Source organism: Psychroflexus sediminis (assembly GCF_900099815.1).
Taxonomy (GTDB): Bacteria; Bacteroidota; Bacteroidia; order Flavobacteriales; family Flavobacteriaceae; genus Psychroflexus; species Psychroflexus sediminis.
In genome coordinates this window covers 1-57671 of the sequence record NZ_FNCW01000004.1, presented here as the reverse complement: position 1 = coordinate 57671, position 57671 = coordinate 1, and the positions used below count along the sequence as shown (strand labels likewise).

Here is a 57671-nt window from a genome sequence, read left to right as displayed (position 1 = left end):
ATAAAAAAGTAAGAGTGAACACCATTTCACAATCGCCAACACCAACTTCTGCAGGACAGGGTGTAAAAGGATTTACGGGCTTCATGAACTACGCCGAAAAGATGTCACCGCTTGGTAATGCTACAGCACTGGAATGTGCTGATTATACTTTGACGCTTTTTTCAGACCTAACTAAAAAGGTGACTTTGCAAAATTTATTTCATGATGGAGGATTCTCCAATATGGGAGTAAGTCAGGAAATTATGGAGTCTATGGAAGAATAGTAAAAAAAATATTAGCCTTCCAGGCTAAACATAAATATAAAATCCAGCAATGTACATTGCTGGATTTTATTATTAACAGGTTCTTCCTTGGAGGTATAAATAACACAATTGAAATAGGGAATCTGTCATTATTTATTAATAATTATATAAAAAATTGTACTTAATTTTAAGAATAAGGTATTTTTTTGTTAAATTGATAACGAATTTAAAACCATATCTTATGAAAAAATTTTTACTTTTTACGTTAATGCTCTTAGCTTTCAACTTTGTTGGAGCGCAAACGATTGGAATTGTTGGTCCGGCAGCGAATGGTTGGCCAGATAACAGCAATCCAGAACCCGATATCATGCTTACCGATAATGGTGATGGAACACACTCTATAGAGGGGTTAACTCTAACAACTGGCTCTGCTAAATTTAGAACTGATAAGGATTGGAATAATCCAAACTACGGTGGTGATACTTTTCCTACAGGGACAATCACTTCCAGTAACATTCCAGTTTAAGCCGGAGTTTATGACATTGTCCTGGATTTGAATGCTAATACCTATGCTTTTACAGATGTAGGTACGTTCACAGAAATCGAATTAGCCGGTACTGCAGTGTTAGGTTCGAATCCTGAATTATCTACAATTGATGGTGTAAACTATGAATTAACGGTTACAGAATTTTTAGATGGTAATTTAGTATTTCAGGAAGTCGGAACGAAAACACCTTGGGTGCAGCTTCGTTTCCTTCAGGAACAGCTACTTTGGGTGGACCCGATATTCCAACTACTGCAGGTTTTTATCAAGTGACATTCAATTTGGATACCGGAGATTATAGTTTTGATATTCCCGCTGTAGGTTTAGTAGGTCCTGCAATTTCCCAGTGGCCAGGTGGCAGTAATCAGACACCTGATGTTATGATGAACAGTACTGATGGAAATATCTACACCTTGGACTTCCAAATCTTACAGGACGGCGAATTGAAATTTAGACAAAACCAAAACTGGAATGTCAACTGGGGTAGTCCAGATTTTCCTTCCGGAACTTTAGTTCAGGGTAGCAGTGATAATATTCCCGCCATAGGTGGTATTTATGACATTACTTTTGACAGAAAGTCATCAACATTCGATTTTCAGCCAAGTGCAGCAGCTCGTGTTCAGGTTATTCACAACTCAGCCGATCCTGCTGCACAATTTGTAGATGTGTATTTAGAAGGTAATCTTCTTATTGATGATTTTGAATTTAGAACCAGTACAGCATTTGTAGATGTTCCAGCGGGTACGCCTTTAGAAATAGACATTGCTCCCGGATCAAGTTCTGATGTGAGTGAAAGTCTCTATAACTTAACGACTACTTTAACTTCTGGTGAAACCTATATTTTAGTTGCAGATGGCGTTTTAGATACTTCACAATTTGACAGTTCTGTAAATACAATTGATTTTAATTTAGAAGTTTATCCTGGTGCACGGGAAACCTCTTTAAATTCCGGGCAGACAAGTATTCTTGTCCATCACGGATCAACTGACGCACCAACTGTTGATGCGAGAGAAACAAGTGTTCCTCTTGGAATTATTGTTAATGATATTTCTTACAGTGATTTTGGTGGTTATTTAGATACAGCAACAGAAGATTATATAATTGATGTAGAACTTGCGGACAATTCTGGAGTTGTAGAATCTTATAGAGCTCCACTTCAAACTTTTGGATTGGGAGATCTTGCAATCACAGTTGTAGCAAGTGGATTCTTAGATCCTTCTGCTAATCAAAATGGAGCGGAATTTGGTTTATGGGTGGCTTTACCTTCCGGAGGAAATCTAGTTGAATTACCACTTAATCGTACCGCCAGTTTACAGGTTATTCATAACTCTGCAGATCCTGCAGCAGAATTTGTAGATGTGTATTTAGATGGTGACCTCATTCTTGATGATTTTGAATTCAGAACAGCTACCGCATTTTTGGAGGTGCCAGCTGAATTACCAATAGATATTGATGTTGCACCGGCTAGTAGCACAGATGTGAGTGAAAGTATTTTTAATTTGAATACCACACTAGCTGAAGATGAAACCTATATAGCTGTAGCTGATGGCGTGTTAGATCCATCACAATTCGATAGTTCTGTCAATGCGATTGATTTTAACCTCGAAGTATACGCTGGAGCACAACTTGCTTCAACCAATGTCGGAGAAACCAGTATTTTGGTACATCATGGGTCAACTGACGCACCAATGGTAGACGTGAGGGAGACAGGTGTTCCTGCCGGAATTATTGTCGATGACATTGCTTATACCGATTTTCGTGGTTATCTAAACTTGGCAACACAGGATTACATCCTTGACGTGGAACTGGCGGACAACTCTGCCGTCGTAGAATCCTATCAGGCTCCACTTCAAACCTTAGGGCTAGGCGATCTGGCAATTACGGTTTTAGCCAGTGGATTTTTAGATCCTTCAGCCAATCAAAATGGAGCTGCCTTTGGTTTATGGGTTGCACTTCCTTCAGGTGGTGCATTAGTTGAATTGCCATTACAAACCTTGAGTTCAGAAAATTTTGAGGCAAGCAGTTTTACATATTATCCCAATCCAGTTAAGAATATGCTTTCTATTTCTACAACTTCCACTGTTGAGAATATAAAAGTTCATAATTTACTTGGTCAATTGGTTAAGGAGACTGCTCCAAAATCTTCGAATCCAAAAGTGAATTTAAGTGAATTCGATTCCGGGGTTTATTTAGTTTCTTTAGAGGTTGATGGAAGTATACGAACCTTCAAAATTATAAGGCAGTAAAATTTAATTGCTCTTTATTTATAATCCATCCCGGAGCTTGGCTTCGGGATTTTTTATTTGTAATATCTTTACGCTATGGTAGAGCTTTACTTTTCCTTTGTAATCCCCGTTTATAATCGTCCTCAGGAAATCATGGAACTTTTAGAAAGTCTTAGCCAGGTGTCGGAATCTTTTGAAGTCGTGATTGTGGAAGATGGATCGCAGGATACCTGTAAGAAAGCAGTGGAAGGCTCTAAGGAAAAATTGGATATTTCCTATTATTTCAAATCAAATACAGGCCCTGGAGATTCCAGGAACTATGGGATGAAAAGAGCAAAAGGAAATTACTTTATCATTTTAGACAGCGATGTCATCGTTCCTGCAAATTACTTGGAGGTTGTAAGAAAAGCCTTAACAGAAAGCTATATGGATTGCTATGGAGGAGGAGATACGGCCTTAGATTCATTTACTCCTGTTCAGAAATCTATAGATTATGCTATGACTTCACTGCTTACCACTGGTGGGATAAGAGGGAGCGCTCAGTCTAAGAGCTCCAATTCTTATGAACCAAGAAGTTTCAATATGGGTATTTCCAGGGCAGCATTCCTGGAGTCCAAAGGCTTTAGTAGTATTCATCCTGGTGAAGATCCGGATTTATCGATTCGGCTTAAAAAACTTGGATTTAAAGTAGGTTATATCGATAAAGCACAGGTCTATCACAAGCGAAGAACGGATTTTAAAAAATTTGCTCAGCAAGTTTTTAAGTTTGGCCTGGTGAGACCGATTTTACTGGTTCGCTATCCTGAAACTTCAAAAATAACCTATTGGTTCCCGTTTTTTTATACCTTGATGCTTTTGCTCGGTTTGATTTTGCTTCTTTTTAAACTTCATTTTCTTCTTTATTTCTATGCGTTATATAATTTTCTGATGTTTATAGATGCCTTGTTTAGTCATAAACATTTTAAAATTGCTATATTAAGCGTGTTGGCTGCAAATATTCAATTTGTAAGCTATGGCGTAGGATTTGTTTGGAGTTATTTCAAAATTCATATCTTGAGACAAATTCCTGAAAATGCATTTCCAAAATTATTTTTTAGTCAATGAATAAATACAAACAGATTGAAAAAATAAAAACCGGTCTTCAAAAAAGAAACTACAAGGCTTTTTTCTTTTTTCTAGGTTTCACCCTTCTTATCTGGATTTTTGTACAGATGTCAAAAACTTATGAACATGATGTACAGCTTACCTTTAAGCTCGAGGGGATTCCTCAGCATATAGTTTTTGAAAATAAGTCTAAAAATATAAGCGCTCAAGTAAAGCACACTGGATTTAAAATTTTATCTATTACTCTCTTTAACTCAAGCATAGATTTGAATTTTAATCAACTCGATTCACTAGGCAATTATTATTCTTATAGCCTTCAAAACAACAAAACTCAAATAGCTAAGTCTTTAAATCTGTCTAAAGAGGTCCTGGAAATAGCAAAGGAAAAGCTTCAATTTAGCCATTATAAATTATCAACTAAGAAATTAAAAATTAAGCCAAACATTCAGGTTAATTTTAATAAGGGTTATGATTCCGTTTCAGATTTCAGGTTTGAACCTGCTTTTATAGAAGTTTCCGGAAATGATTCCATTTTAAATACACTGGAATTTATCAGTACTAAAAAAAAGGTTTTGAAAGGAGTTTCAGATACACTTCACGGGCAGATTGAAATTCAGAAGATAGATAGCGTTTCAATCAAGTATCTAGAAGAGACAGTGGATTATACCTTACCCGTTGTAAAATTTACAGAAGGTACTTTTGAGATTCCAATACATTTTGAAAATCCGAGTCTGGAAAATGAACTTGTCATTTTTCCCAAAACAGTGAAAGTAAATTTCACTACCAGTCTTTCGAACTATGAACGAATAGATGAGTCTGGTTTTAAGGTGATTGCTAAATACGAACCTAACGAAGACTTTATGTTTTTAGAGCTAGTCAAACAGCCAAAACTCGTGAAACATGTTTCTCTGGAAAATTATAAAGTAGATTATTTAATTAAAAAATGATAAAGATTGGTCTTACCGGGGGAATAGGAAGCGGCAAAACTACAGTCGCTCAAATGTTTCAAGATCTACAAATACCCGTATTTATCGCAGATATCGAAGCCAAAAAAATACTGGATGATTTTAAAGTGGCTTCTAAAGTCGCAGAAACTTTCGGCTTAAATTTAACGGCGGAAGGTTTAATTCATAAGCCGGATCTAGCTGCCATTGTTTTTAAAGACGATCATGCTCTTCAAAATCTGAATTCTATAATACACCCCAGGGTACACGAGCGCTTTAAAAAATGGTTTAATGAACAAGACGCTCCTTATATTATTTACGAAGCAGCAATTATATTTGAAAAAGACAGGGCTTCGGATTTTTATTATACCATCCTGGTAACTGCTCCGGAAAAGGTTCGGATAGACCGCGTTATGCTAAGAGATCATGTGAGTTATGAAGATGTAAAATCCAGAATGAAGGCTCAATGGTCCGAATCCAAAAAGAAAAAGTTAGCTGATTTTATTATTGAAAATATTAATTTAAAACAAACTCAGCAACAGGTTAAGGAACTTCATGAGAAATTTTTAAATATTTCATATAAATAGCGGCATTGTCTTGTTAACTTTCGGTTAAACACCGACAAAGCATTTTGTTAAAACTGTAATTTTGGCAAAATGAATAAACGCATATTTACATTCATAATTATATTGATGAGTGTTTCCTTAATCGGAATCATTTTCGTTCAAGGCTATTGGATAAAAAATACTGTAGAAAGCAACGAAGAACAGTTTTCCATGGGAGCCAAGCAAATCCTTATCAATGTAGTTCAACAACTGGAAAAAGAAGAAATTGACAAATATTACTTCAAATTTGCTTCTATAGCAGATTCTGAAACCCCTATTAGCATTCAGCTCAGTGAAATATTTCAGTTGCCTGATGAAGGAATCTCTACTGAATATTTTATGTATTCCAACTCCTTGTTTCAGGAGGATTACAAAGTAGCCTCACCATTTTTGGCCGAAAATCAAGACTCTATTGAATTCAAGAAATTAATCAACCGTAAGGTGACGGCCGTGATGCGAAGAGATGGATTCGACGGGAGCAATCTAAATGCTATGGAGCGCTTTGAAAGAATTAGCAATTTGGAAGATGAGCAAAAGTACCTCTGGCTAGATGCAATCAAAGAAATGGCTTCTAAAATTCCTATTCATACACGAGTGGATACCTTAGAAATAAAAAAGTTGATTGATGAACAAATGCAGAAACGCAATTTGACATCCGATTATGATTTTGGAATTTATAGCAATGCTTTATCTACCAAAGTAAGAACAGCCAGCTTTGAATTGAATTCTCCATCCACTTATGGTATACCAGTTTATAGTTATAATGATGAGTATTCAGATTATCAATTGTTTATCAATTTCAAAGATAAAAACAAGCAGATTTTATCTTCTATAGCTTTAATGGGAGGTCTGTCAGTTATGTTTACCTTAGTCATTGTACTTGCATTTTCCTCAGCAATTGGTCAATTGATAAGACAAAGACAAATATCCCAGATCAAAACGGATTTCATCAACAATATGACCCATGAGTTTAAAACTCCTATAGCTACTATCAACCTGGCATTAGATTCTGTGAAAAACCCGATGATTTCCAAAAATCCTGAAGCTGTAGATCGATATATGAACATGATTCGCGAAGAGAATAAAAGAATGCATGCCCAGGTAGAAAATGTGCTGAGGATTTCAAAGCTTGAAAAAAATGAGCTTGATATAGAAAAGGAAAAATTAAATCTTCATGAGATTATCGAAGATGCAATAAGTCATATCAGTCTTATTGTAGAAGACAGAAGTGGAAAAATTGAAACCGATTTTAAAGCTAAACACGATACTATTTTGGCCAACGATTCACATTTTTCTAATGTGATTGTTAATATTCTGGATAACTCGGTAAAATATTCTGCAGAGGCTCCCGAAATAAAAGTGACTACTGAAAATGTAAATAATTATGTGGTTTTGATTATCACCGATCAAGGAAGTGGAATGTCAAAACAGGTACAGAAAAAAATATTCGATAAATTTTACAGAGAGCATACTGGAGATGTGCATAACGTAAAAGGGCACGGTCTTGGTTTAGCTTATGTAAAACGAATCGTAGATGATCACCACGGAGAAATTTCCGTTAAAAGTGAAAAAGGAAAAGGAAGTTCATTTATAATTAAATTACCATTAATATCATAAATATATGGAAACTGAAAACAAGAAAATTTTATTAGTAGAAGACGATCCGAATTTCGGAATTGTATTAAAGGACTATTTGTCCATGAATGATTATGATGTCACCCATGCCAAAAACGGAATGGAAGGCTTCGAGAAATTTAAAAAGGGAAATTACGATCTCTGTATTTTAGACGTGATGATGCCGTATAAAGATGGCTTTACCTTAGCCAAGGAAATTAGAGCCAAGAACGAAGATGTTCCCATTATATTTCTTACCGCCAAAGCGATGAAGGATGATGTGTTGAAAGGATACAAAGTTGGAGCAGATGATTATTTGAATAAGCCATTTGACAGTGAAGTGCTTTTGATGAAAATTAAAGCCATCATGCAGCGCAAGAATTCAGATACACTTGCAGACAGCAAGCAGTTTGAATTTGAAGTCGGTAATTTCCACCTCAATTCCAAATTGAGATTCTTAACTTACAAGGATGAGGAGCCTATAAAACTTTCTCCGAAAGAGAACGAATTACTGCGTTTACTTGCTTTGTATGAAAACGATTTGATGCCAAGAGAGCTTGCATTAACCAAGATCTGGAGAGATGACAACTACTTTACCTCAAGAAGTATGGATGTATACATCGCCAAATTGAGAAAATATCTGAAAAAAGATGATACAGTGGAAATTTTGAATATCCACGGTGAAGGTTTCCGTCTAGTCGTTAAAGGCTCTGACGGTAAAGGTGCTTAATAAGCCACTTTTTTCAGTTCCTAAATAACCAAAAAGACTAATCGTCTAGTACGATTAGTCTTTTTGTGTTTTAATATAAGCTAAAATCTCCTGCAATGGCGTCTGGTAATGAAACCAGTGAATCTCAGGATCTTTTTTGAACCAGGTGAGCTGCCGTTTTGCAAATCTTCGTGTATTTTTCTTTATTTCTGAAATGGCTTCATATAGACTCAGCTCGCCTTCAAAATGAGCAAATAATTCCTTATACCCGACGGTTTGCAGAGCGTTGTTCTTTCTATACGGATAAAGCCTTTTGGCTTCTTCCACTAAGCCTTGATTGATCATGAGGTCCACACGCTGTTCTATTCTGCTATAAATCACTTCCCGCGGAGCATCAAGACCGATTTTTATGACCTCAAATTTCCGTTCTTTTTTCTTTTGATTTTGAAAGGATAAAAAAGACTGTCCAGAAGTTTCAATGACTTCCAAAGCTCTGCTAAGTCGTCTCGGATTTGAGACTTCGATCGTCTTAAACGTTTGAGGGTCTTTTTCCTTAAGTAAGGTCTGCAATGTCTCTATGCCCTCGGTGTTAAGGATATCATTATATTTTTCTCTTATTTCTGAAGGTATTTCAGGAAAGGAATCCAGGCCTTCTGTTACAGCTTTCTGGTAAAGCCCGCTTCCACCAACCAAAAGGGCTATGGAATTGGATTTAAAGATGCGTTGTAAAACCTCAAGGGCCTCGTCTTCAAATCTGCCAACATTATAGATCTCTCTTATCGAGATGTGCTGTATAAAATGATGTTTTGCCTTTGAGAGTTCATCCGCCGTGGGAACTGCGGTTCCAATCTGCATCTCCTGAAAGAATTGTCTGGAGTCTGCAGAAATAATTTCAGTAGAAAAATGAGAGGCCAGCTGTATGCTTAGGGCGGTTTTGCCAATAGCTGTGGGGCCGACAATGCAAATCAAGACTGGAGAATCAGTTTTCATGTTCTTCTATATCTTCTTTGCTTTTATTGAGCGGATAACCACATTTGTGGCAAAATTCAGCATTATCTTTATGTTGGCTCTCACCACAGTTGTAGCACACCTGAGTGTTTCTGGAAAAATTTTCTTTGGTCATCTCTGCAGTGACAATTCCAGTAGGAACTGCTATAATGCCATAACCTAGTAGCATAATAAGAGTTGCAATGAATTGACCTAAAGGCGTTACAGGGTGAATGTCTCCAAATCCAACAGTAGTAAGAGTAACGATTGTCCAGTAAATCCCAATAGGAATTGAAGTATAGCCGTTTTCTGGACCTTCTACAAGGTACATAATGGTCCCCGATACAAAAGCTACTATGATGATACTGTAGAGAAATATTAATATTTTGGGCATACTTCTTTTTAAGGCGACTGAAACTACAGAACCTGCTCCTGTATATCGCGCCAATTTAAATACACGAAAAACGCGAAGTAATCTAAGTGCTCTTAAAGATAGAAGGGCTCCAGAGCCTGCGAAGATTAAAGAAATGTATAAAGGTATTGTAGAGAGAAAATCAACAATACCATAAAAACTAAAAATATAATTCTTAGGTTGTTTGATACTTATGATTCTCAAGAGGTATTCAATCGTAAAAAAAATGGTGACTATCCACTCTAGAGTTACAAATAGGTTGTGGTATTTTAGACTAATGGATTCTACCGAATCGAGAACAACTAAAGTTAAACTTGCAAGAATCACCACAATTAAAACAACATCAAAGGCTTTGCCTGCAGTTGTATCAGCTTCATAAATGACTTCATGAACTTTTTCTTTCCAAGTCATAGGTGCGATTTAAACGGGTTGAGTGTATTTAAAACTATTTAGTCTAGTCGTCCTGATTTTTTTCTGATGATTTTTCACCAATAAAAGAGTCTAAGTCAGAGTTTTTTCCAAAGATGACTAAAATGTCTTTTTCTTTCAATTCCACATTTGGATCTGCGATTCCTTCAATTTTATCGACTTTCTCTTTTTCTCCAATCTGCGTAGTTTTTTCTTCTCTTTGAATAATCGTTAGGATAAGGAGATCATGTTCTTCTCTGATCTTTAACTCCTTAATTGTTTTTCCCACATATTTTTCGGGAACCTGTGTTTCAATAATGCTAAAGTCTTCATTGAGTTCAAAGGAATCGATTACATTTTTCAAATGAAGTTTGTTCGACCAGCGCTCTGCGGTTTCTGATTCCGGATGTACGATTTCATCAACCCCAATAGCTTCAAGAACTTTTTTATGTAACGGGTTTATAGCTCTGCTTATCAATCTTTTGGCGCCTAAATTTTTAAAAAGAGCAGTTGCCATAAGATTTGAACCTTGATCTTCGCCGATAGCGATTAAAACAATATCAGTTTCTTCAAAAGGTAAATCAGAAACAGCAAGTTCATCGGTAGCATCCATGCGGATGGTGTGGGTTACTTTTTCTTTAAAATGGTCTACCTTCTCCATGCTATCATCAATGGCAATGACTTCGTTACCAAGAGCTGTTAATTTCTGAGCGATGGAAGATCCAAAATTTCCCAAGCCTACTATGATATATTTCATGTTTAGTTGATTGTTATTTCTTCAGTAGGATAATCATAATTCTTCTGTTTTATTTTCTTAAAAATAGCGATTACAACCGTAAGCATACTCACTCTTCCTACAAACATAGTAAAAATGATTACGGCTTTCCCTAAATCGCTCAGCTGTCCGGTGATTCCCAGGCTCAATCCCACTGTAGAATACGCCGAAATGGTTTCAAAAACCAAATCGAAAAGACTTAAGTTTTTATCGCTGATACTTAAAATTAAGATAGAAAAACCTATCACTATCAAAGATAAGGCAATAATGGCGTACGATCTTCTAACCGATATACTGGATATTTCTCTTTTAAATACTTCAATTCTGGATTTACCTTTAGCTAAGCTCAATATATTTAAAACAGAAATGGCGAGGGTACTGGTTTTGATACCGCCACCAGTTGATGCCGGTGAAGCCCCGATCCACATCAGCAATAAAATTAATAACAAGGTCGGCATGCTTAATAAAGCCGTGTCTACCGTATTAAATCCTGCTGTTCGGGGAGTGGCTGCTGTAAATAAGGCAGTCACTATTTTTCCAAAACCAGTGTGTTCAGCAAGGGTGTTTTCGTATTCTAAAACATAGACGGCAACCAATGCAATTGCCGTTACTGTAAAGGTGGTAATTAGGGTAATCCTGCTGTTGATATTCAACACCCAGGGTTTAAAATTTCTTCCCCCGCCAATCAATCTTTTAACGCTGTACTTGATATATTTATCGATATTTTCAACAATTGGAAATCCAAGCCCGCCTACTATAAAAGATATAATGATGATAAGTTGCAACCCATAATTAAAACGAAAGCCTTCCTCATAAAAACTACTGGATAAGGTTGAAAACCCTGCATTGCAAAAAGCTGATATCGCATGAAAAACCGAGAAAAAAGCCTGGTCTATAAAACCGTTAAAGTCGGTACTATCCAATGAGGTGTAAATAAGGATCGCTGACACCAGTTCAATTCCAAAAGTGATCACAATAATATACTTTAAAGTTTTAAACACAGTGTTTAAAGATTTGGAACTGGTAATGCTGTTTAAAGTCAGTTGATTTTCATAGGTTGAACCGCCTTTGAAAAAATAACTAAAAAAACTGGTAAAGGTTAGAATGCCAAGCCCGCCAATCTGTATCAAACAAAGAATGATGGTTTGACCTAAGCCCGTAAAATAGCTCCCGGTATCCACTACGATAAGTCCTGTGACACAAACAGCGCTGGTGGAGGTAAATAAGGCATCTATAAAACTAATTCCGGAATGGGTGGCATTGGGTAGCAGGAGAAGCAAGCTGCCCAGAAAAATAATAGTCAGAAAACTCAGTATAAAAAGTTGAGCCGGATTGAGTATGGTACGGTCTACGGAAATTTTAATGTCAGACGATTCTCGAATGAACGTAAAAATAATAGCAAACTTTAACCAGTAGTCGTCAATGGAAAAACTTTCTAGAAACGAAACTTCCAGGAGCATAAAATGCCTAACGAGTACAAAAACTGAAAATAAAATCGATAACACATCAAAAATGACAACTTCCTTATTCGGCAGGCTTTCGTTTTGATAATACCTGATTGAGGTAGAGGTGACTCCAAGAACTAAAACAACTGCATAAAAAATAGTATAGGTAGTGGTCAAATTTTCAGGATGATCGAATCCTAAATCAAAAATCAGTATGACTAGACCTAAAAGACTCAGCAAAAATGAAATGCTATGAACAAGGGTATTTTTATTCATTTTAGAACTTAAGGATCTTTAAGTGGTGATTGCTTTTTCTTAAATAACTCTGTATGATATGTTGAGAATCTCTGTCGTTTTGCATTGGGTTAATAATATTTTTGAGGATAGACATATTTTCGATTTGAAAATTTAATTCGGTATATCCTGCGCCTGCAAGTTCTCCGTTTTCGATCAAAACTACACTTTTCTCACCGGCATGTCTTCCTCTGTCCTGTATAATCATGTTTTTATTTTGGTAATCATAAAAGTCAATAAGCTGTCTGACTCTCTCATTGTAGCTTTCTGATGATTCCTCATGGACACATGCCCCCTGACATTGTTTGATGGTATAATTAAAACAGGCGCCTTCGGTTTTATGAAGTCCCGTCAGCTTTTGGCAAAGCTCATAGGTTTCTAAAGCCCGTTCCATAAAAGCTTTACCCTGCTGGTAATTGGTGAAACTCGTGATGTAGTTTTCTTTTGATTTTAGTTTTGACACCGAAAGATTGATAAAGCCCTTTTCATCTTCAAATGCATACAGACCATGAGTGAACAGGCTTTTTTTAAGTGCCGAATTAAATTTAGGCTTTAATTTTTTGATGGACTGATTTTCCTTGAGTAAAGCCAAAAGTTCATTGCCTGTTCTTTCAAAATCTATGGAAGTCACATGCTCCTGTATTTCTCTGGATTTGGGTGCATCACTCGTGAAATGCTGGTTAGCCCGCTTTTTGATATCCTTGCTTTTCCCAACATAGATAATGTCACCATCGCTATCCGAAAAATAATAGACTCCGACCGCATTAGGCAATTCGTCTACCAGCCGTATCAGCTTCTGGTCGACGCTGCTTATGGCATTTAGCTTCAGGTTGGAACTTATAATTTCCTTATCCACATCCTTTTCCAGCAATAGCTTAAACAGTTTTACGGTGGCCAGAGCATCGCCGCTAGCCCGATGTCTGTCCGTTATGGGGATTCCCAGTCTTTTGACGAGTTTTCCGAGGCTGTACGATTCAAAGCCGGGCAAGAGTTTTTTAGATAATTTGACGGTACACAAGGTTTTACGCTCATAAGTGTAGCCTAGTCTTTCAAATTCCAGCCTCAGCATCCTGTAGTCAAACTTGGCATTATGCGCAACAATGATGCAGCCTTCGGTAATTTCAATAATTCGTTTGGCTACTTCGTAAAACTTGGGCGCATGATGAAGCATTTCGTTGTTGATGCCTGTTAATCCAACCACAAACGACTGTATTTTTCGTTCAGGATTCACCAACGAGATAAATTGGTCCACGATTTCATGTCCGTCGAATTTGTAAATAGCAATTTCTGTGATTCCCTCTTCGTTATATTTCCCTCCCGTGGATTCTATGTCTAGTATGGCGTACAATCTATCCTTTTAATTTTTTAATATCGGGAACAAAAATAAAGATATAATTCTGTTTCAAAGCCTTCTAACCAAAAGTTTAGGCTTTCATTGGAGCTTAGCTTTTCTTTTTTATTCTGAATTTATCACTGCTTGACCTAAGTGTATGAGACAAAATGACATGCATACTCTTTTTAAAACCGACATTTTGACGCATATTTTATCTAAAATCTCCTACTAATCTGATTTTAAGATTAAAAATACACCCGAAATATCCATTTTTAACTTTAAAATCAATTTGGTATTCATTTTGAAAATAGTGTAAATGTAATTTAGATATTAACCTTTTAAAACTTATAAATTATGTTACCAACACGTTATGTAAATCAGGATGTAAGTCTGTTCGACAGACTTTTTAACAACGACATGTTCAACAGAGATTACTCTGAAACCAACACGACTTTACCTTCTGTCAACATCAAAGAAAACGAAGATAAATTCGGCGTAGAAGTAGCTGTTCCAGGATTTGATAAAAAAGATTTTAAAATCGAACTGAACAACAACGAACTTACTATTTCTTCAGAGAAAAAGGAAGAACATGAAAAGGAAGAAGGGGAACGCTATACCCGAAGAGAGTTTAGTTACCAGTCGTTTAGAAGATCCTTCACCTTGCCAAATACGGTAGACGGCGATAAGATTTCTGCTCAGTACAAAAATGGAGTTCTTTATGTGGATATTCCAAAACGAGAAGAGGCTAAGCCAAAGCCGGCAAGAGAAATCTCGATCAAGTAATTGGTTTAGATTTGAATTAGCTAAAAAAAAGCCAGCCGACAGGTTGGCTTTTTTTTATCAATTGTTACCTAGTTGAATATTTTATCTCTTTGTCAGGTTGGGTTTTAGAAATTTTGGTATTGCATTCAATGCTAGGTTACATTTTTTGAATGTTTTAGCATCGAGCCTTTCGGCTTCGCTTAAGACAAGTTAAGTCGAGATGTAATTGGTTCTCGTCTTCGCTCGAACTTAAACAGAATAATTTGATTTTAAAAAATTACACAAAAACCTTATTGGTAACCTGCCCGTGTGCTTTTGTCAGTTTGAGTGTTTTTATCGATTGTGAAGGAGGGGAAAAATGTATCGAAACCTTAACCTCTTTCTCCAAAAATCGAACTCCCAATTCTCACCATAGTTGTCCCGTGTTGCATGGCGATTTTGTAGTCACCGCTCATACCCATGGACAGAATACTGAAATCAGGATAGGTTTTGGAAGTCTCTTCATAGAGATCTTCTAAAACTTGAAATTCTCTATGAACTTGATCCTCATCATCCGTAAAGGTAGCCATACCCATCAGGCCTTTAAGTTTGACGTTTTTTAGTTCTGCAAGTTTTGGGTCTTTTAAAAAGGCTCTCAATTCGTCCGGAGACATCCCGAATTTCGAATCTTCTTCAGCGATCTTCACCTGGAGCAGGCAGTTAATCACACGGTCGTTTTCCTTGGCCCGTTTGTTTATTTCTTTGAGCAGCTTCATCTTTTGTACAGCATGTATCAGATCCACATAAGGGGCCATGTATTTTACCTTGTTGGTTTGTACATGACCCACCATATGCCATTTGATGTCTTTGGGTAAAGACTCCCATTTACCGGTCATCTCCTGAACCTTGTTTTCACCAAAAATACGTTGCCCCGCTTCATAAGCCTCCATCAAATCTTCGTTGGGCTTGGTTTTGGAAACGGCAACCAGATCAACATGTTCTCCAAGTTCTTCTTTAAAAAATTTAATATGTTCCTTTATAGTGCCTTCCATGAATTTAATTTTAAAATGTGATAATAATTTAATTAACTATAAATCTGTCATTTTGGATAAAAATTTAGAATTCATAAATCGTAATTCCACTCCGCAGTCTCGGTTCAATAAAGGTCGTTTTCGGCGGCATTTTCATGCCCTCATCTGCAATGGTTTTCATCTCGTCAATTTTAGCAGGATACATCCCGAAACCAACTTCAAATTCTCCATTATCAATCATCCCTTTCACGTAAGCCATGTCTTTCTGGCCCTGACTATACTCCAGTCTGGAATTATTTCTCAGGTCCTCTATGCCCAAAATAGGCTTCAGGATGGTGTTGTACAGGATCTGCGCATCAAGCCTAGATAAGGCATCATGAAAATCATAATTTCTGAATCTCAAATTCAATTCGTAGAAATCACCATCCAGGTACATGCTAAAATGATGAGGTTTCGATGGCTTGTAATAATTCTGCTTCAGGTTTTCAATTTTGAATTGCTCATCCAGTTTTATCAAAAACTCATCTTTGCTCAGGCCGTTTAAATCCTTAACAAGTCTGTTGAACTCGTGAATCCTTAAATGACTTTCAGGAATAAAGAAACCCATGAAATAATTGTAAGCTTCATAACCTGTATGCGTCTCATTTTCAGCCTGCAGTTTTTTCTTCAAGTCGATAGATGACAAGCTTCTGTGATGACCATCGGCGATATAAATATGCTGCATGGCTTTGAATTCTGCCTCGATTTGCTCTTTAATCGCTTCATCACCAATTACCCAAAAGTGATGGGTTTCCCTGGAGGTGGTAGTAAATTCATATTCCGGTCGTTCCTGCATCAGTTCCTGAGAGATTCCTTCTAAAACAGCATTGTCGGGGAAGGTTAGGAGAACAGGATCGGCATTGAACCGAACCGTTTTTAAATATTCTGTAAAGACATCCACTTTTTCCTTGAGTGTGTCTTCGTGTTTTCTGATGCTGTTGTTTTCGTAATCTTCGGTACTGGCTGCGCCGACAAAACCCACAAACTGTATTTCATTTCTGTAGATGATTTTATGCAGATAGTAGCAGGGTTTTTCATCCTGCTGAAAACTGCCGTCTTCTTTGAATTCTTCGAACCTGTTTTTGACAAGTCCGAAACGCTCCTTGCCAGAGATTTCTTTATTGTATTTGTATCCCGGATTCACAATATGCAAAAACGAAAACGGGTTGTTATCCAGACGAGCTTCTATTTGAGCTTTGGTATAGGTATCGTAAGGTTTTGAAGCTATGAGACCTACTTTATCACGAGTAGGTCTGGTAGCTCTAAAAGGTTTGACAACAGGCATGGTTAAGAGTCAAATTGTGAAGACACTTTTTCTGCCTTTTTGTTTTCCCTGTAATCGTAGAAGCCTTCACCGGATTTTACGCCGAGTTTGCCTGCTCTTACCATATTGACCAACAACGGACAGGGGGCGTATTTTGGATTTTTGAAACCATCGTACATCACTTCCAAAATAGACAGACAGACGTCTAAGCCAATAAAATCGGCCAGCTGAAGAGGTCCCATAGGGTGAGCCATTCCGAGTTTCATCACAGTGTCGATTTCCTGAACACCCGCTACATTGTTATATAAGGTTTCAACGGCCTCATTGATCATCGGCATCAGGATGCGATTTGCTACAAAACCGGGATAATCGTTCACTTCTGTTGGGACTTTACCCAGGTTTTTAGACAAGTCCACGACTGTTTTGGTAACCTCATCACTGGTGTTGTAACCTCTTATAATCTCCACCAGTTTCATGATGGGCACCGGGTTCATAAAGTGCATCCCTATCACTTGTTTAGGTCTGTTGGTTACCGCAGCGATTTTAGTAATCGGAATAGAACTTGTGTTGGAAGACAGGATAGCCTCAGATGGACAAACTTTATCGAGTTCCCTGAAGATATCCAGCTTAATTTTTTCATTTTCTGTGGCAGCTTCTACAACAAGGTCAGCGTTTTTGGCACCATCCGCAATACTTGTAAATGTCGTGATGTTGGCCAGCGTCCGTTTTTTATCGTCCTCGCTTATTTTTTCTTTGCTCACCATGCGGTCCAGATTTCTGGTGATTGTCGCAATTCCTTTGTCTAAACTGTCTTTGGTTACATCGATTAAACTGACTTTATAATCGAACTGAGCAAAGGTATGCGCAATACCATTACCCATGGTTCCTGCTCCTATAATTGAGATATGTTTCATGATCTGTATAATTTAAATTTATTGGTTATCAAATGCTTTTATGATTTGTATAGCGACTCGTAAAGCTTCTGTGCCTTGTTCCAGTGTCACTATAGGGGTAGTGTCTTTTTCAATTGCTGTGGCAAAGGTTTCTAATTCATCCAGGATAGCATTGTTGGTCTGTATGTCCGGGTTGTCGAAATAGATTTGTTTCTTGACGCCTTCTGCATTTTGAAGAATCATCGCAAAATCATCAGGCTCTTTTGGTGCGTCCTTCATTTTGACCACTTCGGTGACTTTTTCAAGAAAATCCACAGAGACATAGGCATCTCTTTGGAAAAACCGCGATTTGCGCATGTTCTTCAAAGAAATTCTGCTGGCGGTAAGGTTAGCTACACATCCATTTTCAAACTGAATTCTGGCATTGGCAATATCTGGAGTTTCTGAAATGATGGACACGCCACTGGCGTTTATATGTTTGACTTTGGATTTGACCACGCTTAAAATCGCATCGATATCGTGAATCATTAAGTCCAAAACGACTGGGACATCGGTTCCTCGAGGATTAAATTCAGCCAAGCGGTGAGACTCGATAAACATGGGGTTATTGATTTTAGGAATGGCTGCTCTGAAGGCCGGATTAAAACGCTCCACATGTCCGACCTGACCTTTCACATGGTGTTCTTTGGCCAACTGAATCAGGTTTTCGGCTTCCTCGACTGTAGAAGTAATGGGTTTTTCTATAAACACATGAACATTGGCTTTTATGGCCTGTTCTGCCATGATGAAATGATTGGTGGTAGGGGTGACGATATCGATCACATCCACTTCCTTAAGCAGGTCCGCGTAATTTTCAACATACCGATAGCCAAATTCCTTTTCTACGGCTAAGGCATGTTCTTTATTTGTATCGTGAAATCCAACAAGTGAATATTTTTTGGATTCATTGAGCAATCTGAGGTGAATTTTACCTAGATGTCCTGCTCCCAAAACACCGACTTTTAGCATAAATAATATGATTTTAAACAAAAGTAACATTTCTTTTTTTAGTAATGCCGACCTTAAGAAAGCTTATAGGAATTCCTTTAGAGTTTGCTAATGGCATTTCATCTATGAAATTAGTTTCAATTTTGTGAGAAAATAATCAAATAAGACTATAATTGTATTATAAAAGTTAATTAACCCAGCTAGTTCAAAGTTTAATAAACATTAAATCATGAAATTAAAAAATACTCTATTGCTTATTTCATTCTTAGTTTTACTGATTTCCTGTAATGATGATTCAATTTATGTAATCACAGATGACTACGAAATTGATATTCAAAAAGCTTCTGGTTTTCATAATGATTTCACCAATAGATATGAAAAAAAGAATTTAATGGTTAATGCTGAAAGGATAAATCTTAAAGAATTGTTTGCAGTATTGATTAAAACAGATTCAACTAGCATTAAAGTAAAAAGTAAAGAATTTAAGGGTGATTATTTTACGGTATTAATAGAACAAAAGAGCAACGAAAAATCTGTTCGGCAACAAATTATTGAAGATATCCTAAACAAGTGGGATTTAAAGTTAACATCAAAAGCACAACCCACATTCAAACTTCAAATTCAGGATACGGCCAAGTTTCTTGAGCACAGAAGCAATTCAGAAAATGAAACTTCAAGAATCTTTAAAAACAATAACTCTATTAAAATAAAGAATACTGACTTATCCATGATAGCAAAGCTGATGAATTCTGAATTTTCAAAAAAAGTGTTAGCAGATACTACTTCAGAAAGAATTAATTACAGTTTTAAAAGAAATTCTTTTGAAGATTTAAAAGCCAAAATGGAAAAAGAGTTGGGTATAGAATTTACAAAGGCAACTACTCCTCAGCTGACCTATATTATAGAAAGTAAATAGCGTTTTTTTATTTCTCAGGAATAACTCAATTATTCCAATGCTTTAACCAGGTTGTTTAACTATTTCTAACCAGCAGTAAACAGTTTAAATCTTCCTAAAGTTTAATGCCTCACAATTTTCAATTTAAAGTTTAAGAATGCTTTATCCTTTGTTTTCCGTTCATTAATAACTCATGGCTATTTCTTTGGGTTTTGAGATCATCTTCGCGACTTACATTATACTGGTGATTGTTCCCTGCTTATACTTAAGCCTGGAAGATATCAGGTTATTTTTTAAGAAAGACGCTTCGGTAAAGAGAAAATCTGAGGTCAGGGAAACTGAATAGAATCTGATTAGTGTTTCTTTTAAAAGAAGAGGGGGTTTCGATTCAAAAAATTATAATTAAGCCAGAAAGGCAAAATAAATGACTTGTTATAACTATCTAAAAACTTTTAGAGACACATTAAAGTTAACTAAATTAGGGATTGTTAAAGCAGGTCTAAATTATAAAACCTAGTGGAGACAAAAGATTTTACAGAATAGGGCTTTACTTAAAAAAGAAAGACGTAAAAAACTATAGAAAGTCACATAGTTTTTATGTTTAAAAAAATTGTTCAGTGACTGAATTTTAATTTAATAATAAAATTATGATTGAATTTTTAGACACAAAAAAAGAGAACTTAATTGCAGTTGAAATTAGGGGAAAGGTGTCAAAAGAAGACATACAAAAATTTCACCCACTCATTCAGCATATTCTTAATACTAATGAAAAAGTAGAATTTTATATAGAACTGCATGATTTTAAAGGCTACGATCTTGAAGGATTTTGGGAAGGTCTGAAAATAGATTCTTCACATATTTCAGATTACGGCAATATGGCTATCGTCGGCGGAAAAAAATGGCATGAATGGGCTGCCGAAGCCACAGATTTTTTCACAGATTCTGAAGTGAAACACTTTGATTTAGAAGAAAGAGCATCTGCTAAAAAATGGATTGGCATGTAAAGGGTTTAGGGCCTAATTCGAACTAATTTTTAGCGACTTCTAAATTTTAGTGTTTTGGAATTGAAATATCTGCGTTTGTTTAAAAAACTCAGCAATACTAAAATTGAAAGCGAATACAAATGATTAAAATACATATAATGAAAACAAGATTATTTAAAACAGGGAGTATGTTAAGCCTAATTATCTTAATGCTTACGGCATGTGGAGGAAACACAGATGTTGTGGATTCAGGGACTTATGAAGGTACTATTGAGGAAGTAGAGGCAGACAAAACAGAGATTTATGTAAAAACATTAGATGATCAAACCTTGGAGCTTTATTTTACCGATCAAACCACACTTACCAAAAGTGGTGAAAAAGTAGATTTTTCAGCCTTGCAGAAAGGCCAAAGAGTGGTGGTAGAAGTAGAAAGAGTTGGAAAGCGTCTCGATCCTCTTTCAGTGAAAATCCTGGAATAAAATGACTGAGCTGCCTGAATTTTGGCGAACGGAAATTTGGCATCCCCTAGTAGTTCACTTTCCCATCGCTCTTCTGTTAGTAGCTTCTCTATTTAAAGTTTTAAATCTTTTTCTAAAAGGACAAACTTGGAAAGGGGGTGGAAGTGTTTTACTTTTACTCGGCATATTTGGAGTTTGGATAGCTATTTATACGGGAAATCTAGCAGATGGGATTGTTTCGAGAACACTATGTGATCCAACAGTATTGGAAGCTCATGAAAATTCAGCTTATACATTAGCTTGGTTATTTACAGCAGCTTTTTTGTTGGACGCAGCATCCGCATTTAAACGGTCTAAAAATTATGTCAAATGGCTTAAACTTATCGTAGTCATACTGATGTTGATAGGTTCGGGATTCATGGTTTACACAGGACACTTAGGTGCCAAACTCGTTTATCAACAAGGTGCTGGAGTATATATGCCTTCACAAGACTGTGTTGAGTTCAGCGATTGAAAAATATTAGACTTATAGAATTAATTATAACTTAAAAAATATACATCATGACTTACTATCATTCAACCTTGTTAAAGAACAAATCTTTTGACCAGGCCATCGATTTGATTACTGAATCTCTTAAAGAAGAAGGTTTTGGGATTCTTACAGAAATCGATATCAAAGAGACCATGAAGAAAAAGATGGATGTAGATTTTCGTCCTTACAAAATCTTAGGCGCTTGCAATCCGCCATTTGCTCATAAAGCACTAATGGCTGAGGATAAAATTGGTACTATGTTACCGTGTAACGTTATCGTTCAGAAACTGGACGAAGGTATTGAAATAGCGGCTATAGACCCTGTAGCTTCAATGCAGTCTGTAGGCAATGATAGCTTGTCTGAGATTGCCAATGAAATCAGAGAAAAATTAAAAAAAGCGGTCGACAACCTAAATTAATCTGCGGATTTGAATAAAACAACTTTCCACATTAGCCAGATGGATTGCCCTTCAGAAGAGCAGATGATTCGCATGAAGCTGGAAAATTTTGACGAGGTTAAGCAGCTTTCCTTTGATATTTCCAACCGAAAACTTGAAGTCTATCACACCACTAATCTGAGAGGCATTCATCAGGCGATTCATGAGCTTGGGCTTAAGGACGAATTAAAAAGGACAGAGGAAGCAGAACTGCCTGTTGCTAACAAAAACGATAACCAGCAACGCAAAATCCTCTGGTGGGTATTGGGTATTAATTTCACGTTCTTTGTCGTTGAAATGACCACGGGTTGGATTTCCAATTCCATGGGTTTGATAGCGGACTCTCTGGATATGCTCGCCGATTCTATTGTTTATGCGCTCAGTCTTCTGGTGGTCGGTTCAACTGCACTTCGGAAGAAAAAAGTGGCAAAAGTGAGTGGTTATTTCCAGATGCTTTTGGCATTGATCGGTTTTTCAGAGGTTCTGAGACGATTTTTTACTGACAGTGAAACCCCCTTGTTTCAGTTTATGATTATCGTTTCCATTTTTGCTTTAGCGGGTAATCTGGTTTCGCTTTGGCTGATCAACAAAAATCAGAGCAAAGAAGCACATATGCAGGCGAGTTCCATATTTACTTCCAATGATATTATTGTTAATGGCGGAGTTATAGTGGCAGGGATTCTGGTTTATTACCTGAATAGTAAATGGCCGGATTTGGTTATTGGTGGACTAGTTTTCACTTTTGTCATACAAGGCGCCTTTAGGATTCTAAAACTGTCCAAATAAAATGGCACATCACCACGATCATTCTCACGGTACCGGTAATTTAAAAGTTGCCTTTTTTCTAAATCTAGTGTTTACGATTATAGAAATAATCGGTGGTATTTATACCAATAGTTTGGCTATTTTATCGGATGCTTTACATGACCTGGGGGATAGTCTGAGTCTGGGGCTTTCATGGTATTTTCAAAGACTTTCAAACAGGGGACGAACCCAAAATTATTCATACGGTTATAAGCGTTTTTCTTTATTAGGGGCAATCATCAATGCCGTAGTACTAGCGGTTGGTTCTACATTTATTCTAACTCAGGCCATACCACAGCTATTTAATCCGGAAGAAACACATGCTGAAGGCATGCTTTACCTGGCTATTCTTGGGATTATTGTGAATGGCGCGGCAGTTTTTAAACTGAGAAAGGGTGAATCCATGAATGAAAAGGTGGTGTCTTTACACCTGCTCGAAGATGTGCTTGGCTGGGCAGCGGTTTTAGTCGGAAGTATCATTATGATGAACTTCGATGCGCCCTTTATCGATCCGTTTTTATCCATTTTGATATCGCTATACGTGATTTACAATGTTTACAGAAACCTGAAGAAAAGCATGCAGGTGATTTTGCAGGCGACCCCTTCAGAGGTTTCCCTGGATGAGGTTAAAAGCCAGCTTTTGGACATGTCTGAAATTATAGAAATTCATGATCTCCACGTCTGGTCTTTAGATGGAAACTATAACGTGATGTCAGTTCATGTGAGATTAGAACAAGATTATAAGCTCTCTGAAGTATCCGATTTGAAAGAGAAGATGCGTTCCAGACTCCACGATGAATCTATTGAGCATATCACCATCGAATTTGAAGGCAAAGATGAAGACTGCAGTTACGGGAAATCTAAAATTTAAATAAAATCTACATTTTTAAACTTTTCTATTCTCTTCATTTACCTGAATTTTTTTCTAAATTTACTTCCATATACGTCAAAACATAAAGGCTTGGAAGACAGTTACAGACAGCAGGGTAAACGCAAATTACTGGTAGAATTGATTCGGGAAAAAGGCATCAAAGACGAGAAGGTTTTGAATGCCATCAACTCAATTCCCAGGCATTTGTTTATGGACAGTAGTTTTGAAGACCATGCCTATCAGGATAAAGCATTTCCTATTGCTGCAGGACAGACCATTTCTCAGCCGTTTACCGTTGCTTTCCAAACGGAGCTGCTTCAGGTCAAACCCGGAGATTTGATTTTGGAAGTGGGGACGGGAAGTGGTTACCAGGCGGCTGTGTTATGTGAATTGGGAGCCAAAGTGTACACCATTGAGCGTCAGCAAAAACTCTACAAAAAAACCAGGAACTTCCTGGAGCAGCTGGGATACAGACCCAAATTTATGAGTTTTGGAGATGGTTATAAAGGGCTTCCAGAGTATGCGCCGTTCGATAAGATTATCGTAACTGCAGGGGCTCCTTTTATTCCAAAGCCTCTGCTGTCTCAGCTTAAAGTTGGAGGCAGGCTTGTGATCCCCGTAGGGGAAGATCCGCAAATTATGACTTTACTGACAAGAACTACACCTACAAAATTTCAAAAGGAAACCTTCGGAGAATTCAGGTTCGTTCCGCTGCTGGAGGATAAAAACTAAAAAGGTTTAGAATTGATCCAGTAATTTGATGCCGAAGATAAGGGCACCACTTTGCCAGCCGCTTTGGTAGGGCTTGACATAATCGAGCCTAAAAAATCTGAACTCTCCAAACCCCAAATTATCCAAGCCGACAGAAAATTCAGAATACGGGTTGCGGGCATCCGTAAACAGGCTTTTAGCCCCTATAACCAGATTGAAATTGAGTTGATTGAGCAAGGGTACCTTGTTCAGAACATAACTTTTAAAGTTGTGTTCTACATGAACGTCTGCATAATGTGAATTGGTTGAAAGCGCATAATAAGGCAATAGATTAAATTGGTTGAGGTAATTTTCTGAAGTGCCTATTCTGGTTTGATTGCCTGCGAAATGCTTATAATCTAAAAATGAAATTTCGTCGGCATTAAAGAATAAGCCACCATTTAAACTATAAGCCAATTCACCAAACCGGGAGAGGGTTTTAGTCTGAGTAAGTCTGACTTTTAGCAAATCAAAATGGTAATCTTTAAGATCTGAAGCCATCCCCTTTTCATACAGAAAACTCAAGACGGGAAACTTATTGCTGTAGGTATTGTATTTTCCATTGGGCGTCAGTACATATTCCTGGTCAAAATTGAGTTCTCCGGCGATTCTTAGCTTACCGATATTATGTGAAGGAAATAGCAGTGAGCCAAAATCCTGTGGTGCCAGGGGGTTGTTGGCTGTGAATCCTCCATTTTCATTAGGGATTATCGGTGAGTTTGTGGAATTGATTAAGGCTCGCCTTCTCTCAAACTTAAAAGCTGCACTCATCCTCAGTCCGTTGAAGACCTCCTGACTATAACTGACTTCACCGAAAGTAGTTTCGTATAATTTGAGATAATTTCTTTCAAAAAAGACAGAGGCCAGTGTAGATAAGCGTTCATTGATAGGGTTGGTAGAGTTGATTTCTTCCAGCTTAGTTCCTCCGGAAAGACTGAGGAAAGGTCTGGAGAAATTATTGAATTTTTTAGTCCACTTTCCATAAACTCTTAGCTTTTCTTCAGAAAATCCATAATCGAAAAAGGAGCGGAGTTCCCAAAACCTTCGGTAGGTGCCTGCGGTATCTTTTTGTCTGAAATAGACATCAGATTTAATATTAAAGCCCTGAACGGTGTTGTTATTGATATCGGTAAGCCCAGTAAATCCAGCTTCCCGATGAGTGGTTGAATTCTGCCAGGAATAGCCGAAAACAGGATCGGTTAGGCTGAAGGTATTTCTAACGGCATCAATAGAGTCTTTGTAGGCCGGGGAGTTTTTGAGCGTTTGAATACTGTCTTTGAAAGCGTAATCCTTCAGCTCTAAGCTCGTCAGCGGCACCGGCCTGTTTTTTTTCCAAAACAAACTGTCTTTGGTGTTGGCTTCTTTCTCAAAAACGATAATGGCATTGTTGAAATCCTTAGAGGTGAGTCCGGGGTTGAAGTCATAGTTTTGATAGGAAGCGACAAAGTCTCCGCCTCCTGAAACCCCAAATATTCCCCAGCTGAAGGAAATATCCTGGGAGATCAGTGCCCAGAATGCGTTCTCTTCGCTGTATTTAAAGGTTTGGTTGAGATTGATTTCGTCAACCACTTCAATTTGCAAAGATTTTCCAGTGGTTTTTAATTCAATGCCATAAATCTCCCAGGTATCTTCCAGGATATACATATGGCCGCTAAATACAATATCATTGGGGCGTTTGGGAATCACTTTAATTTTATTGACAAGAAATTTATCGTTGTCATAAAATGTTCCAACGAGTTCATAATCGTAATAGGATAATGCAAAATCGGCGATAGGTGATACCAGATTATTTCCTAAATCAATGGTGTTTTCATAAAATGAAAAATTGAAATCTTCTGCAGAATTAAAACTAAAGCCCCTGTCGTTTCCGCTTACTTTGGAAGCGATGATGCGCTCTTTAAACTTATTGGGAGCTTTATAAGCTATTTTAGAAACCGTTTCACTTAAGTAAACCACACCACTTCTAGTGGAATCCAAACCTCCACCGAGATCGCCCACTTCCTGGCCAAGTATTTTTTTTGGTGCGTTTTGAATTTCCCAGAGTCCTTTGGAATAAAAGTCAGCTTTAAATTCTTTGATCTTTGCTAAGTTCTCCTTGCGTTGAGCAATGGCGTTTCTGATAATGGCATAAGCAGGATCTTCGCTACTGGTGATCACCACATCATCCAGGCTGGTCACTTTTTCTGAAAGCTGAACTTCCAGATAAGTTTCATTCTTTTCAAGAGTTCTTCTTTCGGTTTCAAAACCCAGAAACTTGAAAATAAGAACCTGGGATTTGGCTAACTCTATATTTAGTTTGAACTCGCCGCTGGCATTGGTCGTCGTTCCTGTAAAAGTCCCTTCCACATAAACGTTTACATTTTGAAGAGGCCGTTTTTCAGTATCTGTCACTTTCCCGGTAATCTGAGCCTGAGCAAACACTGAAAAGAATAAAAAGCAAAAAAGGAAGAGTTGATGTTTCATCGAGATGCTTAGCTCTTTCTAAGTATTGTAAGTTTTATTGATGCGGTTAAGCTTCCGCTTCGTATCTCTATCCTTTATGGTTTCACGCTTGTCATGCAGCTTTTTACCCTTACATAAAGCGATTTGTAATTTTGCAAAGCCTCTGTCGTTGAGAAACAATCTTAATGGAATGATAGTAAGTCCTGTGTTTCTAACTTCTTTATAAAGCTTTTTCAGTTCTTGTTTATTGAGTAAGAGCTTTCTGGCATTTTTGGGTTTATGATTGAAGTGCGTAGCGTGAGAATACTCCTGGACGTCCATATTGATCACAAAGAGTTCTCCTTTATCATTGAATTCACAAAAACTTTCGGCAATTGTAGCTTTACCTTCGCGAATGGATTTGATTTCGGTGCCGGCTAATACAATTCCTGCTGTATATTTGTCCAGGATTTCATATTGAAATCTTGCTTTCTTATTCTTTATATTGACTTTATTTTTTACCATAGAGTTTCAAGTAATTCGTTCAAAAATAAGACTTTTGAAAGGATAGAGGTAAGTAGCGACTAATGTTTATGGTTAAATTAATACTATGATGAACTATATTTTTGGACTTTTAATGATTGCGTTGGTGAGTTGTCAAGGATCTGATACGACTCCTGCTCCAGAAGAAATTGTAAATAAAGCCATTGCTTACTCAGGCAAATCGAAGCTGAACTCCAACATTCTCAAATTTGATTTTCGAAAGTATACGTATAAAGCTATTCCCACCTGTGACGGGTTTAGATTTGAAAGAATTTCTAAATCAAAACCTATCCGAGACGTATTAGTCAATGAAAAACTTACGCGTTATTACAAAGATTCACTGGTAAAACTGGCAGACTCTACCGCTTTTTCCTATTACGAATCCGTCAATTCTGTTCATTATTTCACGCAGCTCCCCTTAAGACTGAAAGACGAAGCTGTCAATTTATCTTATCTTGGTAAGGAAGAGATTCAGGACAAAACCTATCATAAACTGAAAGTCAAATTTTCTGAAGATGGGGGAGGAGTAGATTTTGAAGATGTCTATATATATTGGTTTGATGTGGAAGATTTTTCTATGGATTATTTAGCTTACAGCTTTATAGTCAATGAAGGTGGTCTGCGTTTTAGAAAAGCGATCAACAGAAGAACGATAGAAGGTGTCGTTTTCCAGGATTATGAAAATTATAAACCAAAAGTAAAATCAAAAAACCTTAAAGGTCTGGCAGACCTATTTGAAAATGATAAACTCGAACTTTTATCTGTTATAGAAAACAAGGATATAAAACTAACTCCAGTTGAGCTTAATTGTAAGTAAAATCCTCAGGAACTTCTCTTGTGATCATAGAATCTTTAACACTTAGGTCTTTTTCAACTTCAACTTTAAAAAAAACGTCATAGTTACTTTCATCCAGGTCCTGATATTTTTTTTCTGAAATGATTTGGTTGACAAATTTTGGATTGGTGTTGCTATGTCCCACCACTATAACATTTTTTCCATAAGTTTCTTTCCAAAACTCCTCGGTAAACAAGGTGTCTTTTTGGGCATTGTAACTTTGGATAGTTCCTTCAAATTTATGAACAATGGGGATAAGTGTTTGTAAAGTCCGGCTATAATCAGTAGAATAAAACAAGTCTAAATCTTTATCAGCAAAATAAGCTGCCATATAATTGGCTCTGCGAAGGCCTTCTTCGGTGAGATGAGGATCCTTTTCCTGAGGCTGGGATGTGTCTTTTTCCGCATGTCTTAAAAAATAATATGTCGTGTTTTGAGGGTCTTGACCTTGAGGAATATCGTAAGGAAAAGAAGATGTGCTGGATTCGCTACAGGAGGTCATAAAAATTAACATTAAGATAAATATGTAAAGTGGCGTAGATTTCATTTAATTCGATTTTAATTCTAAAACAATAAATTGATTTAGCTGAGGTCCAAAATTACTGAAATTATCATCAGAGGTAAGGATCAAAGCTTTATTTCCATTGGGCAGTATAGGACCAAAGCAAATTCCCTCCAGGTTGTCCACAATTTTATCAGTCAGTTTAGATTTGATGCTTTTAAAATCAAAAAGGAGGCTCTTTTTGGCATAAACTATGTTTTTGGAAGCCGTGCTAAGTGCCTTTGTGTCTTTGATGTCTGTGGCTTTACTAATATCAATCAGAAATAATTTCACTCGGTTGCCATGGCTTTTATGACCTGCTGAATAAGACCTTTCTAAGACAATGAATCTATTTTCATCGAGCTGAAGGAGTTCTGTCAATCCATTAACGGCAAACGGAAGAAGCGGAATTTTTATAATCCTATCCAAATCCATGGCATACTGCCTGGTAATTTGATTTAGATCTCTATCATAATAGCTTATTCGAACAGGTGAATTGGTAGTGTAAAGCTTTGGAGCCTTACCATCATTTTCCAGGGGAAGCTCGTTGGCAAACCAAAATCCGTTCGAATTTGAGCTCATGGATAATCCCTCGAAAACGCCATTATGCCTGGGCTGGTTAGTACCGTTTGGCAGAAAGTAATCCGGCAGCGGATAATGTTCAATAAACTCGGCGTTTTTGCTTATCTTAAAAATTCTTGGAGGAAGATCTTTATTGATGTTTCCTTCGGTAGAAATCAGGTAATCCATCCCATCATACCGAACAGACTCCATATCCAAAGCATTTTTCTTATAAAAAGCATCCCTCTTGAGTTTTAAGACCGATGTAAATACAAGGGTGTCAAGAGTATAGCCATCGAGATTAAATTCAGCAGAAAAGAGTAAAGGATTAGAAGGAGAGTCATTGATCATAATGAGTTCTCCAGCTTTAAAATCAATTCCTGAAATTCCACCGTAGGTTTCCCCTTTAACGTCAAAACCCGCGGGGAGTGTGTATTCGTCCAAAAATTCGACTTCCAGGTTTTGGTGTTCTAAAGCTTTGGTAGTACCGCAACCTATAACTAAAACGAAGAAGAGGCCCAGGCCTAAAAGTTGAGTTAAATAAGAACGAATTAACATATAACAAGGAATTGTATAGTAAATTAGAATTATAAATCTAAAACTAAATATTATGAACTTAGATCAATTAGAGGGAAAATTTAAAGAAGTTAAAGGTAAATTCAAGCAAAAATATGCTGAACACATTTCAGAAGACGACTTGCAGTATTCTGAAGGCAAGTTTGATGAAATGCTCGGTAAACTTCAAGAAAAAACCGGCAAAACCAAAGAACAATTAAAAGAGGAAATCGATAATATGTAACATTACATTTCTTTAAATAAGAATAGCCCTGTTGCGACAAGTAGCAGGGCTATTTTGTTTTATTTGCTGATTACCTCTACAAGTTCTACGTCAAATATTAAAATCGAATACGGAGGAATAGGACCTGTTGCTCTTTCGTTATACGATAAGTGGGGTGGAATGATGAATCTTGCTTTTTCACCCTCCTTTAAAAGTTGCAGACCTTCGTCCCAGCCTGGAATGACCTTCCCAACCCCCAGTTTAAATTCAATGGGTTCACCGCGATCGAGTGAGGAGTCGAATTTTGTACCGTCCGTAAGAAATCCCTCGTAATGCACCTTAAGCATATCTCCAGGTTTAGGAGATTCCCCCGTGTTCACTTTTTTTGTGATGTCATACCTTAATCCACTCTCAGTCACTTCATAGCCTTCAGAAAGTTCTTTCAGAACTTCTTTTCTTTTTTGGGCATTTTCTTTTAGCTTGTTTTCGTAAGCTGCAAAGCCTTCTGTAAAAGCTTCAACAGCATTAAAATTTTCAGCAGCAGTTCCTTTTCTTATAATATTGACTTTCTCGATAAAAACCTTCTGCAAAGGTCTGTCAGCTCTGTTGGTTTCAACATTGCCAATGGAGTCTACGACGTCATAGTTTTCAACCACTTTGCCAAAAACACTGTGTTTATTATCCAGGTCAGGTGCAGGCCTTAATGTGATAAAAAACTGGCTGCCATTCGAGTTTGGACCTGAATTAGCCATAGATAAAACTCCTTTTTCGTCGTGCGTGTGCAGTTGGCTAAATTCATCTGGAAACGTAAATCCGGGGCCACCTCGGCCAGTTCCTCTGGGATCGCCGGCCTGAATGATAAAATCTTTTACCACTCGATGAAAAATCAGGCTGTCATATAATCTCTGGTCTTTGTAACGGTCTTCAGTTAAAGGATGAATGCCCTCTGCATGTGCTACAAAATTACCAACAGTCATTGGGACGTCCTGAAAGTATAATTCAGCTATAAAATCCCCTTTCGAGGTTTCAAATTCTGCATAAAGCCCGTCCTCCAATTCTGAATAAGGAGAAGAGCAGGCTTGAATAAGGAAAGCCAGTAAAGCAAGTAGCAATAGTGAAAATGATTCTTTTTTATGTTTATTCATGTGTATTTTATTAAAGCTTTAAACTTACTGTAGATGTCTCTAAACTTAAAAACATTTACTGTCAATGTCTATAGTTGACAGTAAATGTTTGAAAGCCAGTTTATGTATAGTGGGATTATTTGTCTACTTCGAGTAGTTCAACTTCAAACTTAAGAATGGAGTTAGCAGGAATTGGTCCAACCTGTCTGGGGCCGTAAGCTAACTCAGAAGGAATAACGAATTCAGCTTTTTCTCCAGTTTTTAAAAGCATTATGCCTTCATCCCAACCTGGAATAACCCTACCGGTTCCTACGGCAAATTCGATAGGTTGATCCCGGTCTATTGAAGAGTCAAATTTTGTACCATCCAAAAGATATCCTGAGTAATGCACCTTGACCATATCTCCAGCCTCTGGTGATACCCCATCCGGATTTTCTGTGGTGATGTTGTAACGCAGTCCGCTATCTGTTACTTCAAATCCCTCGCTAGCCTCTTCTAGTTTTTCCTCTCTTAAGGCCAGGGCTTCTTTTTTCTCTTCTTCAGCCTTTTTTAGACCTTCCTCGAAAGCTTCAACTGCATCAAAAGCTTTTGCATCACTACCTTTTCTTATAATATTAACCGTTTCAATAACCACATCTTCAACAGGTCTGTCTCCAGGTTTTTTGGTTTCCACTTTTCCAATGCTGTCAACAACTGCTTCGCCAACTACCAATTTTCCAAAGACACTATGTCTGCCATCCAAATGTGGTGTGGGTGCAAGGGTGATAAAAAACTGGCTACCATTTGTACCTGGTCCGGCATTGGCCATTGAAAGCACTCCTTTTTCATGTGTAAGTTCGGGGTCGAATTCATCTGGAAAAGAATAACCGGGTCCGCCCTGACCTGTACCCTCAGGATCACCGCCCTGTATCATAAAACCATCGATAACTCTATGGAAAATAATGCTGTCGTAGAATTTTTCATTTTGGTATTCCTCGTCAACTTTCGGATGATTCCCTTCGGCTAAAGCGACAAAGTTACCTACGGTCATTGGTACTTTTTTGTAGTAAAGCTCGGTAACAAAATCTCCCTCTGAAGTCTCAAACTCTGCGTAAAGCCCATCTTCCAGTTTTGGGTATTCGGACGAGCAGCTATAAATTAAAAGACCTATTAAAGCAATTAATGATAATTTCAGTGTTTTCATAGTATTCAAGTTTTAATCAGTTTTTGGTTTTATTTCATTTAAAGTAACAGTCGCTTTTAAAGCTACATGAGTGCCTATTTTATCGTTATCGCCATAATACCCATAAGCTTGATGAGAGGGGAATAAAAAGGTGATAGTTTCACCTTCCTTCATCAGTTTCAGCCCTTGACGAAGGCCTGTGAAAATTTCTTCCTTATCAATGACATAAGCTCTTTCACCAAGTTCCTTTCTAGAGTAAATCGTATCTCCTTGTAAAGTGAGAAGGTTGTAATTGAACTCTACTTCATCACCAAATTGTGGCGTGAGGGTATCTTGTTTATTTTGTTCATTGTAATAATACCAAAATCCATCAGCAGAAGTAATATAAGTGTTAGCCGAATCTTTTTTGATCAGTTCTCGGATATAAGACTCTTCTTTTTCAACAATAGCTTTATTCATTTTTAAAGACTTATTTGTAAAACTTTTGGAAGCCCTACTTACGGGTTTTCTTGGTTCAGGAGACTTGCATCCCTGAACCAAGAAAAGGCAAAGCACTATATATAATACTAATTTCATATGAGTTCTTTTTTATAGGATTTCAATGTGTTTTCAAATTCAACTAAAGTCGACTCGAGACTTAGATCGCTTTTACCTCCTGCTGCATTTTTATGACCTCCCCCACTATAATGCGATCGAGCGAATGCATTCACATCAAAATCACCGATTGATCTGAAGGATATTTTGACAATTTTTTCAGATTTGTTTTCAATGAAGATCACTGCAAATTTAATTTCTTTTAAAGATAGAGCATAATTTACAAAGCCTTCTGTATCTCCTTTTTTAAAGCCATGCGTGTCAAGATCCTCTTGAGATAAATAAGTATAAGCTGTACTAAAGTCTCTCAATACTTTTAAGTTCTGGAGGGCTTTACCAAGCAGGTGAAGCCGGCTTTCTGCGTTATTATCGTAGATGTCCTGATGAATCTGACTGTTTTTTGCCCCAGCATCAATCAGGTCTGCAATGATTCTGTGCGTTTTACTGGTCGTTGAAGGGAACCTAAAAGAACCTGTATCTGTCATTATGCCGGTATACAGACAACTCGCTACTTCAGCTGTTAATTTCTGTTCTAAATATTCTGTCGTTATAAACTCATATACAAGTTCGCAGGTTGAAGCTATATGCGTATCGACAAGCATAAACTCAGCATAATCCGAAGATTCCTGATGATGATCTATCATTACAAAACTCGTGTCCAGGGTTTTGAGAAACTCGCCCAGATTACCAGTTCTGCCGAGATCATTGAAGTCTAAAGTAAAAACAAAATCAGATTCCACTAATTTTTTTTCACATTCAGCTTGATGTGCATCGTAACAAAGGACCTGATCAATACCTGGAAGCCATTTGAGAAAATCCGGAAATCCGTTGGGCATAATGACCTGAGTTGAAATTCCAAGTTTTGCCAGAAATAATGACAGACCCAATGTTGAACCTAAAGCATCACCATCCGGGTTTTTATGACCTATAATACTTACTTTTGAATCTGTACTCAATTGGCTTTTAAGCCCATCGATTGAATTTTTTCTCATAGTTTTCAAATGTACGAATTCTTAATAATGCAATAACACTGGAAGTTCTAGATTTGCCAAAAATGTTTAAACATGAATAATAGATTCTTAGTACTTGTTTTAGCTTCAATCCTGTTAGGGTCTTGTAAACCTAATTCTCAAGGAAATTCAGAAGAAACAGCTGATACCGATCAAAAAACTAATTTTAAAATTGCTTTAGGAAGTTGTAACCGTCAGGATATGCCCCAGGATTACTGGTCTGTCATCCAAAAAGATTCTGCAGATATATTTATTTGGGGAGGCGACAATATCTATGCTGATACCCCAGATATGGAATTGATGGAAGCTAAGTATGATTCACTTAAGCATAACACCCATTACCAATCTTTCGTGAGTGAACTTCCTTATGGCGTTATAGGCGTCTGGGATGACCATGATTACGGTAAAAACGATGCTGGTAAAGAATGGAAATACAAAGAAGAAGCAAAGACCCTCTTTATGGATTTTATGGACATAGATTCTACAGATGCTATGGCAAACAGGGGAGGAGTCTATCAGGCTCAAAGTATTCAGATTGGTGGTAAAACCATCAAATTTTATATGTTGGATACGCGTTACTTTAGAGATGGATTGCTGAAGGCAGAAGATTCCAGGAGAAGATATAAGCCATATACCTCAGCAGATTCTACACTTTTGGGACATGAACAGTGGAAGTGGCTTGAAGAGGAGTTTAAAAATTCGGAAGCGGACTTCAATATCATCGTGAGCAGTATCCAGTTTCTATCCAGTGAGCACGGATTCGAAACCTGGGGTAATTTTCCTCATGAGGTTGAAAAATTGCAAAGCCTACTTCTGGAATATTCGCTTGATAATGTATTGATGTTAAGCGGGGACAGACACATTTCAGAATTTTCTCAAAAGAAAATCGAGGGACTGGATTATCCTTTAACTGATTTCACCTCCAGTGGCTTAACCCATGCGTACTCTTCTTATGATGGAGAGCCAAATCAATACAGAGTAGGCGAAGTTGTTGCTAAAACCAGCTATGGAATTGTCGATTTGGATTTGGAAAATGAAGAAGCGGAATTAAAAATAAAATCGACTAAAGACGGTGATGTGATTCAAAATTTAAAACTGAGTTTCTCAAAGTAGGAAGCAGGTAAAAGTCTTTAGAATTGCTTACTTTTGCTGCTTATATAAAAAATAAGACAATGGCAGGAAATAAAACATTTACCATGCTTAAGCCAGATGCAGTATCTAAAGGCTATACAGGAGAAATCCTTAAACAAATTACTGGATCAGGTTTTAGAATCGTTGCGCTCAAAATGACGCAAATGACAGAACAGGATGCTAAAACCTTCTACGAAGTTCATAAAGAGAGACCTTTTTATGGAGAACTTGTAGATTATATGACCAGCGGACCTATCGTCGCTGCAATTCTTGAGAAAGAAAATGCGGTTGATGATTTCAGAACACTGATTGGTGCTACCAATCCTGAAGAGGCTGCTGAAGGCACGATTCGTAAAAAATATGCGGCTTCCATCAGTGAAAATGCTATTCACGGAAGTGACAGTGATGAAAATGCAACAATCGAAAGCAACTTTCATTTTTCCGGAAGAGAGCAGTTTTAGTATTTAAAACGAGTTATATAAAAAAGGGCTGTTTCAAACGAAACAGCCCTTTTTTGATTCATCAGAGAACTCAGTGATTTATAATTCGAATTCTATACCTAATGAAACGGAATCAAAAGATCCATAGTCTTGATTTATTCCTCTGTAAGCAAGAACGATATCAATGGCCTGGGTTACTCCGTACTGAACTTTAGGTGCGTAATAGAAGCCTTCGTCAGTTGAGTCTGTAACACCTGCGGCAAAACCGAAATCAGCTCCAATGGCCAAATTTTCAGTAGCATTAAATCGGCCTGAAACTGCTACAGGTAAAAATCCGAAATCGTCTAAATCTACATTATTTGGATCATCACTAAAATAATGGTGATAACCGGCAGTTACCCCTAAGTCGAATCTTTCAGAAACATTCCATAAATAATTGGCATCCAGGAGCAAACCAGCAGTAGATAATTCTTCTGTGTCGGCTACAGGAAGTGCTCCGCTTAGACCTAGATTAAATTCCTGAGCATTCATACTTAAGGTTGAAACTACAAAAGCTGCTAATAAAATTACTTTCTTCATGTCTATTGATTTTTATGGTTATTACTATCGCCAAGCTAACTTTATTTTTTGAGTTGTTTATTTATTTTAAAACCTCTTAACGCCTTTTTTAATTAATTTTATAACTTATATTTTTTACGAATAAATTTACACATTAGGCTTTCAAGGCTTATTCCTGCTCAAATGTTTGATACAATAATCAAATGTAAAACAGTCATTTTATCCTGATTTTTAGCTACTTATCAAATGCATAATTATGATTAATGGATAAACAACTCACAAAAACGATATGGATGAAAATGCTAACATAGAAAGCAACTTTCATTTTCAGGAAGAGAGCAATTTTAGTCTTGCTATAATGCTGAATCAAAAAAAAAGCTGTTTCAAACGAAACAGCCCTTTTAAGTTAAGCTTAGTTTTGGATTATAATCCAAATTCAACACCTAGAGAAAGAGAGTCAAAAGAACCTCCATCCCTACTGATCCCTTTATAAGCTAAAACAATATCTAAAGTTGAGGTCAAACCATACTGAATTTTTGGAGCATAATAAAAACCTCCATCATTTCCGTCCGGGCTTACTCCGATAGCATAACCAACATCTGCACCAAAAGTTATGCTTTCATTCAAATTTAGACGAGCCGCTGCAGCAACTGGAAGAAATCCAAAATCGTCTACTTCAACCATTAAACCGCCTAAATCAACATCTTCACCGAAATAGTGATGATATCCTGCTGTAACTCCTAAGTCAAATTGTTCTGACACTTGCCATAAATAATTGGCATCAATATTAAGGCCAAAACTTGTAAAATCTGCAGCATCGCCAGTCGGTAAAGCACCACTGATACTAACATTTGTTTCTTGAGCACTCATACTTAAGGCAGAGATTAAAAACGCTCCTAAAAGAAAGATATTTTTCATTTTGAATATTTTTAAATTGATAATTATTTTATCAAAAATAGTAAATATTATTAATATGACATTTATTTTAAAAATAATTCAATAATATCATCAGATTTATGCTAATGTATAAGTGTCTAGTATATTCTTTTAACATTAGCTTTGGTTTATTTTGGCTAGCACGGATAAAGTCAAAGGAGAGTAGGTATAGAGAGTCAATTCAATTGCGTTTACCGCTTTCAGTGTAACAGATCGATTAAGTCAGCTCTTTTTTTGTTTTAAAATACCTTAAAAAAAAAGCCCTTTCCTTAGAAAGAGCTTTTTTGTGGTATAAAGGGTATTTACTTAGCTATATTGATGGCCCTGGTTTCCCGGATCACCGTTACTTTTACTTGTCCAGGGTAGGTCATGTCCGTTTGTATTTTTTGGGAGATTTCAAAGGATAAGGCTGAGGCTTTTTCATCGGTTACTTTTTCACTTTCTACAATGACTCTCAACTCTCTTCCTGCCTGGATAGCATAAGCTTTTTTCACTCCGCCAAATCCAAAGGCAATCTCTTCAAGGTCTTTGAGTCGTTTTACATAGGAGTCCAGAACTTGTCGTCGAGCTCCTGGTCTTGCGCCGCTTATGGCATCACAAACCTGCACCAGTGGAGAGAGCAGGGAAGTCATTTCCACTTCATCGTGGTGAGCTCCTATAGCATTGCAGATTTCTGGTTTTTCACCGTATTTCTCTGCCCACTGCATTCCTAAAATAGCATGTGGAAGTTCGGTTTCGTTTTCGGGAACTTTACCGATATCATGGAGTAATCCGGCCCGCTTGGCAAGTTTTGGATTTAGTCCGAGTTCTGAAGCCATAATGCCACACAGGTTGGCGACCTCTCTGGAGTGTTGCAGAAGATTCTGGCCGTAAGACGATCTGTATTTCATTCGTCCTACCATCTTGACAAGCTCGGGATGTAAGCCGTGAATGCCAAGATCGATGATTGTGCGCTTACCTATGTCTATAATTTCTTCATCAATCGCTTTCCTGGTTTTCTTGACGACTTCTTCAATTCTTGCCGGGTGAATTCGGCCATCGGTTACCAGTTTATGTAAGGACAGTCTGGCGACTTCACGACGTATAGAGTCAAAACAGGATAAGATAATAGCTTCAGGAGTATCATCGACGATGATTTCTACACCCGTAGCCGCCTCAATAGCTCTTATGTTTCGACCTTCACGACCAATGATTCTACCTTTAACGTCGTCGCTTTCCAAATTGAAAACCGAAACACAATTGTCTATAGCTTCTTCAGTTCCAACCCTTTGTATGGTGTTGATCACTATTTTTTTAGCCTCCTGCTGTGCTGTCAGCTTAGCTTCTTCAACCGTATCCTGTATCATCTGCATGGCCTCAGCTTTAGCGGTTTCCTTGAGCGACTCCATAAGTTGCGCTTTGGCATCTTCTGCACTCAGTCCACTTAACACCTCTAATTGGTTGATTTTACGCTGAAGAATTTTATCGATTTCCTCCTGCCTTTTCTCCAGATATTCATTTCTGTACGAATAATCTTTTAGTTTTTCTTCAAGTTCTGAATTGAGTTTCTTGTTTTTAGAAAGTTCATTGGACACCTGGGATTCTTTGTCTTTCGTCCTTTTTTCAGCTTCGCTTATTTTTTGATCTCTGGAAAGGATAACCTTCTCGTGCTCAGATTTAAGTTCTATAAACTTTTCTTTGGCTTGAAGTATTTTGTCTTTTTTGACGCTTTCTCCTTCTTTTTCAGCCTCTTTAATGATTTTTTGAGCTTCTTTCTCGGCACTTTTCAAAGTGCCGGTAGCAGCTTTGCTGTCGATGGTTTTCGAAATTATAAAACCGATGATAAGACCTGCAATTGCTGCTATTATAATAAATGTAATTTCCATAATTGTATATATAAAAAAAGCCTGTATTAGCCTAGTTTTGTATAAAACTCCGTGTAAACAGGTTTAGGGATACTCAGTTGATCAAGGATCCGCTGCACATAAGTGGCGGCTTGCTTTAGCAACTGAAACTCACCCTTTTTAAATAGTAAATGTTGAGTTTATCAAAAAGGTACGACTAATACAGGCAGTGTCGATTTATGTAATGAACGTTAGTTTAATTGATTTTTGAGCATTTCATCCAACTCTCCAAGTTTCACCTCCACTTGCTTCAATTCTGAAGACGAAGATAACTGATTTTGTTCGATTTCTGCAGCAAATTGTAAGGCACTCATGGCCAAGACATCTTGTTTATCCCTTACTGCATAGTCCTGCTCAAATTTCTTGATAACTTCATTGATTCTCTTGGCTGCTTTTCTCAGACCTTCTTCTTGCTCTGGTCTTATGGTAAGCGGATAAACCCTATCTGCAATCGATAATTTTATTTTGAATTTATCTGTAGCCATATTATTCTGCCAATTGAATAATGCAATTATCTATTTCTTTAATCAAACTATTTATTTTGAGTTTTGTTTCTCTTTTGTACTCGTTACTGCCTAGCATAGCGTTAGCTGTTTTGAGCGTTTTGTTTTCTTGCTGTAATCTTTCTATTTCTGAATTTAATTCTGAAATAGTTTTAGAAGTAGAATCAAATTGGGACTTTAGATTTTTATGTTTAACCTTTAAAGTATTATGATTTGAGATTAATTTTTTCAAATTAACTTCTAAAGATTCAACGCTTACCACCAATTTACTCATTACAACTTTCGCATTGCTTTAAAGCAAATTTAGCATCTATTAATGAATATGACAACCTACTTTTCATAAAATTCAAAAATGAATAAGGATGAATATTGCAAATCAATTGCAAAACATACTTTAGATTTGCTCAAAATAATAAGGAATGACTTCAGAATTAATTTTTTATCTCATCATTGGTCTCATTGTCTTCAATTTTCTTTTGGAGAGTTTTTTAGATTATCTGAATTACACCAAATTTGATGCACAACCCCCGGAAGAGTTACAGGGGCTTTACGATGAATCCGAATACGTGAATTCACAGAATTACAAAAAGGATAAATTTAAATTCGGATTGCTCCAATCTGTATTCTCCTTAGCTTTAATCCTTATTTTTCTTGGTGTTGACGGTTTTGAGATCGTAAATGATATCGCCAATAGTTATGCAGATAATTCAATTCTAGTGTCCTTGTTTTTTTTCGGAATTTTATTTGCTGGAAGTTTTATACTCAATTTGCCCTTCGATTATTACTTCACCTTTGTCATCGAAGAGCGTTACGATTTCAATACGTCTACAGTATCTTTATTCTGGAAAGACAAGTTAAAATCAGTTTTACTCACTATCGTTTTAGGTGGTCTTATACTTAGCTTGATTTTGGTATTTTATAAATATGTTGGAACCGATTTTTGGTGGTATACCTGGATTTTGATTGCCTTTTTTTCAGTACTGCTGAATATGTTTTATGCCAAACTCTTTGTTCCGCTTTTTAATAAGCAAACCCCATTGGAAGAAGGGGAGTTAAGAACTGAAATCGAAAAATATGCTACCAAAATGAATTTTAATTTAAAAAACATCTTTGTTATTGATGGTTCAAAAAGAAGTAAAAAAGCCAACGCTTATTTTTCCGGGTTTGGCAGTGAGAAGAGAATTACACTGTACGATACATTGATTGAAGATTTAGACAAACAAGAAATCGTAGCTGTTTTGGCGCATGAAGTCGGCCATTATAAAAAGAATCATATTCTTATTAATCTTTTTGTGTCTATTATCACAACTGGTTTTACGTTATGGTTACTCTCCTTGTTTGTAAGTGAGCCTTTACTTGCGCATGCTTTAGGGGTAGAAAAGCCAAGCTTCCACATTGGCCTGGTCGCTTTTAGTTTTTTATATGCGCCAATTTCCCTGCTGACCGGCATTTTGACGAATATTCTGTCAAGAAAATTTGAATTTCAGGCAGATGATTTTGCAAAAACAACCTATTCTGCTCGGTATTTGATTTCAGGATTGAAAAAACTATCTAAGAAAAGCCTGAGTAACCTCACTCCACATCCAGCTTATGTGTTTTTTCATTATTCTCATCCACCTCTGTCAGAAAGGCTGAAAAATTTGAAAAATAATTCGTAATTTCATTTTATCAAGAGAAGATGTCTATGGAGATTACAGATGCTTATTTAGAACAGGAAAGCAGGGAAATTACCAAAGAATACAAGGAGCTTTTACGGATAAGTTACAGGACCTTAAGCGTTAAGGACAAAAAGCTTATTCGTAAAGCTTTTGAAACTGCTGTCGAAGCTCATAAAGACCAGAGGCGAAAGTCCGGAGAAGCTTATATTTTTCATCCTATTGCCGTAGCCAAAATTGTGGCTCATGAGATAGGACTTGATGCGACATCCATAGCTTCTGCACTTTTGCACGATGTGGTAGAAGATACGCGATATACGCTCACTGATATAGAGCAGATGTTTGGGGAAGCAGTCGCCAGAATTGTGGATGGACTGACCAAGATTTCAAGCTTAAAGAAAGATGGTGACATCTCTATGCAAGCTGAGAATTTCAGGAAAATGCTGCTCACTCTCAACGATGATATACGGGTGATTATCATTAAGATTGCAGATAGACTACACAATATGCAGACTATGGACGCTATGCGTCCGGATAAACAGGTAAAAATAGCTAGCGAAACGCTATATATTTATGCGCCTTTGGCTCACAGAATAGGACTCTATAATATCAAAACAGAACTTGAAGACCTAAGCTTAAAATATACAGAGCCCGAAGTTTACAATGATATTCTGGGTAAGTTAAAGGAGAGTAAAGAAGATCAAGATCAATATATCAAGGATTTTTCAAAAACTATTTCTGAGGCTCTCGAGAAAGAAGACATCGTTTTTGAAGTTAAAGGCCGACCAAAATCTATTTATTCCATCAGGAAGAAGATTGTTAATCAAAATATTTCTTTTGATGAAATCTATGACAAGTTTGCTCTAAGGATTATTTATAAGTCCAATTCAGAAAATGAAAAATTTCTAGCCTGGAAGATTTATTCCATAGTCACCGATTATTACAGACCCAACCCAACCCGTCTTCGCGATTGGATTTCTTCTCCTAAAACCACTGGATACGAGGCTTTGCACATCACTGTCATGGGGCCAAAAGGGAAATGGGTAGAAGTGCAGATTCGCAGTGAACGGATGAATGAGATTGCCGAAAAAGGCTATGCTGCTCATTATAAATACAAGCATAAAGATGAAGTTCAAGATGATCAGGGTTTGGATTTGTGGTTGAATAGGCTTCAGGAAGCTTTGGAAAATAATGAAATGAATGCTGTAGATTTCGTTGAGCAATTCAAACTCAACCTTTATTCCAAAGAGATTTTTGTATTCACCCCCCAAGGCGATTTGAAATCTTTACCTAAAGGAGCAACTGTTTTGGATTTTGCATTCTCTATACATACCGATATCGGTTATCAAACCCGAGGGGCTAAAGTGAATGGTAAGATTGTGGCTTTGAGCCGGGTCTTGAAAAGTGGTGACCAGGTAGAAATCATTACGTCTTCAAATGCCAAGCCAACCAAAAACTGGCTGGATTATGCAACCACAGCAAGAGCCCGAACCAAAATAAAATCTGCTCTAAAAGAAAAAAGGAAGCTAATAGCAGCAGAAGGTAAAGAGATTTTGAGACGAAAACTTAAATCTCAGCGTATCAGTTTGAACGAAAGAACCGTGAATGAGATGGTTGTTTTCTTCAAGCTGAAAACAAGTCTGGATCTATTTTATAGGGTTGGAATAGGTACGATAGATAATAAACAAATCAAAGATTATGCTTCATCAAGGAGTAATGCTTTAGTCTCGTTTTTCAAAAATAAAATCAGACGTTCCCCGGATAAAGATATCTCTCAGGATGAAGAGGATATTTCCAATAACTATGATCAGCTTGTATTTGGGGATGATGAACAAAAATTGGATTATAAATTAGCGCCCTGTTGTAATCCTATTCCTGGTGATGAAGTATTTGGATTTACAACGATAAAGGATGGTATAAAAGTGCACAAGAAAAATTGTCCTAATGCCATTCAACTTCAAAGTAATTATGCGTACAGGATTTTAAAAGCAAAGTGGATAGATTCTTCCCAGGAAGAATTTAGTGCAGCGATGAGACTTACAGGGATAGATGATATCGGTTTGGTAAGTGTCATCACCAATGAAATCTCCAAAAACCTTAATGTCAATATTTTGAATATAGCTTTCTCAAGTAATGATGGTGTTTTTGAAGGAAAATTGGTTGTGAAAGTGAAGAATATCTCCATATTGACTAAACTTATGGAAAGATTAGAAAAAATCGATGGGATCGATAAGGTTAAGCGTGAATAAAAGTATATTTTTGTAACTATGGTAAATAAAGATAATTTAAAAAACGATTTAGCTGTTGTAAAAAATGTGTTTACTAAATTTTTAGAGAATAACGGCCATCGAAAAACTCCGGAACGATACGCTATACTTCAGGAAATTTACGAAAGCGATGATCACTTCGACATTGAGTCTTTGTACATCAAGATGAAGACCAAAAACTATAGAGTAAGTAGAGCGACCTTATACAATACCATAGACTTACTTTTGGATTGTGGTTTGGTAAGAAAACATCAGTTTGGTAAAAACCAGGCTCAATACGAAAAATCCTACTTCGATAAACAGCATGACCACGTTATTCTTACCGATACTGGTGAAGTCATAGAATTTTGTGACCCACGTATAGAATCCATCAAAAAAACAATAGAAGAGGTGTTCGATATCTCTATCGATAGACACTCATTATATTTCTACGGAATTAAAAACCAACCAAAGACAGATTAAAACATGGCAGTAGATTTACTACTTGGACTCCAATGGGGAGATGAAGGCAAAGGAAAAATCGTTGATTACTTAACCAAAGATTACAACATCATAGCAAGATTTCAAGGAGGACCCAACGCAGGACACACGCTTGAATTTGATGGCATAAAACACGTTTTACACACGATCCCTTCAGGGATATTTCATAAAGATGCGGTAAATATTGTAGGGAATGGAGTGGTCATCGACCCCGTTATTTTTCAAAAAGAAATACAGGCATTAGCCAAATTTGATCTAGACTTTACGAAGAGTTTATTGATTTCAAGAAAGGCTCACATTATTCTTCCAACACATCGACTCTTGGATGCTGCTTCAGAAACCTCGAAGGGGAAAGCCAAGATAGGTTCGACATTAAAAGGTATTGGTCCAACCTATATGGACAAAACCGGCAGAAACGGATTGAGAATAGGAGACCTCGAGTTTGACAACTGGAAAGAGAAATATAGACAATTGGCCAACAAACATCAGGCGCTGATTGAGTTTTACAATGTGGATGTCCAGTACAATTTAAAAGAACTGGAGAGTGAATTTTTCGAGGCTATAGAGTCTATAAAATCTTTGAAATTCATCGATTCTGAAGAATATCTTCACCAGGCTCAAGTCGATAAAAAAACTATTCTGGCTGAAGGTGCTCAGGGTTCTCTGCTGGATATAGACTTTGGAACCTATCCTTTTGTCACTTCTTCCAATACCACGGCTGCTGGTGCTTGCACAGGTTTAGGAATAGCCCCGAATAAAATAAAAAAAGTATTTGGAATATTTAAAGCTTATACCACGCGTGTGGGAAGCGGACCATTTCCTACAGAATTATTTGATGCAGATGGAGCCAGAATGGCAAAAGTCGGGAATGAGTTTGGAGCGACTACAGGACGACCAAGGCGATGCGGATGGTTGGATTTAGTAGCTTTGAAATACGCTGTGCAAATCAATGGTGTGACAGAATTGATGATGATGAAATCTGACGTTTTAAGCGGTTTCAAAACCTTGAAAGTATGTACTGCTTACAACTACAACGGAAAAGAAATACAACACCTGCCTTACAATATTGAGGCAGAAAACTTAGAGCCGATCTATAAGGAATTCAAAGGTTGGAAAGAAGATATCTCCAAACATTCGAATTTTGATAATTTGCCACAGACCCTAAAGGATTACATCAAATTTATTGAAGACGAACTGAAGGTTCCTATAAAAATCGTATCTGTCGGTCCAGACCGGAAAGAAACGATATTGAGATAATAGATTTTTAATATTAAAAATAACAAAGCCTTCAAGTTTATTTGAAGGCTTTATTATTGATATGGTTTTGTTTAATTCTGAATCAAATCACGGATAAGGCTGCTAATGATGTCCGCCGCTCCCGGTGGTCATCAGGTCAAATACGCCATTGGTTAGGTATTTAGAATTGGAGTTTATGTCCTCTGGATTCAAAATCGGCTTAAACCCATGCTGTGGCGGGGTGGATTTTACTTCGACTTTCCTGAATCTATACTTATTTTCAGTTTGCTCTGTTAATTCTAAAATATAAGTGGTTTCATCCACTTCCGTAAATGCAGATTCCGGCAGCGCTAAGTGTTTTTTCCGGTCTGCCTCAAAATAGGCATTTACAAACATGCCGACTGTAAAACTGTTTCCTCTGTCTAAAGGATGCGCGTGGATTCTAACTTTCCTGTTTTCATTTATTTCCGCACCGATAAGACGCACATAGGCAGAATACCGTTCTTCAGATATTTCCGGGACCTCAAACCTTAAACTATCTCCTTTTTGAATTTTCATAAGATCTTTTTCAAACACATCCAGTTCCAAATGAATGTGGTCCACATCCAGGAGTTCCATGATCATTTCGGATTTTCCTATGAATTTTCCCTGGGCTACATTTAGTTTTGAAATCTTCCCACTTATAGGGGCCTTAATATGAATTTCTGAAGTGAAATCTCCCTTAGCCACTTGTTTGGGTTCTAGATTCATCAATCGTATTTGCTCAGCTAGTGAAGCAAGCTTTGCTTTGGCTTGCAGGTATTGATTCTTGGTAGCCTGAAACACTTTTTGAGCAATAATCTGGTCTTTAAATAATGTTTTTTTGCGTTCAAATTCAGAAGTTAAATATTCGAGATTACTTAAAGCCTCCACATAATTCTGCTGCATTTTTATAAAATCTGGATTTTTTAATTTGACCAGTAAGTCTCCTTTTGCAACTCGATCTCCAACCAACAAATGGGTTTGACTCACATAGCCGTCAAAATAAGAGGTAACCGATGATCTGTTTTTGGGCGGAACATCTACCATTCCAGTAACTTCAAATTCTTCAGAAAAGGTTCTTTTCTCTGGTTTCCCCAGAGTCAGCTCATTTTTCTGAAATTGTTCCTGTGTTAATTCAACAATACTATCATCAGTTGTTTTTTCTTCTGATTTTGCTTGTTTTTCTCCACAAGACATTAGCGTCAACGTGAAGATAAATAAGGTAATATATGTATAGCGTTTCATAAGTTTAGTTTAATAATAAATAATTCAAAGCGATGATGCTTTGGTTATATTCTCTTAATTTTGAAAGATAATCCAGCTGAATTCTCTGTGCATTTTCAATACTTTGAGTATATCTGAAAAAGTCAATCTCTCCGGCTTTGTAACTCAATTTTGCAGACTTCAAAATCTCTTTGGCCACCTTCAGTTGATAATTTTCAAAATTATCTAAAGCCTTTTGTTGAACGGAAAGCTGATTGATTAACTGAGTCTGACGTTGCTCCAAAACAATTCTAGCATCTTCAACTGCAGCCTGCTTGGCGCGTTCAATGATTTCTGCAGATTTTATTTTTGAGCGATCTCCAAAAAATAGTAAAGGAATATTAATTCCGATTTGGTAAACTTCAAAATTTTGATCGAGAGCTGAATTACCCCTCACCGAATAGCTAGCCGAAATACCAGGTAACAACTGATTTTTGGCTAAAGCAGAATTTCTTTCAGATACTTTTTGATCTTGCTTCAAAGCAGATAAACTCAGGTTTTCAGAACTGCTTATGGGTTTTTCCAGTTCTAGTTTTATAAGTTCATTTCCTTTCAGAATTAACGAGTCTTCGGTTTGCAACAAGCTTTGTATAGCAGCTTTACTCGCTGTCATATTTTGCTCTATCTGCAAGATTTCAAGCTGAATTTGATTGGTTTTGGACTCAGCCGTTATCTTTTCTAAATAATTGGATTCTCCTTCTTCAAATTTCCTCTTGGCCATGTAAGCAAAATCAGAGTAGACCTTGTAGATGCTATCGTAAATGGAAAGTTTATTTACGGCAGCCAAATAATCCTGATAGTTTTGCTGCAAGGCCTTGATTTGCCTTAGCTCAATAATGCTATATTGAGTTTCAGCTAAATCAGTTTTCACCTTATTCAGTTTCAATTTACTGCCATAAACCGTTGGAAAATCAATAGCCTGAGAAACGCCCCAGGCCGTAAAAAGAGTCGTATTATTTGGTGGTGCAAACACCGTTTCATCATAATTTTGGAACAACTGTGTTTTTTCGAAAGTAAAGGCTTCGCCTTCACTTGCCTTAGCTCCCTCAGCGACAAGCTGAGATGATTTTAATTTATTGTTGTTCTCAAGCATTTTAGTCTTTAAAGTTTCAAACTCATTTTCCTGAGCAAAACCTGAAAAACTTGTCCCCATAAATAAAAGTACCAGAAGACCTAATTTACCTTTAAATTTCACTTTAGATTTTTTTATAGTTACGGCATATAATACGGGTAAAACAATCAGTGTTAATAGAGTAGAGGTGACTAAACCACCAATAATGACTGTTGCGACAGGTCGTTGAACTTCCGCTCCGGCGCCTGTTGAAATAGCCATCGGAAGAAAACCTAAAGCTGTAGAACTCGCTGTAAGTAATACGGCTCTTAAGCGATCCTGAGTGGCATCAATGATATGCTTCACACTCAACTGATTGTGTTCTTTCAAAATATCTTTAAAATATTCTACCAAAATAATTCCATTTAAAACAGCAATCCCAAAGAGAGCAATAAAACCAACCCCAGCAGAAATACTGAAGGGCATATCTCTGAGCCATAGCAGAAATACACCACCAACGGCAGAGAAAGGAATGGCTGTATAAATGAGTAGAGCATCTCTGTGCTTTTTGAGTGCAAAGTAGAGTAAAACATAAATAAGAAGTAAAGCAATAGGAACGGCTATTTTTAATCTTGCTTTGGCACTTCTGAGATTTTCAAATTGACCGCCATAGGTAATCGTATAGCCAACAGGTAATGAAATGTTTTCATTGACTAACTTCTGAATTTTACTCACTACTGTTTCCAAATCACTGTTTCTAACATTAACTCCTACAACTATGCGCCGTTTGGTTTGGTCACGTGAAATTTGAGCAGGACCTTCTTCATAAGTGATGTCTGCAACTTCAGACAAGGGGATTTTACCAGATGTGGGTGTATCTATCCTTAGTGTTTTCAAATCGCTAATACCCTGCCGCTGAGTTTCCTGAAGTCTAACGACAAGATCGAAGCGTTTTTGTCCTTCAAAAACGACTCCTGTTGATTTTCCGGCAAAACCTGCTGCAACAATGGCGTTTACATCCTTAATACTGAGTCCGTATCTTGCTATTTTGTCGCGTTTGTACTGAACAGCCAGTTGGGGCAGTCCTATGATTTTTTCTACAAAAATATCTGCTGCTCCTTCAACATCAGAGATTAAATCTTTGATTTCATTGCCTTTTTCCGCCAGGATGTCGAGGTCTTCGCCATATATTTTTATCGCGATATCAGAGCGAACACCAGTGATTAACTCGTTAAAACGCATCTCGATAGGCTGAGTAAATTGCAATCCCATGCCAGGAAAAACAGCTAATGCTTTTTCGATTTCACCAGCTAGTTTTGTCTTAGTCATGCCTTCTCTCCATTCTGATTTTGATTTCAGGATAACAATGACATCCGAATCTTGCATAGACATAGGGTCGGTTGGAACTTCCGCAGCACCAATTCGCGATACGACTTGGTCTACTTCTTGAAATTGATCCAATAGAATGTTTTCTATTTCAGTAGTACGTTCTACAGTACTGCTCAAAGATTTACCGGTTTTTAAAATCGGCTGAATTACAAAATCTCCTTCATCCAGAGTAGGAACAAATTCGCCTCCCATTTTTGTAAAGGTAAATACGCCAAGAGCAATTAATACTACAGATGAGACTAAGACGACTTTAGTATGGTCTAAAGCCCATTTTATAGAAGGTAAATATAAACGCTTTATGCCATCCATAAGTTTTGTAGAAAATGTAAAGGGCTTAGAATTTGGTTTTAAAATCAAGCTACAAGCTACTGGAACCCAGGTAAAACCTAAAATCATAGCACCAATAAGTGCAAAACTAAAGGTGAGTGCCATAGGTCTAAACATTTTTCCCTCCACGCCGCTTAAGGATAGAATAGGAATAAAAACTATCAGGATAATTATTTGTCCAAAGATGGCAGAGGTAAGCATTTTTGAGGCGCCTTTAAAAGTGATTTTATCCTTCAGTTTGCTGATTTCGGAAGAGGTTTTGCCACTGAAATCGTTGGCCCGTTGCCACATCCTGAAGGCTACAAACTCTACAATAATGACGGCCCCATCTATAATGATTCCAAAATCTAGAGCTCCCATGCTCATCAAGTTGACATCCACTCCAAAAACATACATTAAACTGATGGCACATAGGAAACTCAAAGGGATAATAGAGGAAATGACTAAGCCAGCTCTCCAGTCTCCAATGATGAGGATAACAATAAAGGCAACCACCAGAAAGCCTAAAAAAAGATTTTCTATAATCGTTGAAGTTGTACGTTCAATTAATTCGGATCTGTCCAAAAAACCATTGATGTAGACCCCTTCTGGTAAAGTGTTTTCAACTTGAGCTATTCTCTCTTTTACAGCATTTATAACTTTTTGAGAATTGGCTCCTTTTAACATCATAACCTGTCCCAGAACTTTTTCGCCTTCGCCGTTACCAGTTATAGCTCCAAAACGCCTGGCATGACCAAAACCAACTTCTGCGATATCCTTAATGTAAATGGGTTGGTTGCCACGTGTAGTGACCACAATGTTTTTAATATCCTCAAGGTTAGAGATTAAACCTTCTCCCCGAATAAAATAGGCTTCTCCATTTTTTTCGATATAACTTCCGCCAGCCACAGAATTGTTATCCTCCAGCGCCTGAAAAACTTCAGAAAAACTAACTTGATTGGCTTGAAGGCGTTTGGTATTGATGCTAACTTCATATTGCTTTAAATAACCACCCCAGGAGTTAATTTCAACCACCCCAGGAATACCAGAAAGCTGTCGTTTGACAATCCAGTCCTGAATAGTCCTCAATTCTCTGGCGTCATACTCATCTTCGTAGCCAGGTTTAGTTTCCAGTGTATATTGATAAATTTCACCTAATCCAGTAGTAATAGGACCCATAAAAGGGGATCCAAAACTGGACGGTATATTTTTGGCCGCGGATTTTAATTTCTCTGAAATTAATTGCCGTGGGAGATAAGTCCCATAGCTGTCTTCAAAGATAATAGTCACTACAGAAAGCCCAAATTTTGATACAGATCGTATTTCTTTGACGCCTGGCAAATTTGCCATTTCCAGTTCCACGGGATAGGTAATAAACTGCTCTACATCGCTGGTCGATAAATTACGCGAAGTCGTAATGACTTGCACCTGGTTATTGGTGATATCCGGCACAGCACCGATAGGCACATTCATTAAAGCATAGGTTCCAAAACCTATAATACCACAAACAAATAATATGATTAGAAATTTAGATCTTAAGCTAAATTCAATGATTTTTGATAGCATATTTTTTTAGATATGAGAATAAATATTAATTCTAGATTTTTAGGAAATCTATTAATATTTTGGTGGTTGAAGAATGTCGGTTTCACCCAGAAAAGTGAAATCGATCTCATAATTAAAATTATGACGAATTTTTTCAAACGGTTTTATTAAACCTAAATTGATGTATTCAGAAGGTGTTAAAAAGAAATTTGCTGTATTGAGTTGTAATTCTTGAAAAGGCAGGTTTTCATGGTCTTTATGATCATCTTCATGTGTCTTTTTTTGGGAGCCATAATGTAGATTCAAAAATTCGATTACTGAATTTTTGTATTTAGTTTTATGAAGTTGATAATGCTCAACAAGGTCTGGAAGGTTTATGAAATTGGATATACTTATCGTCAGAGATTGGAAACCAATGATGCTTGTGATTAAGTATAAAGTGAATATTTTCATAGATTACAAAAATAATAGTTTAGTTGCTTCTTAAACTTAATATTACCTAAAGATATTATTCATTGATTAATCCTATCAAAGCTTAACAAATCATTTTAATTAGTTTTAATAAAATGAATAGTGTCATTGTTTATATTGTAAATTATTAATAACTAAACTCTTAAAAGATTATGGTAAATTCAGATATTTCTGTGATTGACTCTTTACTTCATCAGAAAACGTATTTAGATAACGGACAATTAGTTCCTTGGGAAGGGCAAATGGATGAGGTACATTCAACCATTTCAACAACCAAAGAATACAAACCAACTTTACTGGGAACCGTACCTCATATGGATGAGCCAACGGCTCTTGGGGTGCTAGATTCTGCAGTAAAAGCTTACGATCAGGGAAAAGGGGAGTGGCCAACTATGCGTGTAAAAGATAGATTGGCATGTATGACTTCTTTTGTGGAGATGATGAAAACCAAGCGAGATGAAGTGGTTAAACTACTCATGTGGGAAATCGGTAAAACGCTGGCAGATTCAGAAAAAGAATTTGACAGAACGGTAGACTACATTTATGATACTATTGAAGACTATAAACAATTAGACCGGGATAGTTCCAGGTTTAAGAAAGTTGGTGGCATTAATGCCCATATCAGAAGAGGTCCGCTTGGGGTGGTGCTATGTTTAGGACCTTACAACTATCCGTTGAATGAGACCTTTGCTTTGCTTATTCCTGCCCTAATTATGGGGAATACGGCGGTTTTTAAACCAGCAAAACATGGCGTTTTATTGTTGTCTCCTCTACTTGAAGCCTTTCAAAAAAGCTTTCCAGCTGGAGTGATTAATGTCATTTATGGAAGGGGAAGAGAAGTAGCTGCTCCGATCATGAAGACAGGAAAAATTGATGTACTAGCGCTGATAGGTAATTCTAAATCTGCCATCGCCTTACAAGACCAGCATCCTTATAAAAACAGACTACGACTTATCCTTGGTCTGGAAGCCAAAAATCCTGCAATTGTTCTCCCCAGTGCAGATTTGGAACTTGCCATTGATGAATGCATCAACGGAACATTATCCTATAATGGCCAGCGATGTACAGCTTTAAAAATTGTATATGTGCATGAAGATATTAAAGATGAATTCAATAAGCGATTTTCGAAGCGCGTGGATGAGTTGAAATTTGGTCAGCCCTGGGAAGAGGGTGTGAAACTAACACCGCTTCCGGAACCTGGTAAGCCAGCTTACATTCAGGAATTGATAGATGATGCCAAAGATAAAGGAGCGAAAATTCTGAATGAAAGAGGAGGGCATACAAGCGATAATTATATCTATCCGGCGGTTCTTTACCCGGTGACTGAAAATATGCGGGTATACCAGGAAGAACAGTTTGGTCCGGTCATTCCTATCAAACCTTTTAAGGATATCCACGCCCTTCTGGACGAAATCGCAAAATCCAACTATGGGCAGCAAGTGAGTTTGTTCGGCGATAATGTAGAGGCGCTTGCTCCACTTATTGATGTGCTGGTTAATCTGGTATGTCGAGTAAACCTCAACAGTTCCTGTCAGCGTGGACCTGATGTCTTGCCATTTACAGGCCGCAAAGATTCTGCTGTAGGCACCTTGAGTGTTCATGACGCTTTAAGGTCTTTTTCCATAAGAACCTTTGTAGCGTCCAAAGACAATCCTAAGAACAATGAGATCATTCAAAAGCTTTTAAAAAGCAACTCGTCTAATTTTGTAAATACAGATTACCTGTTGTAAAATAAGAATAAGTATATTTTAATCTTAAAGCAGCGTTCATTCGCTGCTTTTGTTTTTATAAAAGCGTAATTTTGCAGCTCAATACATAGGATTTGAAGCAGCTTACATTCATACTTTCTTTTTTGCTTTTCACTAGCTTCCTTTATGCTCAGGAAGGTAAAAAAATAGACTACACGGCAGACAGAACGCGTGTGGATCAGGAAAACTATCCCGATGCTTTTATTTTGTCCAAGGTTCAAAATCAGGTGTATTTTATTCATGAAGGCATACAGGTCTGGTGTGACAGGGCTATATTTTACCAAACCGATGATTTTTTTAGAGCATTCGGCAATGTTCGTATGAAACAAGGGGATACCGTCAACATGACCAGTAAGTATGCGGAGTATAATGGAGAAACGCAATTTGCCTTTGCCAGCGATGATGTCGTTTTGACGACACCGAGCAATAAACTGACCACAGACTCTTTGTTTTTTAACAGAGTCAAACAAGAGGCATTCTATAGGAGTGGGGGAAAAGTACAGGACTCTGCATCTACTATTACCAGTGTGAAAGGAAGGTATTTCATGAATCAGGAGAAGATTTCTTTCAGACAAAATGTCAAAGTGAGAAATCCTGAGTATGATATCGATTCCGATTATTTGGATTTTTATTCAGAGCAGGGGCATGCCTATTTGTATGGGCCTTCTACCATTACAAGTGAAACCAGTGTGGTGTATTGTGAGCGAGGTTTTTATGATACCCGAAATGATAACGGGTTTTTTGTCAAAAACTCCAAAATCGATTATGAAAATCGAAAACTCGAAGGCGATAGTATCTTTTTTGACAGGCCTTCTGGCTTTGCTTCGGCCAGCAACAACATCAAAGTTACCGACACCATCAATCAGTCGGTCATCACAGGGCATTATGCTGAAGTGTTCAGAATGAAAGATTCACTTTTTATCACTGAAAATCCTTTAGCTTCCATGAAGCAAGAAAACGATTCTGTTTTTATTGCGAGTGATACGCTCATGGTTACCGGAAAAGTGGATCAAAGGCAAATCAGAGCTTTTTATGATGCGAGAATATACAAGTCCGATTTGAGTGGAAAGTCAGATTCTATTCATAGTAGCGAACGTACAGGAATTACCAAATTAATTGGTGATCCTGTATTATGGTCTGGTGAAAGTCAGATTACAGGAGATACTATTTTTTTGATAAGCAACACTGAAACGGAAGAATTAGATTCGCTAAAAGTGTTTTATAATGCCTTTATGATCAAGAAAGATTCCATCGAAGGCTTCAATCAAATCAAAGGGAAAGAGTTATATGGTCTTTTAAAAAACAATGAGATTTACGAGGTGGATGTTCTCAAAAATACAGAATCACTGTTCTACTTAAGAGATGAGACCACAGATCTGATGGGGATAAATAAGTCACTCTCAGCACGGATAAAAATATTGCTTGAAGATCAGGAAATCACGGATCTTTACTATTATACCAATGTAGATTCCAATACTTACCCAAGCTCCGAATTTCCCGAAAATGAAAAAAAACTGAAAGGGTTTAATTGGCGAGGCGAAGAAAGATTAATTTCTAAATCAGATTTATTCAAGGGACGAGACAGTCTTGAGTTACCAATAATTCAAGGTCTGAAAGATCCTGAAATTTACGATGATTTTTTTGAAGGAATGCGAGACTTAAATCTGAATTCAACTTTAAAGGAATCAAATTTAAAATCGACGAAAAAAGAGGTTAAACTCAAAGAAAACAAAAACAAAAAGCCCAAAACCCCTCAGTTATTAAAGAAATTAAAAGCCATACCACCAAGCGATGAAGAGTGATTTTTTAGACTATCAGGCGCAGACGACACCGCATCCACTGGGTATGGAAGTGAGCTATGCGGAAGGGTCCTTTATTTTTACGACCGATGGGAAGCGTCATCTGGACTTTGTTGCAGGAGTCTCTGCCTGTGGATTGGGACACAGGCATCCAAAGGTAATTGAAGCTATAAAAAACCAGCTCGACAAGTATATGCATGTCATGGTGTATGGAGAGTATATACAGTCACCTGCCGTGGAGTTTACTAAATTACTGGCCAAACATTTACCTGAACCCTTGTCTCAGACGTATCTTGTAAACAGCGGAACCGAGGCTATTGACGGAGCTATGAAACTAGCCAGAAGAGCTACAGGCAGAAGTCAGATTATTGCCGCCAGAAATTGCTATCACGGAAACTCTTACGGTGCTTTAAGCCTGATGGATTATGAAGAACGCATAGCGCCCTTTCGCCCTTTGGTAGGAGATATTACTCATATTCAATTTAATAAGGACACCTGTCTCGATGTCATAACCAAAACTACAGCGGCTGTCATCCTGGAAACCATTCAGGGGGGTGCGGGGTTTATATTACCAACCAATGATTATTTAAAAAAAGTGAAGCAAAGATGTGAAGAGGTCGGCGCTTTGTTGATTCTGGACGAGATTCAGCCTGGATTTGGAAGAACAGGCAAGTTATTTGGCTTTGAACATTTTGAAGTGGTCCCCGATATTTTAGTGATTGGAAAAGCCATGGCTTCAGGCCTGCCTGTCGGAGCTTTTACGGCCTCTAAAGCCCTGATGAGCTTACTGAGTGATAAACCCAAGCTGGGTCACATTACCACCTTTGGCGGAAACCCGGTCATTGCAGCAGCCTGTCAGGCTACTTTGGAAGTTTTGACAAGCACTCCAATCATTGAGCAGATTGAACAGAAAGAATTGCTATTTAGAAAATTACTTCAGCATGAACTAATTTCAGAAGTGAGAGGGAAGGGGTTAATGCTTGCGCCAGTGCTTCAGTCTGAAGATGTGGCCAATCACCTGGTGCTGGAATCCAAAGAAAAAGGCCTCATTTTATTTTGGCTTTTGTATGAAAAAAAAGCTGTAAGGATTTCGCCTCCCTTAACCATTTCGGAAGAAGAAATTGAGATGGGCTGTGGCATTATAATTGATGTACTGAATTCGTATGTCAATTCTTCAAGCGGTGAATAACTTGTGGATAACATTTTTAAAAATCTAAGTCTCTATTGAAAAAAGACGCTTATCTTACCCTAAATTTAAATCATTTTATATGCAATTAGGATCCTCTCATCACGATGACTTCGATTTTCCTATAGAGAAATTTGAAATGATGCTTAAGACCAATGAGGTCTTGTTTTTTGATGCTGCAGAATTTGAAAACATCATCGGTCATTATATCGATAGTGGGCGTCTGGCTTTGGCTAAAAAGGCCTTAAAACTCGCCCTGGAACAGCATCCAAAATCGGTGAATTTGCTGTTGATGAAAGCTGAACTTTACACCTTTGAGGATAAGTTTGAAAAAGCTATGGATCTGCTTGAAAATCTCAAGTCATTGGAACCGAACAATGAAGAGATTTATATTCTTATAGCCAATATATATTCCAAGCAGGATTTGCATTTGCAGGCCATTGAAGTCTTGAAAGAAGCTTTGAATTTTGCTGATGACCTGATAGAAATCCATAGCATCATGGGTATGGAGTACCTGTTTCTGGAAGACTTCGAAAATGCAAAAGAGAGTTATATTCAGTGTCTGGAGAATGATGAAAACGATTATACCGCCCTTTACAATATCATATACTGTTTTGATTTTCTGAACCAAACTGATGAAGCGGTTCAGTTCATCAAAAACTTCCTGGATCGTCAGCCCTACTGTGAGGTGGCCTGGCATCAGCTGGGGAAATTGTATTTTGAGCAAAAACACTATGAGAAAGCCTTGGAAGCTTTCGATTATGCGATTATTTCCGACGATTATTTTATTGGGGCCTATCTTGAAAAAGGTAAAGTCCTGGAACGCCTGAAACGTTACAAAGAAGCCATTGAGTGTTATACACTGACGCTTCAAATAGATGATCCGACAGCTTTCGCATATCTTAGGATTGGAAAGTGTTTTCTGAAACTCAATGACCCTGAAAAAGCCTTGAAGCACTATAAAAAAGCCTTACACGAAGATCCGCTTTTAGATAAAGTCTGGCTGGCGCTTTCCGATTACCATGTCAAAATCAAAGATTACAAAATGGCGCTTTATTATATTAATAAAGCTATACATATAGACGAAGAAAACGTCTTGTATTGGAAACATTTTGCCATCATCAATCTGGAGTTAGATAACATTCATGATTCTGCATTTGGTTTCAAAAAGAGTTTGGAGTTGGGTAATTATGAGTTAGAAACTTGGATTACACGCATAGATATTCTCATTCAGTTGAAACATTTTAAGGATGCTTTGCAAACTTTAAAACATGCTGAAGACTTTTTCTCTCATTTTGCAGAATTAGAATACAGGTATGCAGGTATTTATTTCGAATTGGGAGAACTAGAAGATTCAAAAGACCATTTCGAAAAAGCCATGTTTCTGGATCCAAATTATAGCTTTGTGATGAAAGACTTATTTCCAGATTTTAAGCTGGGATAGGCTTTCATTCTGAGGGTTTACTCTAATTAATTTATAGTGAATATATAATCTTTTCGAGTTCGATCGGTGCTTAGTCAAACGAGTTTAAGGTTTGATAAAGTCCCATTGATGTCAGGTCGAGCATTCTAAGTTAAAAACAAATTTTTAAGCCGATAATTTCACAAAAGGTTCATCTCTTTTTGCAACAGCAAATATTCTTAAAACGAGTTTATTAGCGATGGCGTTTATTACACTCATGTGATGTTTTCCATCTTTAATCTTACGATTGTAATATGCCTTTAGCTGAGGATCATGCTGTGCAGCTGTGATAGCTCCCTTTGTCAAAATAGATTTTAAAGATTTATCTCTCAGAAAATGAGTCTTGGTTTTTCCTTTAATACTGCTTCCCGACTGGTATGGAAAAGGAGCTAAACCACAGTGGCAGCTAAATTTTCTTGGATTATCAAACTTATTAAAATTACCTG

At 37.3% G+C, this 57671-nt stretch carries 55 protein-coding genes and 1 other RNA gene (1 of these 56 running past the window's edge); 29 read left to right on the top strand and 27 right to left on the bottom strand.

Features of this window, described 5'->3' with window-relative positions:
* The 8 genes from BLP81_RS04640 to BLP81_RS04600 form a co-directional block, all read left to right on the top strand.
* Positions 1-263, top strand: partial view of an enoyl-ACP reductase FabI gene (locus tag BLP81_RS04640; RefSeq protein ID WP_093366284.1) — the 3' portion only. 550 nt of this gene lie to the left of the window's left edge; only the last 263 of its 813 coding nucleotides appear in the window; its start codon lies beyond the left edge, outside the window; it ends in the stop codon at positions 261-263.
* A 220-nt stretch (positions 264-483) separates the two neighbouring features.
* On the top strand, positions 484-768 hold the full coding sequence (locus BLP81_RS04635) for a hypothetical protein (protein ID WP_093366282.1): 285 nt from the start codon (positions 484-486) through the stop codon (positions 766-768).
* A gap of 209 nt (positions 769-977) precedes the next feature.
* The gene (locus BLP81_RS04625) at positions 978-3032 is read left to right on the top strand and encodes a DUF4397 domain-containing protein (protein WP_245686410.1); all 2055 of its coding nucleotides are present in this window, start codon (positions 978-980) and stop codon (positions 3030-3032) included.
* A gap of 75 nt (positions 3033-3107) precedes the next feature.
* On the top strand, positions 3108-4115 hold the full coding sequence (locus BLP81_RS04620; protein ID WP_093366278.1) for a glycosyltransferase family 2 protein: 1008 nt from the start codon (positions 3108-3110) through the stop codon (positions 4113-4115).
* Positions 4112-5062 (top strand): YbbR-like domain-containing protein, encoded by a 951-nt coding sequence (locus BLP81_RS04615; RefSeq protein ID WP_093366275.1) that lies wholly within the window; start codon positions 4112-4114, stop codon positions 5060-5062. The genes BLP81_RS04620 and BLP81_RS04615 overlap by 4 nt, the downstream gene beginning before the upstream one ends.
* Positions 5059-5646 carry a dephospho-CoA kinase gene (gene coaE, locus BLP81_RS04610; RefSeq protein ID WP_093366273.1) on the top strand — a complete coding sequence of 196 codons (588 nt, stop codon included), beginning with the start codon at positions 5059-5061 and terminating at the stop codon, positions 5644-5646. The genes BLP81_RS04615 and coaE overlap by 4 nt, the downstream gene beginning before the upstream one ends.
* Positions 5647-5715: 69 nt before the next feature.
* Entirely contained in the window at positions 5716-7281 is a 1566-nt protein-coding gene (locus tag BLP81_RS04605; RefSeq protein WP_093366270.1) for a sensor histidine kinase, read from the top strand.
* Positions 7282-7285: 4 nt separating this feature from the next.
* Complete coding sequence (locus BLP81_RS04600; RefSeq protein WP_093366267.1) at positions 7286-8008, top strand: response regulator transcription factor; 723 nt, start codon at positions 7286-7288, stop codon at positions 8006-8008.
* Positions 8009-8062: 54 nt separating this feature from the next.
* On the opposite strand, the gene miaA is transcribed toward BLP81_RS04600, so the two are convergent.
* The 5 genes from miaA to BLP81_RS04575 are packed head-to-tail and all read right to left on the bottom strand — an operon-like array spanning position 8063 to position 13656.
* Positions 8063-8977 carry a tRNA (adenosine(37)-N6)-dimethylallyltransferase MiaA gene (gene miaA, locus BLP81_RS04595; RefSeq protein WP_093366264.1) on the bottom strand — a complete coding sequence of 305 codons (915 nt, stop codon included), beginning with the start codon at positions 8975-8977 and terminating at the stop codon, positions 8063-8065.
* Complete coding sequence (locus BLP81_RS04590; protein ID WP_093366261.1) at positions 8967-9797, bottom strand: ion transporter; 831 nt, start codon at positions 9795-9797, stop codon at positions 8967-8969. The genes miaA and BLP81_RS04590 overlap by 11 nt, the downstream gene beginning before the upstream one ends.
* Before the next feature lie 43 nt (positions 9798-9840).
* Positions 9841-10551, bottom strand: a complete 711-nt coding sequence (locus BLP81_RS04585; protein ID WP_093366258.1) for a potassium channel family protein — start codon at positions 10549-10551, stop codon at positions 9841-9843.
* Between the two features lie 2 nt (positions 10552-10553).
* Complete coding sequence (locus BLP81_RS04580) at positions 10554-12290, bottom strand: TrkH family potassium uptake protein (protein WP_093366255.1); 1737 nt, start codon at positions 12288-12290, stop codon at positions 10554-10556.
* A gap of 1 nt (position 12291) precedes the next feature.
* Entirely contained in the window at positions 12292-13656 is a 1365-nt protein-coding gene (locus BLP81_RS04575; protein ID WP_093366253.1) for an exonuclease domain-containing protein, read from the bottom strand.
* Positions 13657-13995: 339 nt separating this feature from the next.
* On the opposite strand from BLP81_RS04575, the gene BLP81_RS04570 reads away from it, so the two are divergent.
* On the top strand, positions 13996-14424 hold the full coding sequence (locus BLP81_RS04570) for an Hsp20/alpha crystallin family protein (protein ID WP_093366251.1): 429 nt from the start codon (positions 13996-13998) through the stop codon (positions 14422-14424).
* A 350-nt stretch (positions 14425-14774) separates the two neighbouring features.
* Here the strand turns inward: BLP81_RS04570 and BLP81_RS04565 are convergent, their stop codons facing one another.
* The 4 genes from BLP81_RS04565 to BLP81_RS04550 all read right to left on the bottom strand — a co-directional run bounded on the left by BLP81_RS04565 (position 14775) and on the right by BLP81_RS04550 (position 18617).
* Positions 14775-15434 carry a YggS family pyridoxal phosphate-dependent enzyme gene (locus tag BLP81_RS04565; protein ID WP_093366249.1) on the bottom strand — a complete coding sequence of 220 codons (660 nt, stop codon included), beginning with the start codon at positions 15432-15434 and terminating at the stop codon, positions 14775-14777.
* Positions 15435-15498: 64 nt separating this feature from the next.
* Positions 15499-16737 carry a DUF1015 domain-containing protein gene (locus BLP81_RS04560; protein WP_093366247.1) on the bottom strand — a complete coding sequence of 413 codons (1239 nt, stop codon included), beginning with the start codon at positions 16735-16737 and terminating at the stop codon, positions 15499-15501.
* Positions 16738-16739: 2 nt separating this feature from the next.
* Positions 16740-17630: a 3-hydroxybutyryl-CoA dehydrogenase gene (locus BLP81_RS04555; RefSeq protein ID WP_093366245.1), complete on the bottom strand. Its 891-nt coding sequence runs from the start codon at positions 17628-17630 to the stop codon at positions 16740-16742.
* A gap of 18 nt (positions 17631-17648) precedes the next feature.
* Positions 17649-18617 (bottom strand): Gfo/Idh/MocA family protein, encoded by a 969-nt coding sequence (locus BLP81_RS04550; RefSeq protein ID WP_093366243.1) that lies wholly within the window; start codon positions 18615-18617, stop codon positions 17649-17651.
* 208 nt (positions 18618-18825) lie between these two features.
* On the opposite strand from BLP81_RS04550, the gene BLP81_RS04545 reads away from it, so the two are divergent.
* The 8 genes from BLP81_RS04545 to BLP81_RS04510 all read left to right on the top strand — a co-directional run bounded on the left by BLP81_RS04545 (position 18826) and on the right by BLP81_RS04510 (position 24308).
* Positions 18826-19512 (top strand): hypothetical protein, encoded by a 687-nt coding sequence (locus tag BLP81_RS04545; protein ID WP_093366241.1) that lies wholly within the window; start codon positions 18826-18828, stop codon positions 19510-19512.
* Positions 19513-20138: 626 nt separating this feature from the next.
* Positions 20139-20495, top strand: coding sequence for a SpoIIAA family protein (locus BLP81_RS04540; protein WP_093366239.1), 357 nt, complete (start codon positions 20139-20141; stop codon positions 20493-20495).
* A 137-nt stretch (positions 20496-20632) separates the two neighbouring features.
* Positions 20633-20953, top strand: coding sequence for a hypothetical protein (locus BLP81_RS04535; protein ID WP_093366237.1), 321 nt, complete (start codon positions 20633-20635; stop codon positions 20951-20953).
* A gap of 1 nt (position 20954) precedes the next feature.
* Positions 20955-21446 (top strand): DUF2231 domain-containing protein, encoded by a 492-nt coding sequence (locus tag BLP81_RS04530; protein WP_093366236.1) that lies wholly within the window; start codon positions 20955-20957, stop codon positions 21444-21446.
* A 47-nt stretch (positions 21447-21493) separates the two neighbouring features.
* Positions 21494-21883, top strand: coding sequence for a DUF302 domain-containing protein (locus BLP81_RS04525; RefSeq protein WP_093366234.1), 390 nt, complete (start codon positions 21494-21496; stop codon positions 21881-21883).
* A gap of 9 nt (positions 21884-21892) precedes the next feature.
* Complete coding sequence (locus BLP81_RS04520) at positions 21893-22687, top strand: cation diffusion facilitator family transporter (RefSeq protein WP_143002812.1); 795 nt, start codon at positions 21893-21895, stop codon at positions 22685-22687.
* A 1-nt stretch (position 22688) separates the two neighbouring features.
* Positions 22689-23576 carry a cation diffusion facilitator family transporter gene (locus BLP81_RS04515; protein WP_093366230.1) on the top strand — a complete coding sequence of 296 codons (888 nt, stop codon included), beginning with the start codon at positions 22689-22691 and terminating at the stop codon, positions 23574-23576.
* A 90-nt stretch (positions 23577-23666) separates the two neighbouring features.
* Positions 23667-24308 carry a protein-L-isoaspartate(D-aspartate) O-methyltransferase gene (locus BLP81_RS04510; RefSeq protein ID WP_093366228.1) on the top strand — a complete coding sequence of 214 codons (642 nt, stop codon included), beginning with the start codon at positions 23667-23669 and terminating at the stop codon, positions 24306-24308.
* Positions 24309-24314: 6 nt separating this feature from the next.
* On the opposite strand, the gene BLP81_RS04505 is transcribed toward BLP81_RS04510, so the two are convergent.
* Both BLP81_RS04505 and smpB read right to left on the bottom strand, forming a co-directional pair.
* Complete coding sequence (locus BLP81_RS04505; protein WP_093366226.1) at positions 24315-26789, bottom strand: DUF5686 and carboxypeptidase regulatory-like domain-containing protein; 2475 nt, start codon at positions 26787-26789, stop codon at positions 24315-24317.
* An 18-nt stretch (positions 26790-26807) separates the two neighbouring features.
* Positions 26808-27272 (bottom strand): SsrA-binding protein SmpB, encoded by a 465-nt coding sequence (gene smpB, locus BLP81_RS04500; RefSeq protein ID WP_093366224.1) that lies wholly within the window; start codon positions 27270-27272, stop codon positions 26808-26810.
* 85 nt (positions 27273-27357) lie between these two features.
* Here smpB and BLP81_RS04495 point away from each other — a divergent pair, with 85 nt between their 5' ends.
* Entirely contained in the window at positions 27358-28107 is a 750-nt protein-coding gene (locus BLP81_RS04495) for a DUF6503 family protein (RefSeq protein WP_245686409.1), read from the top strand.
* Here BLP81_RS04495 and BLP81_RS04490 read toward each other — a convergent pair.
* Both BLP81_RS04490 and BLP81_RS04485 read right to left on the bottom strand, forming a co-directional pair.
* Complete coding sequence (locus BLP81_RS04490; protein WP_093366222.1) at positions 28094-28672, bottom strand: SixA phosphatase family protein; 579 nt, start codon at positions 28670-28672, stop codon at positions 28094-28096. The genes BLP81_RS04495 and BLP81_RS04490 overlap by 14 nt on opposite strands.
* Positions 28673-29785 carry an esterase-like activity of phytase family protein gene (locus BLP81_RS04485; RefSeq protein ID WP_093366220.1) on the bottom strand — a complete coding sequence of 371 codons (1113 nt, stop codon included), beginning with the start codon at positions 29783-29785 and terminating at the stop codon, positions 28673-28675.
* A gap of 52 nt (positions 29786-29837) precedes the next feature.
* Here BLP81_RS04485 and BLP81_RS04480 point away from each other — a divergent pair, with 52 nt between their 5' ends.
* A complete protein-coding gene (locus BLP81_RS04480; RefSeq protein ID WP_093366218.1) occupies positions 29838-30026 on the top strand; it encodes a CsbD family protein in 189 nt (62 codons plus the stop codon).
* 59 nt (positions 30027-30085) lie between these two features.
* On the opposite strand, the gene BLP81_RS04475 is transcribed toward BLP81_RS04480, so the two are convergent.
* From BLP81_RS04475 to BLP81_RS04460, 4 genes are all read right to left on the bottom strand, one after another.
* Complete coding sequence (locus tag BLP81_RS04475) at positions 30086-31150, bottom strand: peptidylprolyl isomerase (RefSeq protein ID WP_093366216.1); 1065 nt, start codon at positions 31148-31150, stop codon at positions 30086-30088.
* Between the two features lie 115 nt (positions 31151-31265).
* A complete protein-coding gene (locus BLP81_RS04470; protein ID WP_093366214.1) occupies positions 31266-32312 on the bottom strand; it encodes a peptidylprolyl isomerase in 1047 nt (348 codons plus the stop codon).
* A gap of 12 nt (positions 32313-32324) precedes the next feature.
* Positions 32325-32867, bottom strand: coding sequence for a gliding motility-associated peptidyl-prolyl isomerase GldI (gldI, locus tag BLP81_RS04465; protein ID WP_093366212.1), 543 nt, complete (start codon positions 32865-32867; stop codon positions 32325-32327).
* On the bottom strand, positions 32864-33877 hold the full coding sequence (locus BLP81_RS04460) for a DHH family phosphoesterase (RefSeq protein WP_093366210.1): 1014 nt from the start codon (positions 33875-33877) through the stop codon (positions 32864-32866). The genes gldI and BLP81_RS04460 overlap by 4 nt, the downstream gene beginning before the upstream one ends.
* A gap of 72 nt (positions 33878-33949) precedes the next feature.
* Between BLP81_RS04460 and BLP81_RS04455 the strand changes: the two genes are divergently transcribed.
* The gene (locus BLP81_RS04455) at positions 33950-35008 is read left to right on the top strand and encodes an alkaline phosphatase D family protein (RefSeq protein ID WP_093366208.1); all 1059 of its coding nucleotides are present in this window, start codon (positions 33950-33952) and stop codon (positions 35006-35008) included.
* A gap of 59 nt (positions 35009-35067) precedes the next feature.
* A complete protein-coding gene (locus tag BLP81_RS04450) occupies positions 35068-35487 on the top strand; it encodes a nucleoside-diphosphate kinase (protein ID WP_093366206.1) in 420 nt (139 codons plus the stop codon).
* Between the two features lie 78 nt (positions 35488-35565).
* On the opposite strand, the gene BLP81_RS04445 is transcribed toward BLP81_RS04450, so the two are convergent.
* From BLP81_RS04445 to BLP81_RS04420, 6 genes are all read right to left on the bottom strand, one after another.
* On the bottom strand, positions 35566-36045 hold the full coding sequence (locus BLP81_RS04445; RefSeq protein WP_143002811.1) for an outer membrane beta-barrel protein: 480 nt from the start codon (positions 36043-36045) through the stop codon (positions 35566-35568).
* Positions 36046-36447: 402 nt separating this feature from the next.
* Positions 36448-36942 (bottom strand): outer membrane beta-barrel protein, encoded by a 495-nt coding sequence (locus tag BLP81_RS04440; RefSeq protein WP_093366202.1) that lies wholly within the window; start codon positions 36940-36942, stop codon positions 36448-36450.
* Positions 36943-37262: 320 nt separating this feature from the next.
* Positions 37263-38825, bottom strand: a complete 1563-nt coding sequence (gene rny / locus BLP81_RS04435; RefSeq protein ID WP_093366200.1) for a ribonuclease Y — start codon at positions 38823-38825, stop codon at positions 37263-37265.
* Positions 38826-38869: 44 nt separating this feature from the next.
* Positions 38870-38983: non-coding RNA, 6S RNA (gene ssrS, locus BLP81_RS04430), on the bottom strand.
* Between the two features lie 51 nt (positions 38984-39034).
* Positions 39035-39328: a cell division protein ZapA gene (locus tag BLP81_RS04425; RefSeq protein WP_093366198.1), complete on the bottom strand. Its 294-nt coding sequence runs from the start codon at positions 39326-39328 to the stop codon at positions 39035-39037.
* 1 nt (position 39329) lies between these two features.
* Complete coding sequence (locus tag BLP81_RS04420) at positions 39330-39620, bottom strand: hypothetical protein (protein WP_093366196.1); 291 nt, start codon at positions 39618-39620, stop codon at positions 39330-39332.
* Between the two features lie 145 nt (positions 39621-39765).
* Here BLP81_RS04420 and BLP81_RS04415 point away from each other — a divergent pair, with 145 nt between their 5' ends.
* From BLP81_RS04415 to BLP81_RS04400, 4 genes are read left to right on the top strand one after another with little or no spacing between them, the layout of a single operon-like run.
* Entirely contained in the window at positions 39766-41004 is a 1239-nt protein-coding gene (locus BLP81_RS04415; RefSeq protein ID WP_093366194.1) for a M48 family metallopeptidase, read from the top strand.
* Positions 41005-41030: 26 nt separating this feature from the next.
* Positions 41031-43250, top strand: a complete 2220-nt coding sequence (locus BLP81_RS04410; protein ID WP_093366191.1) for a RelA/SpoT family protein — start codon at positions 41031-41033, stop codon at positions 43248-43250.
* An 18-nt stretch (positions 43251-43268) separates the two neighbouring features.
* Complete coding sequence (locus BLP81_RS04405; protein WP_093366189.1) at positions 43269-43730, top strand: Fur family transcriptional regulator; 462 nt, start codon at positions 43269-43271, stop codon at positions 43728-43730.
* A 3-nt stretch (positions 43731-43733) separates the two neighbouring features.
* Positions 43734-45005: an adenylosuccinate synthase gene (locus BLP81_RS04400; RefSeq protein WP_093366187.1), complete on the top strand. Its 1272-nt coding sequence runs from the start codon at positions 43734-43736 to the stop codon at positions 45003-45005.
* Between the two features lie 102 nt (positions 45006-45107).
* On the opposite strand, the gene BLP81_RS04395 is transcribed toward BLP81_RS04400, so the two are convergent.
* The 3 genes from BLP81_RS04395 to BLP81_RS04385 are packed head-to-tail and all read right to left on the bottom strand — an operon-like array spanning position 45108 to position 51012.
* Positions 45108-46250 carry an efflux RND transporter periplasmic adaptor subunit gene (locus tag BLP81_RS04395; protein WP_093366185.1) on the bottom strand — a complete coding sequence of 381 codons (1143 nt, stop codon included), beginning with the start codon at positions 46248-46250 and terminating at the stop codon, positions 45108-45110.
* A 4-nt stretch (positions 46251-46254) separates the two neighbouring features.
* Positions 46255-50580 (bottom strand): CusA/CzcA family heavy metal efflux RND transporter, encoded by a 4326-nt coding sequence (locus tag BLP81_RS04390; protein WP_093366183.1) that lies wholly within the window; start codon positions 50578-50580, stop codon positions 46255-46257.
* A 51-nt stretch (positions 50581-50631) separates the two neighbouring features.
* The gene (locus tag BLP81_RS04385) at positions 50632-51012 is read right to left on the bottom strand and encodes a hypothetical protein (RefSeq protein WP_093366181.1); all 381 of its coding nucleotides are present in this window, start codon (positions 51010-51012) and stop codon (positions 50632-50634) included.
* Between the two features lie 170 nt (positions 51013-51182).
* Between BLP81_RS04385 and BLP81_RS04380 the strand changes: the two genes are divergently transcribed.
* The 4 genes from BLP81_RS04380 (at position 51183) to BLP81_RS04365 (ending at position 57207) form a co-directional block, all read left to right on the top strand.
* Positions 51183-52760: an NADP-dependent glyceraldehyde-3-phosphate dehydrogenase gene (locus BLP81_RS04380; RefSeq protein ID WP_093366179.1), complete on the top strand. Its 1578-nt coding sequence runs from the start codon at positions 51183-51185 to the stop codon at positions 52758-52760.
* 92 nt (positions 52761-52852) lie between these two features.
* Positions 52853-54580: an OstA-like protein gene (locus BLP81_RS04375; protein WP_093366177.1), complete on the top strand. Its 1728-nt coding sequence runs from the start codon at positions 52853-52855 to the stop codon at positions 54578-54580.
* Positions 54570-55766 (top strand): aspartate aminotransferase family protein, encoded by a 1197-nt coding sequence (locus tag BLP81_RS04370; protein WP_093366175.1) that lies wholly within the window; start codon positions 54570-54572, stop codon positions 55764-55766. Before BLP81_RS04375 ends, BLP81_RS04370 begins: the two co-directional genes overlap by 11 nt.
* Before the next feature lie 79 nt (positions 55767-55845).
* Positions 55846-57207 carry a tetratricopeptide repeat protein gene (locus tag BLP81_RS04365; protein WP_093366173.1) on the top strand — a complete coding sequence of 454 codons (1362 nt, stop codon included), beginning with the start codon at positions 55846-55848 and terminating at the stop codon, positions 57205-57207.
* A 144-nt stretch (positions 57208-57351) separates the two neighbouring features.
* Here the strand turns inward: BLP81_RS04365 and BLP81_RS04360 are convergent.
* Positions 57352-57671 (bottom strand): transposase (locus BLP81_RS04360; protein WP_143002810.1); only part of this gene is annotated, 320 nt, incomplete at its 5' end.

Excerpts from the sequence above, each read along its gene's own strand:
- BLP81_RS04635 (WP_093366282.1), top strand. The coding sequence starts at position 484 with ATGAAAAAATTTTTACTTTTTACGTTAATGCTCTTAGCTTTCAACTTT.
- BLP81_RS04620 (WP_093366278.1), top strand. The coding sequence starts at position 3,108 with ATGGTAGAGCTTTACTTTTCCTTTGTAATCCCCGTTTATAATCGTCCT.
- BLP81_RS04615 (WP_093366275.1), top strand. The coding sequence starts at position 4,112 with ATGAATAAATACAAACAGATTGAAAAAATAAAAACCGGTCTTCAAAAA.
- coaE (WP_093366273.1), top strand. The coding sequence starts at position 5,059 with ATGATAAAGATTGGTCTTACCGGGGGAATAGGAAGCGGCAAAACTACA.
- BLP81_RS04605 (WP_093366270.1), top strand. The coding sequence starts at position 5,716 with ATGAATAAACGCATATTTACATTCATAATTATATTGATGAGTGTTTCC.
- BLP81_RS04600 (WP_093366267.1), top strand. The coding sequence starts at position 7,286 with ATGGAAACTGAAAACAAGAAAATTTTATTAGTAGAAGACGATCCGAAT.
- miaA (WP_093366264.1), bottom strand. The coding sequence starts at position 8,977 with ATGAAAACTGATTCTCCAGTCTTGATTTGCATTGTCGGCCCCACAGCT.
- BLP81_RS04590 (WP_093366261.1), bottom strand. The coding sequence starts at position 9,797 with ATGACTTGGAAAGAAAAAGTTCATGAAGTCATTTATGAAGCTGATACA.
- BLP81_RS04585 (WP_093366258.1), bottom strand. The coding sequence starts at position 10,551 with ATGAAATATATCATAGTAGGCTTGGGAAATTTTGGATCTTCCATCGCT.
- BLP81_RS04580 (WP_093366255.1), bottom strand. The coding sequence starts at position 12,290 with ATGAATAAAAATACCCTTGTTCATAGCATTTCATTTTTGCTGAGTCTT.
- BLP81_RS04570 (WP_093366251.1), top strand. The coding sequence starts at position 13,996 with ATGTTACCAACACGTTATGTAAATCAGGATGTAAGTCTGTTCGACAGA.
- BLP81_RS04565 (WP_093366249.1), bottom strand. The coding sequence starts at position 15,434 with ATGGAAGGCACTATAAAGGAACATATTAAATTTTTTAAAGAAGAACTT.
- BLP81_RS04560 (WP_093366247.1), bottom strand. The coding sequence starts at position 16,737 with ATGCCTGTTGTCAAACCTTTTAGAGCTACCAGACCTACTCGTGATAAA.
- BLP81_RS04555 (WP_093366245.1), bottom strand. The coding sequence starts at position 17,630 with ATGAAACATATCTCAATTATAGGAGCAGGAACCATGGGTAATGGTATT.
- BLP81_RS04550 (WP_093366243.1), bottom strand. The coding sequence starts at position 18,617 with ATGCTAAAAGTCGGTGTTTTGGGAGCAGGACATCTAGGTAAAATTCAC.
- BLP81_RS04545 (WP_093366241.1), top strand. The coding sequence starts at position 18,826 with ATGAAATTAAAAAATACTCTATTGCTTATTTCATTCTTAGTTTTACTG.
- BLP81_RS04540 (WP_093366239.1), top strand. The coding sequence starts at position 20,139 with ATGATTGAATTTTTAGACACAAAAAAAGAGAACTTAATTGCAGTTGAA.
- BLP81_RS04535 (WP_093366237.1), top strand. The coding sequence starts at position 20,633 with ATGAAAACAAGATTATTTAAAACAGGGAGTATGTTAAGCCTAATTATC.
- BLP81_RS04530 (WP_093366236.1), top strand. The coding sequence starts at position 20,955 with ATGACTGAGCTGCCTGAATTTTGGCGAACGGAAATTTGGCATCCCCTA.
- BLP81_RS04525 (WP_093366234.1), top strand. The coding sequence starts at position 21,494 with ATGACTTACTATCATTCAACCTTGTTAAAGAACAAATCTTTTGACCAG.
- BLP81_RS04515 (WP_093366230.1), top strand. The coding sequence starts at position 22,689 with ATGGCACATCACCACGATCATTCTCACGGTACCGGTAATTTAAAAGTT.
- BLP81_RS04505 (WP_093366226.1), bottom strand. The coding sequence starts at position 26,789 with ATGAAACATCAACTCTTCCTTTTTTGCTTTTTATTCTTTTCAGTGTTT.
- smpB (WP_093366224.1), bottom strand. The coding sequence starts at position 27,272 with ATGGTAAAAAATAAAGTCAATATAAAGAATAAGAAAGCAAGATTTCAA.
- BLP81_RS04495 (WP_245686409.1), top strand. The coding sequence starts at position 27,358 with ATGATGAACTATATTTTTGGACTTTTAATGATTGCGTTGGTGAGTTGT.
- BLP81_RS04490 (WP_093366222.1), bottom strand. The coding sequence starts at position 28,672 with ATGAAATCTACGCCACTTTACATATTTATCTTAATGTTAATTTTTATG.
- BLP81_RS04485 (WP_093366220.1), bottom strand. The coding sequence starts at position 29,785 with ATGTTAATTCGTTCTTATTTAACTCAACTTTTAGGCCTGGGCCTCTTC.
- BLP81_RS04480 (WP_093366218.1), top strand. The coding sequence starts at position 29,838 with ATGAACTTAGATCAATTAGAGGGAAAATTTAAAGAAGTTAAAGGTAAA.
- BLP81_RS04475 (WP_093366216.1), bottom strand. The coding sequence starts at position 31,150 with ATGAATAAACATAAAAAAGAATCATTTTCACTATTGCTACTTGCTTTA.
- BLP81_RS04470 (WP_093366214.1), bottom strand. The coding sequence starts at position 32,312 with ATGAAAACACTGAAATTATCATTAATTGCTTTAATAGGTCTTTTAATT.
- gldI (WP_093366212.1), bottom strand. The coding sequence starts at position 32,867 with ATGAAATTAGTATTATATATAGTGCTTTGCCTTTTCTTGGTTCAGGGA.
- BLP81_RS04460 (WP_093366210.1), bottom strand. The coding sequence starts at position 33,877 with ATGAGAAAAAATTCAATCGATGGGCTTAAAAGCCAATTGAGTACAGAT.
- BLP81_RS04455 (WP_093366208.1), top strand. The coding sequence starts at position 33,950 with ATGAATAATAGATTCTTAGTACTTGTTTTAGCTTCAATCCTGTTAGGG.
- BLP81_RS04450 (WP_093366206.1), top strand. The coding sequence starts at position 35,068 with ATGGCAGGAAATAAAACATTTACCATGCTTAAGCCAGATGCAGTATCT.
- BLP81_RS04445 (WP_143002811.1), bottom strand. The coding sequence starts at position 36,045 with ATGAAGAAAGTAATTTTATTAGCAGCTTTTGTAGTTTCAACCTTAAGT.
- BLP81_RS04440 (WP_093366202.1), bottom strand. The coding sequence starts at position 36,942 with ATGAAAAATATCTTTCTTTTAGGAGCGTTTTTAATCTCTGCCTTAAGT.
- rny (WP_093366200.1), bottom strand. The coding sequence starts at position 38,825 with ATGGAAATTACATTTATTATAATAGCAGCAATTGCAGGTCTTATCATC.
- BLP81_RS04425 (WP_093366198.1), bottom strand. The coding sequence starts at position 39,328 with ATGGCTACAGATAAATTCAAAATAAAATTATCGATTGCAGATAGGGTT.
- BLP81_RS04420 (WP_093366196.1), bottom strand. The coding sequence starts at position 39,620 with ATGAGTAAATTGGTGGTAAGCGTTGAATCTTTAGAAGTTAATTTGAAA.
- BLP81_RS04415 (WP_093366194.1), top strand. The coding sequence starts at position 39,766 with ATGACTTCAGAATTAATTTTTTATCTCATCATTGGTCTCATTGTCTTC.
- BLP81_RS04410 (WP_093366191.1), top strand. The coding sequence starts at position 41,031 with ATGGAGATTACAGATGCTTATTTAGAACAGGAAAGCAGGGAAATTACC.
- BLP81_RS04405 (WP_093366189.1), top strand. The coding sequence starts at position 43,269 with ATGGTAAATAAAGATAATTTAAAAAACGATTTAGCTGTTGTAAAAAAT.
- BLP81_RS04400 (WP_093366187.1), top strand. The coding sequence starts at position 43,734 with ATGGCAGTAGATTTACTACTTGGACTCCAATGGGGAGATGAAGGCAAA.
- BLP81_RS04395 (WP_093366185.1), bottom strand. The coding sequence starts at position 46,250 with ATGAAACGCTATACATATATTACCTTATTTATCTTCACGTTGACGCTA.
- BLP81_RS04390 (WP_093366183.1), bottom strand. The coding sequence starts at position 50,580 with ATGCTATCAAAAATCATTGAATTTAGCTTAAGATCTAAATTTCTAATC.
- BLP81_RS04385 (WP_093366181.1), bottom strand. The coding sequence starts at position 51,012 with ATGAAAATATTCACTTTATACTTAATCACAAGCATCATTGGTTTCCAA.
- BLP81_RS04380 (WP_093366179.1), top strand. The coding sequence starts at position 51,183 with ATGGTAAATTCAGATATTTCTGTGATTGACTCTTTACTTCATCAGAAA.
- BLP81_RS04370 (WP_093366175.1), top strand. The coding sequence starts at position 54,570 with ATGAAGAGTGATTTTTTAGACTATCAGGCGCAGACGACACCGCATCCA.
- BLP81_RS04365 (WP_093366173.1), top strand. The coding sequence starts at position 55,846 with ATGCAATTAGGATCCTCTCATCACGATGACTTCGATTTTCCTATAGAG.